Consider the following 55,830-nt stretch of genomic DNA (forward strand, 5'->3'; position numbering starts at 1 on the left):
GGCATCCTGGCCAGCGCTCGCTTCCCCATGCACACCAGCCTGCTGGAAGGGGTAAACAACCGCATCAAGGTGATCAAACGAATGGCCTATGGTTTCCGGGACTCGGACTACTTCTTCCTGAAAATCAAGGCCGCCTTCCCCGGGAAAGCGCGATGAACCTTTTTTCTTGCCCGCGATTTGCCTGCCGACCTTTACCTTGACTTTACCCTGACACCCGCGATGCGCCGCCGATAGCGTTGTCTACCAGGCATGCGAAACCACGAGACCGGCCGGCAGGCCGCTGCGAGGCATTCATGAAGTCGGGCATCTGGCGTCTGGCATCCGTTGGGCTGTTGTCGCTGGCCATCGCCGGCCAGGCCTTCGCCGAAGGTCAGGGCCCGGGTCAGGGCGACCATGGCGGGCATGGCGGCAATGGCGGAGGCCAATGGCAAGGACGTCCGCAGGGCAACCAGGGTGGCCAGTGGCAGGGCCGTCCGCAGGGCAGCCAGGGTGGCCAGCCGCAGGGCAACCAGGGTGGCCAGTGGCAGGGTCGTCCGCAGGGCAACCAGGGTGGCCAGTGGCAGGGCCGTCCGCAGGGCAGCCAGGGTGGCCAGTGGCAGGGTCGTCCGCAGGGCAACCAGGGTGGCCAGTGGCAGGGCCGTCCGCAGGGCAGCCAGGGTGGCCAGTGGCAGGGTCGTCCGCAGGGCAACCAGGGTGGCCAGTGGCAGGGCCGTCCGCAGGGCAGCCAGGGTGGCCCGCAGCAGGGCCGTCCGCAGAGCAACCAGGGCGGCCAGTGGCAGGGTCGTCCGCAGGGCAACCAGGGTGGCCAGTGGCAGGGTCGTCCGCAGGGCAGCCAGGGTGGCCAGTGGCAAGGTCGCCCCACGGCAGGCCGTGACGATCACGGCTCCGATCGCGGGCCGGGTGGCTGGACCACGCAGTGGCCCGGCGCCAACCAGGGTGGCGGCCAGCGCCCCGGCTCCGGCCGTCCGCCTGCCGGTGGCAACGCCTGGCAGAACCAGGGCCGGCCGCCGGCACCGGGCAACGACTGGCACGGTCGCCCGCCGGGCGGCAACTGGGGCCCGAAGCCTTCGTACTGGCGGCCCGGCTACGAGGTCGAGCACATGCCTCCCGGCTATCGCCGGGTGCCCTGGCGCGGCAACGACTACTTCTTCAACGACGGCTACTGGTACCGCCCCCATGGCTCGCGCTACGTGGTGGTGACGCCGCCCTACGGCGTGCGGGTCGGCTACCTGCCGTCCTTCGCCGAGCAGGTGTGGATCGGCAGCATGCTGTACTTCCTCGCCGCCGGTACCTACTACCTGTTCGACACCGGCTCGCAGAGCTACGAGGTGGTGCCCCCGCCGCAGCAGGCGCAGGCCGCGCCGATGACCAACCCATACGACGTGATCGCCTACCCGATGTACGGGCAGAGCCCGCAGCAGCAGGCCCAGGACCACTACGAGTGCCACACCTGGGCGGTCGGGCAGAGCGGCTTCGACCCGGCCATGGCCAGCTACGCGCCTTCGCAGCAGGCGGTGGATACCTACCGCGGGGCGCTGGGCAGTTGCATGCAGGGGCGTGGCTACAGCGTCAACTGATGGTCTCGCGGCCCACCACTTCCAGCGGGTCGGCGTGCACCAGCACCTCGGCGCGGGGGAACTCGGCGCGGATCGCCAGCACGGCCTGGTCGCACAGCGCATGGGCCTGGGACAGGCGCATGTCGCCGGGCAGCTCTAGGTGCAACTGGACGAACCAGCGGTCGCCGGAAATGCGCGTGCGCAGGTCGTGGGCGCCGGCCACCCCGGGCACCTGGCGCACCAGCTCGAGCATGCGCTCGCTGACGTCCGGCGGCAGCTCTTCGTCCATCAGCACCGCCACCGATTCGCGGGCGATGCGCACCGCGCTCCAGAGGATGTAGGCGGCGATGCCCAGGCCGAACACCGCGTCCATCTGCGGGAAGCCGTAGTGCGCCAGGAGCAGGGCGACCAGGATGCTGCCGTTGAGCAGCAGGTCGGAGCGGTAGTGCAGCGAGTCGGCCTGCACCGCCAGTGAGCCGGTGCGCTTGATCACCTGGCGCTGCAGCATCAGCAGGGCGACGGTCAGCGCCAGGGACAGCAGCATGACCAGGATGCCCCAGCCGGTGGCGCCCAGCGGTTCGGGGTGCTGCAGGCGATCCAGCGCCTGGGTGCCGATGAGCACCGCGCTGACCGAGATGAACAGCGCCTGGCCCATGCCCGACAGCGACTCCGCCTTGCCGTGGCCGTAGCGGTGGTCCTCGTCCGCCGGGCGCAATGCATAGCGCACCGCCAGCAGGTTGAGCAGCGAGGCGGCGCCGTCCAGCAGCGAGTCGGTGAGGCCGGCGAGCAGGCTCACCGAGCCGCTGTACCACCAGGCCAGGGCCTTGGTCACCACCAGGATGACGGCCACCGCCAGGGAAGCGCTGGTGGCCAGGTGCAGCAGGCGGGCACGCTCCTTGTCCAAGTTCAGCGGGTGTCCTGGCGTTGTGGCAGGAAGTAGATGTAGTCGAGCAGCGGCGCCGGCTGGCCGAGGGCGGTGAGCGCGGCGCTCATCTGCCCGCGGTGGTGGGTGCCGTGGTTGACCAGGTGCTGGACGATGTCGGCCAGGCTCTGGCGGTGCTCCTGGCCGGCCATGTTGCGGTATTCCAGCTGCTTGCCGAGGTCGCGTTCGTCCTGCTGCGCCAGCCACTGCTGCCAGCCGCCCACGCCTGCGCGGAGGAAGTCGGCCAGGGCGGCGCGGTCGGGCGCCGCCTCGGTGTCCAGGCGGGTGAACTGCCAGGGCCGGCCGGCGACGCGGTCGAGCCAGATGCGGTCGACCACCGCGAGGTGGTTGAGGGTGCCGTGCAGGCTGCCGAAGAACAGCCCGCGCGGCTCGCGGTAGACGGCTTCGTCCAGGGGCGCGACGGCCTCGAGGATGCGCTCGTGGGCCCAGAGATGGTAGTCGAGGAGTTTTTCCAGGTGGCGCCCCAGTGTCGCGTGCATGTCAGCCCTCCAGCTTGAGCCCCAGGCTGGCCAGTTGCTGCGGGTTGCCGACGCGCTGGATCAGGCGTGGGTCGTCCAGCGGCAGGGCACGGCCGGTCTCGCGTTCGATGATTGCCTTGAGTTTAGTCCGGTCCACCTGGCCGTCGGCGCCGACCGCCTCGTGCAGTTTCTCGGGGGCGACGGAGTACTTCTCGTCCGGCAGGTAGATGGCTCCGGTGGCGAAGTCTACGCCGAAGGCGATCAGCCCCGGGATGATGTAGAACAACAGTCCGATGGCGTCGAACACGGCGATGGCCGGGTCGATGCGGCCGTCGATCTGGCCGCGGCGGTCGGGGTAGAACAGGGTGCCGCAGGCGGCCAACTGGCTCAGCAGGGCTGCGCTGAGAACCGCGCAGGAAACTCGGGTGGCAAGACGCATGTAGAACCTCCTGGAGGGTACTTCCGGCAACTATATCAACGAGGCGCGGGGCGCCTCCATCGGCAGGCCGTGCTACCTGTAACTGGGACTGCGGCGGAGTGGCTGCGGTTCGCCGTTATAATCGCCGGTTCGTCATTTCCGTCTGCTTAAGGGTGGATGAAATATAGCCATGAATGCCCTCCCCATCGATGCTGTCCTGCCGGCCCTGCGCCAGGCCTTGAGCGCGCGCCACGAGACCGTGCTGGAGGCGCCGCCCGGCGCCGGCAAGACCACCCGGGTGCCGCTGGCGTTGCTCGACGAGCCCTGGCTGGCCGGACAGGGCATCCTCATGCTCGAACCGCGCCGCCTGGCCGCCCGCGCCGCGGCCGAGCGCCTGGCCGCCGAACTGGGGGAGCGGGTCGGCGAGACGGTCGGCTACCGCATCCGCCTGGACAGCAAGGTGGGGCCGAAGACGCGCATCGAGGTGGTCACCGAGGGCATCCTCACCCGCCGCCTGCAGGATGACCCGGCGCTGGAAGGCGTGGGGCTGGTGATCTTCGACGAGTTCCACGAGCGCAGCCTGGACGCCGACCTGGCCCTGGCGCTGACCCTCAATGGCCGCGAGCTGCTGCGCGACACCCCGCTGAAGGTGCTGGTGATGTCCGCCACCCTGGAGGGCGAGCGGCTTGCCGCGCTGCTCGACGACGCGCCCGTGGTGCGCAGCGAGGGGCGGATGTTCCCGGTGGACCTGCGCTGGGGCCGGCCTTTCCAGCCCGGCGAGTTCGTCGAGCCGCGGGTGCTGCAGACGGTGCTCCAGGCCCTGGCCGACGAGCCCGGCAGCCTGCTGGTGTTCCTCCCGGGCCAGGCCGAGATCCGCCGCGTTGCCGAGCAACTGGGCGAGGCCCTGGCCGGCCGCGACGAGGTGCTGCTGTGCCCGCTGCACGGCGAACTGGAACTCTCCGCCCAGCGCGCCGCCATCGAGCCGGCGCCGCCAGGCAAGCGCAAGGTGGTGCTGGCCACCAATATCGCCGAGACCAGCCTGACCATCGACGGCGTGCGCGTGGTGGTGGACGCCGGGCTGGCGCGGGTGCCGCGCTTCGACCCGGGCAGCGGCATGACGCGCCTGGAGACCCAGCGCATCTCCCGTGCCTCGGCCACCCAGCGCGCCGGCCGCGCCGGGCGCCTGGAGCCGGGCGTGTGCTACCGGCTGTGGTCCGAGGCGCAGCACGAGCAACTGCCGGCCTACGGCACGGCGGAAATCCTCCAGGCCGACCTCGCCGGCCTGGCCCTGCAACTGGGCCGCTGGGGCGTGGAGCCCGGGGAGCTGGCCTGGCTCGACGTGCCGCCGGCTGCCGCCTATGCACAGGCCTGCGACCTGCTCGATCGCCTCGGCGCGCTGAACGACAAGGGCGCGCTCAACGCCCATGGCCAGGCCATGGCCGAACTGCCGGCGCACCCGCGCATCGCCCACCTGCTGCTGCGCGGCCAGGCACTGGGCCTGGGCCGCCTGGCCTGCGACGTCGCCGCGCTGCTGGGCGAGCGCGACATCCTGCGCGGCGCCGGCGCCGACCTGCACGAGCGCACCGCCCTGCTGGCCGGGGAGTCGGCCGGCAACCGCGCCAGCCGCGGCGCGGTGCAGCGCGCGCGGCAGCTGGCCCGGCAATTCCGCGGCTACCTGCGCGGCCAGCCGGCCGAGGCGGTGGCCGACCCCGATCACCCGCGCTGGCTCGGCGCGCTGCTGGCCTTCGCCTATCCCGACCGTGTGGCCCGCCAGCGCCGCGGGGGCGGCGGCGAATACCGCCTGGCCAACGGCCGCGCCGCGCAGTTCGGCGAACCGGACGCGTTGATGAAGGAGCCCTGGCTGGTGGTCGCCGACCTCGGCAGCCGCCAGGGCCAGCGCGAAGAGCGCATCTACCTGGCCGCCGCCCTGGACGCGGCGCTGTTCGACTCGGTGCTGGCCGAGCAGGTGAGGGCGCACGACGAACTGGACTGGGACGAGCGCGAAGGCGTGCTGCGCGCCGAGCGCCAGCGCAAGGTCGGCGAGCTGGTGCTGTCCAGCGAGGCGCTGCCCAACCTCGACGCCGAGGCCCGCAGCCGCGCGCTGCTCGGCCTGGTGCGGCGCAAGGGCCTGGAGCTGCTGCCCTGGACCCCGGAGCTGCGCCAGTGGCAGGCGCGGATCGCTTTGCTGCGCCGGCTCGACCTGGAAAGCAAGGGCGAGAGCGAGTGGCCCGACGTCGGCGACCAGGCCCTGCTGGCGAGCCTGGAGGCCTGGCTGCTGCCCTACCTGGGCAAGGTCTCGCGCCTGGCCCACTTCGCCAACCTGGAGCTGCCCGGCATCCTCCACGGCCTGCTGCCCTGGCCGCTGCCGCAGCGCCTGGACGAACTGGCGCCGCGCACCCTGCAGGTGCCGTCCGGCTCGAACATCCGCCTGGACTATAGCGAATTCCCGCCAGTGCTCGCGGTGCGCCTGCAGGAGCTGTTCGGCCTGGCCGACACCCCGCGCATCGCCGGCGGCCGCCTGGCGGTGAAACTGCACCTGCTGTCGCCGGCGCAGCGCCCGGTGCAGGTGACCCAGGACCTGGCCAACTTCTGGCGCAGCACCTACGCCGAAGTGAAGAAGGACCTCAAGGGCCGCTACCCCAAGCACTACTGGCCGGACGACCCGCTGATCGCCGAGCCGACCGCGCGGGCCAAGCCGCGCAGATGAGCATGAGTCGGAATTAAAATGCTGGTTTATTGTCTGTTCACTACTTGAATCGGAATTGTATTGCCGGAAAATGCGGGTATAGCTAAATTGGTCGGTATCAGAGTTCCGATTCAGGCGCCCACATGTCCGAGCAACTCACGCTCCAGACCTACGTCGATGGCCAGTGGCACGATGCCCTGGTGCTGACGGTCGAGAACCCCGAGAAGGTTTCGCTCGGAGCGACCTCGGCCGGCTATGCCACGGACTACCTCGTGACGTTCATCGAGCGGATGGACTCGGTGATGGAGCCGGCGGTGAGCGTGAACTTGCCGCTGGGCTGGAATTCGGTGCGAGGTACCGGGTACCCGGCCTTCGTCTACGACATCATTCCCGCGGGCGCGGCATACCGTTCCCTGCTCAAGCGGTTCGGCGGCGACAAGCCCGAGGGGATGGACGTGGGGCTCTTCATCTTCAAGCGCTGCACGCCGTCGCCCATCGGGCATCTGCGGGTGAAGGAGTCGTTCGACTATCTCGATACCACGCGCAAAGAGGCCTTCGCGCGACAGGAGGTGGAGGACAGGACGAACGAGTTCCTCGAATACGCCTACGAGACGGGGGCCGCGCTGGGCGGCGCCACGGGGGCGCAAGGCGAGGCGCCGAAGCTGCTCATGGCCGAGGACGACCAGGGGCAGCTTCATGCCGACGCCATGCTCGCGGACGACCAGGTGCGCCGGCACTGGCTGATCAAGTTCGCCCGCAACCGGGTGAGCGAGACCGACAAGGCCATTCTTCGGGCCGAATACCACTACTACCGGGCCATCGCCGAACTGGGGCTAGACACCGTTCCCATCGATGGGCTGGCGCTTTGCGAGGGGACGCGGCCGAGTCTGTGGATGCCCCGCTTCGACCGCCGCATAGTCGATGGGCGGGTCGAGCGCATTCCCATGGAATCGATCTACTCGGTCTGTCAGGTGACCGAACAGGGGCAGAGGATGGCCCACGAGGACGTTCTCCAGCGCCTGGCTGCCCTCTGGACTGCCAATGGCCAGGGCGCGGAAGTGGAGGACCTGGTATTCGAATATGTCCGGCGCGACCTGCTGAACAAGATTCTCGGCAATTCGGACAACCATGGTCGGAACACTGCGATCTTCCGCAGCGCCGGTCGGTTCCAGCTGGCGCCTGTCTATGACCTGGCGCCGATGGTGCTCGATGCCGAGGGCATAACGCGCGCGACGAAGTGGGAGAGCGAACGCAGGGGGAATCCGGATTGGGCCGAGGTCTGCGCCGCCCTGAAGGGCATTGCCGAGCCGAACACCCTGATGGCTCGCCTGAAGAAGGCCGCACAGGCATTCAGGGCCCTTCCCGAATTGCTCGCGGACCTGCCCGACGAGGTGAAGCGCTCGGCGAACATCCCGCTCAACCATCTGGACAGACGCCTGGGCGAATGGGGGCTGCTATGAGAGACATCACCGTCGAGGAGCGCCAACGGCTGATCGACGACATCCTCCGGGCGAACGTGCAGGGCTGGGAGTCGCTCGGTGTTTCCATCCGTCGGCTGCGTGTCGAGGTCACCGGGTTGGACCAGGACACCTTCGCCGCCATGTGCAGGATGTCGACGAAGGCGCTCTACCAGCTGGAGAACGACAAGGGGAATCCCACCCTCGGAACGCTCAACGGCATCCTCAACAAGTTCGGCATGAGGATGGCGCTGGCTTCGATTGTGGCCGATGCGGCGTTCCCGGCGCGGTCCGGCAAGGCCGAGGGCCGGCCCCTTCCTCGCGGTACCAGCCCCTCCATGGCGAAGCGCCGGGCAGCGGCCGGGCCTGCCGGGAAGAGCAAGGCCTGAAGGCGCACCCATGGCCAGCACCGCGGGGGCGTTTCGCAGGCTTTCGAGGGCGCCCGGGCGCAGCGCCAGAGCGGCCGCCTCGTCTACAATAGGCACAAATCGCCGCGAGTCCCCCCATGTCCGAAACCGATAGCCGAGCGCTGCAAGACCTGCCGCTGGAGCAGCTGATCGCCTGCCATGAATGCGACCTGCTGATGCGCCGCGAGCCGGTCCCCACGGGCAACCGCTCGGTCTGCCCGCGCTGCGGCTACGAGCTGGAGATCCACCGGCCGCACATGGTGCGCCGCGCCCTGGCGCTGGTGCTCACCGCGCTGATCCTGTACGTGCCGGCCAACTTCCTGCCGATCATGAAGATCAACATCCTCGGCCAGACCGGCGTCGACACCGTCTGGAGCGGGGTGCAGGGGCTCTACAACTCGAACATGCAAGGCGTCGGCATCGTGGTGTTCCTGTGCAGCATGGTGATCCCCCTGGCCAAGCTGCTGTGCCAGCTGTTCGTCCTCTGCAGCCTGCGTTTCGACGTGGCGCGCGGGCAGGCCATGCAGCTGCTGCGCTGGTACCAGCACCTGCGCGAGTGGGGCATGCTGGAGGTCTACCTGATGGGCATCCTGGTGGCCATCGTCAAGCTGATCGACATGGCCGAGCTGCACATCGGCGTGGGCCTGGCCTGCTTCATCGGCCTGCTGTTCAGCCAGATATGGCTGGAGGTGACCATGTCGCGCCACCAGGTGTGGGAAGAACTGGCCGGGGAGTTCGACGATGAGGGCCATTGACGCCGGTATCCTGACCTGCGGCGAATGCCACCAGCTCAACCGCGCCACCGACGAGGAGCCGCAGCACTGTTCGCGCTGTGGCTCGGCGCTGCACGCGCGGCGGCCGAACAGCCTCACCCGCACCTGGGCGCTGCTGATCACCGCGGCCATCCTCTACATCCCGGCGAACCTGCTGCCGATCATGACCGTCAACTTCCTCGGCAGCGGCACCCCGGCGACCATCATGGAAGGGGTGGTGGAGCTGATCCACGCGGACATGATCCCGGTGGCCGCGGTGGTGTTCGTCGCCAGCATCCTGGTGCCGACCTTCAAGCTGGTCGGCATCGCCCTGCTGCTTTACTCGGTGCAGCGCCACCAGCCGATGTCGGCGCGGCAGCGCATCGTGATGTACCGTTTCATCGAATGGATAGGTCGCTGGTCGATGCTCGATATCTTCGTCATCGCCATCCTCGTGACCCTGGTGAATTTCGGCAACCTGGCCAGCATCGAGGCGAACCTCGGCGCGGCCGCCTTCGCCTGCGTGGTGGTGCTGACCATGCTGGCCGCAGTGACTTTCGATCCCAGGCTGATCTGGGATAACACGGACGCGGAAAACGACGATGAGTGAACTCCCCACCCCCAAGCTGCGCAAGACCACCAACTGGTCGGCGATCTGGATCCTGCCGCTGATCGCCCTGGCGATCGGCGCCTGGCTGGCCTGGCGGGCCTACGACCAGGCCGGGGTGATGATCAACATCCAGTTCGAGAGCGGCGACGGCATCCAGGCGAACAAGACCGAGGTGATCTTCAAGGGCATCGCCGTGGGCAAGGTGATCGACCTGCACGTGAACAAGCCGACGCTGGGCGTGACCGCCACGGTGGAGATGCGCAAGGAGGCCATCGAGTACCTGAGCGAGCGCACGCGCTTCTGGCTGGTCAAGCCGCGGGTCTCGCTGGCCGGGGTGACCGGGCTGGAGACACTGGTGTCGGGCAACTACATCGCCATCGACCCGGTGAAGGGCGAGCTCAACCACGATTTCGTCGCGCTCAAGGAGCCGCCGCCACTGTCCGACAGCCTGCCCGGCCTGCACCTGGTGCTCAAGGCCGAGCGCCTGGGCTCGCTGGAGCAGGGCAGCCCCATCTACTACCGGCAGATCCAGGTCGGCCAGGTGAAGAGCTACCAGTTGGCCGAGGACCAGAAGACCATCGAGGTGAAGGTCCACATCGAGCCGGCCTACGCCAACCTGGTGCGCAAGCACACGCGCTTCTGGAACGCCAGCGGCATCACCCTGTCCGGCAGCCTCAGCGGGCTGAAGCTGCGCACCGAGTCGCTGGCCAGCATCGCCGCCGGCGGCATCGCCTTCGCCACCCCGGACAGCTACCCGGACAGCCCGCCCACCGACCCGACCAAGCCGTTCCGCCTCTACGAGGACTACGACGCCGCCCAGGCCGGCCTGGCAGTGCGCCTGAAGGTCGACGACGTCAGCGGCCTTTCCGCCGGCAGCACCCCGGTGATGTACAACGGCGTGGAGGTCGGCACGGTCAAGGCCATCGACATGAACAAGGACTTCAACGGCGCCACCGCCACCCTGTCGATGGACCCGCGCACCGAGGAGTTCCTCAACGCCAAGACCGAGTTCTGGCTGGTCAAGCCGAGCATCTCGCTGGCCGGCATCACCGGGCTGGAGGCGCTGGTGAAGGGCAACTACATCGCCGTGCGCTTCTCCAAGGAGGGCGAGCCGACCCGCGAGTTCGCCGTGCGCCCGAAGGCACCGCCGCTGAACCTCGACGCACCGGGCCTGCACCTGGTGCTGACCAGCGACCGCCTGGGTTCGCTGGAGGTGGGCACGCCCATCCTCTACCGGCAGATGAAGGTCGGCACCGTGCAGAGCTACCAGTTGTCCCGCGACCGCCAGCGGCTGGTGGTGGGCGTGCACATCGAGCCTGAATACGCGGCCCTGGTGAACACCTCCACGCGCTTCTGGAACGTCAGCGGCGTGACCCTGAGCGGCGACCTCAACGGCATCAAGTTCAAGAGCGAGTCGCTGCAGACGCTGATCAGCGGCGGCATCGCCTTCGACACCCCGGACCCCAAGGCCGCGCCCATCACCAAGGTGCGCCGCTTCGCCCTCTACGACAGCGAGGAAAGCGCCCACGCCAAGGGCCAGGTGATCGAGCTGCGCGCCGACTCGGCCGACGGCCTGCGCGAGGGCACCGTGATCCGCTACCGCGGCCTGGACGTGGGCCGCGTGGAGCAGGTGGACCTCAGCCGCGACCTCGGCGGCGTGGTGCTCAAGGCCCGCCTGGTCAAGGCCCGGGACAGCATCGCCCGCCAGGGCAGCCGCTTCTGGGTGGTCTCGGCGCAACTCGGCCTGGGCGGCGCGGAGAACCTCGGCACCCTGGTCAGCGGCCCCTACATCGAGGTGCTGCCGGCAGCCAAGCCGGGCCCGGCGCAGAACAGCTTCAGCCTGCTGGCGCAGCAGCCCAACCGCCTGCTCGACGCCGACGGCCTGCGCCTGACCCTCAGCGCCGCCCGCCGCGGCTCGCTGAAGCCGGGCGTGCCGGTGACCTACCGCGAGGTGCAGGTGGGCAAGGTCACCTCCTTCGAGCTGGGCGAGCAGGGCGACCGGGTGCTCGTCCACATCCTCATCGAGCCGCGCTACGCGCCCCTGGTGCGCACCGGTAGCCGCTTCTGGAACACCAGCGGGGTCGGGGTGGACGCCGGCCTGTTCAAGGGCGTGAAGGTGCGTACCGAGTCCTTCGAGACCATCCTCGCTGGCGGCGTGGCCTTCGCCACCCCGGACAACGCCCAGATGGGCGCCGCGGCGCGGCCGGGGCAGACCTTCGCGCTGTTCGACGAGTACCAGGACGAGTGGCTGCAGTGGGCACCGAAGATTCCGCTGGGGAAGGCGGTGGGCGAGTAGGGCGTATAACCGTTCGCGGTTATACGCCGCTTATCCGAGGCCAAGCGCCCCGCCGGGAGACCGGGCGGGGCGTTTCCTTTTGGGGCCTTGGGCTTTTTGTAGGAGCGAGCTTGCTCGCGAATCGTGTTCACCGGTGGCTTCGGTGCTTGGGTCTGGCTCCTTTCCCTCTCCCCAACCCTCTCCCTGAAGGGAGAGGGTTGGGGAGAGGGTGCTCTTCGGGATGATACCTTTCGCGAGCTAGAGCCAGGCGCCCCCCTCGCTCCTACGAAAAGCCTGGCGCCTCAGCGGCTACTGCGCGCCGCCCGGGTGGTCAGCAGGTACACCGGCACCCCCGAGATCAGGATCAGCAGCGCCGCATAGGGCGCCGCCGCCGCGTATTCCAGCGTCGAGGTATGCACCCACACCGCAGTGGCCAGGGTCGTCAGCCCGGTGGGGCCTAGCACCAGGGTGGCGGTCAGTTCCTTCATGCTGTCGAGGAACACCAGCACGAAGCCCGCGCCCATGGCCGGGGAGATGATCGGCAGGGTGATGCGCAGGAAGGCGCGCAGCGGCGTCTGGCCGAGGGTGCGGGCGGCTTCCTCCAGTTGCGGCGAGGCCTTTTCCAGGGCCACGCGGATCGGCGCCTGGGCCAGGGGCAGGAACAGCAGGGCGTAGGCGATCAGCAGCAGGGCGCTGGTCTGGTACAGGTCCGGGACGTAGTGCAGGGCGAAGTACACCAGCGACAGGGCGATCACCAGCCCCGGCAGGGCCTGCAGCAGGTAGGGCAGGCGTTGCGCCCAGCGCGCCAGCGGCCCGGGGTAGCGCACCACCAGGAAGCTCACCGGCAGCGCCAGCAGGCAGCCGAGCAGGGCGCCGCCGAAGGACAGCGACAGCGACGACAGCAGCGCCTGGCCGATCTCCAGCAGCGGGAAGGCCGCCGAGGCGCCGGTGAGCAGCCAGTAGCCGAGCATGGCCATGGGGATGCCGGTGCCGACCACCACCAGTGCTACCAGCAGCAGCTGCAGCGGCCATTTCCAGGCGCCCAGGCGCACCCGCCCGGCCTGCCGCGCGCTGCCCTGGCCGGTGCGCACCAGGCGGCCGCGGCCGCGCATGCGCAGTTCCAGCCACAGCAGCAGGAAGCACAGCGCCAGCAGCACCGAGGAGAGCATGGCCGCGGTGGCGTTGCTGAATTCCAGTTCGAATTCCTGGTAGATCGCCGTGGTGAAGGTCTGGAAGCGCAGGATCGACAGCGCGCCGAACTCCACCAGCATGTGCAGCGCCACCAGCAGGCTGGTGGCCGCCAGCGTCGGGCGCAGCAGCGGCAGGGTCACCCGCCAGAACACCTGGCGGCGCGACACGCCGAGCATGCGCGCGCTTTCCTCCAGCGACGGGTCGAGGTTGCGCAGGGTGGCCGCCAGCGGCAGGTACACCAGCGGGTACTTGGACATGGCCATGACCAGCACCGCGCCGCCCAGGCCCTCGTAGGCCGGGCTCAGCGACACCCAGGTGAAGCTGCTGACGAAGGAGGGGATGGCGAACGGCAGGCACAGCAGCACGTTCCAGTAGCGCCGCCCGGGCAGGTCGCTGCGCTCCACCAGCCAGGCGCAGGCCAGGCCGAGCAGGGCGCTGGCCAGGGTGACCAGCACCAGCAGCTTGAGGGTGTTGCCGAACAGGCGGAACACGTAGGGCCGCCAGAGCAGTTCCCAGGCCATGTGCCAGCCCGAGTCCCAGGCCTTGGCCGCGACGTAGAACAGCGGCAGCGCCGCCAGCAGGGCGAGCAGGACGACCGGCGGCAGCAGCCACAGCGGCGCCTTGCGCCCGTGGCCGCCGCGGGCCTGGACCACGGGCGCGGCGATGGACATCAGTTCAGGCCGACGTCGCGTTCAAGGTCGAGCGCGTCCTTGGCCTCACCCATGTCGGCGGGGCTGAGCTGCGGCGGGTTCAGCTCGGCGAACGGCTTGAGCTGCGGGTCGGCCTGCATGCCCTTGCGCAGCGGGTACTCGGCGGACTGGCTGAGGATGGCCTTCTGGCCCTCTTCGCTGAGCATGAAGGCGACGAACTGCTGGGCCTCCTTCGGGTGCTGGCTGGACTTGAGCACGGCGGCGCCGGAGACGGTGACCAGCGCGCCCGGGTCCTGGTTGCCGAAGAAGTACAGGCGCGAGTTCAGTTCGCCCTTCTCCTTCTTCAGGGTGTACCAGTAGTAGTTGTTGATCAGCGCCATGTCGACCTCGCCGTTCTCCACGGCTTTCATGGCGGTGACGTTGTTGGTGTAGATGGCGCCGAAGGCCTTCAGCCCGGTCAGCCAGTCCTCGGCGGCGTCGCGGCCCTTGAGCTTGATCACGGCCGAGACCTGCTCGAGGAAGGCGCCGCTGGTGGGGACGAAGCCGAAGCGCCCGGACCACTGCGGGTCGGACAGGTCCATCAGGCTCCTGGGCAGGTCCTTCTCGTCGATCTTCTTCGGGTTGTAGGCCAGCACCCGGGCGCGCGCGGTGATGCCCACCCAGTCGCCCTTGCCGCCGGCGTTCTGCGCCTCGACCAGGGCCAGGGTGCCGGCGTCCAGCGGGGCCAGCAGGCCGGCGCCGGACAGGCGCATCAGCGGCGGCGATTCCTCGGTGTAGATGACGTCGGCCGGCGAGCGCGCGCCTTCCTCGGTGATCTGGCTGGCCAACTGGCCATCGCCGCCCTTGCGGATCTTCACCGGGATGCCGGTCTTGTCGGTGAAGGCCTTGGCGATGGCGATGCCGGTGGCGGCGTGCTGGCCGTTGTACAGGGTGAGGGTGACCGGATCGGCCGCGGCATGCAGAGACAGGCCGCCGAGCAGGCAGGCCAGGACAGCGCCCTTGACGCCGGCGAGCAGACGAACAGACATGGAAACTCCCGTGGTGTCGCCAATGAGAATGCAAGCCATTATATGTAACCTGGCCTTTCCGGCCAAACTCCATAGCTTGCTCATGAACACCGCCGCCGGTTGCGTGCCGGCGGCGGCGGGCGGTCAGGCCGGTTCCGCGGCCTCCTCGGCCTCGGTGGCGGGGCGGTCGACGGCGAGTTCGCGGCGGCGGATGAACTTCCAGTCCGCCTCGTCGATGTAGATGCCGCTGGGCCCGCTGCCGCCTTCCAGGTCGATGGCCACCTGCGCCGACACCTGCGGCTTGACGCTCGCCAGGATGGGCACGAAGCCCAGCTGCAGGCTGGTCTCCAGCAGCGCGGCCTGGTTGCGCTCGTCGATGTCGGCGGCCTCGTCGAGGTAGTAGGGCAGGCGGATGCGCCCGGCCTGCTCGCGGTCCATCAGGTGCAGCAACAGGTACATGTTGGTCAGCGCCTTGATGGTCATGGTGGTGCCGTTGGAGGCGGCGCCGTCGATGTCGGTGTGGACGATCGGCTGGCCGCCGACCTTGGTGATCTCGAACGCCAGCTCGAACAGGTCCTTCAGGCCCAACTGGTTGTTGTTCGCCGCCACCAGGCGCGACAGGTAGTCCTTGGCTTCCTCGTTCTTCGCATCCTGCTCGGCGCTCTGGGTCAGGTCGAACACCGAGAGGTTCTCGCCTTCCTCGTATTGGCCGGCGCTGTGGATGATCTGGTCGATGTGCTTGAGGGCGTCCTTGTTCGGCGCCAGCACGATGCGGAAGCTCTGCAGGTTGGAGACCTGGCGCTTGTTGATCTCGCGGTTGAACAGCGCCAGCTGGTGTTCCAGGTTGTCGTAGTCGCTGCGGATGTTGCGCAGGGTGCGGGCGATGTCGGTCACCGCCGCACGCCGCGCCTTGGCCAGGGTCAGGGCTTCGTCGGTGCGGTGCGCGTAGGCGTTGATCAGCAGCTGCAGGCGGCGCTCGGGGTCGTCCTCGCTGTCGAACTTGGCTACGCCCTTCAGGCGCACCTGGGCGTACAGCGCTTCGATCTGGCCGTCGATGCGCTGCAGTTGCTGCCAGGTGTCCTGGTAGTCGTTGAGCAGCGGCAGCAGGTTGTCCAGGGAGTCGTCCACCGGCTCCATGAACGGCGTGCCGAACGGCAGGTCGGCGGGCAGCAGCTGGCGGCGGCGCAGGGCGTCGTCGAGGGTGCGCTGCTTGGCTTCCAGGTCGGCCAGTTGGCGGCCCACCAGCTGCAGCTTGGCGGACAGCTGCTGGACGCGTTCGGTGAAGGCGTCGGCCGAGCGTTTCAGCTCGTCCTGGGTGGCTTCCAGCTGCGCCAGGGTTTCCAGCTTGGCCGGCTCCTCGGCGCTCAGGGTCTGGCTGCGGCGGTAGTCTTCCAGGGCCTTCTGCGCGTCCAGCACCTCCTGGTACAGCTTGTCGGCCTGGGCCTTGCTGGCGTGGCGGTCGGCGGCCACGGCCTGCTGGGTCTTGAGCTGCTTGAGCTCTTTCTCCAGGCGTTCCTTCTGGTCGCGCAGGGCGGCGCGGTCGGCCAGGGCCTGCAGCGCCGGCGGCTCGATGTGTGAGAGGTCGATGGACAGGCCCGGCACTTCGAAGCGCTCGCCCTTGAAGGCGTCGAGTATTTTCTCGACGCTGCCGACCCACTGGCCGTCCTCGTCCAGGCTCACGCCCTTGTCGCCCAGCGGCAGGCTGAACAGCGCGCCGTTGAACAGGCGCATCAGGCGTTCCACGTCCTGCTGCGAGAACTCTTCGCGCAGGCGGGCGTAGCTGTTGTTGTCGGCGTGTTCGAGCTGCTGGCGCACGCTTTTCACGCGCTTCTCCAGGTCGCGCACGCGCTCGTCGAGGTCCTCGCTGGTGAACTGCCGCGAGTGCGCCAGGGCGCCGGCCAGTTCGTCGTGGGCGTCCTTGGCGGCGAGCAACTGCTGCTCGAGAATCTTGGCGTCCTCGACCAGCGCGAAGCGGTTCTTCAGTACCGCCAGCTCGCCCATCCAGCGCTGGATCTCGCTGATCTCGCGCTCCAGGCGCATCAGTTCGGCGGTGCCGCCGCGCTGTTCGTTCTGCAGGCCGTCCTGCTCGTTGCGGTAGTGCTCGGCCTGGATCACCAGCTCTTCCTTGCGTGCCCCGGCGTAGTCTTCCCAGGTGCCCAGCAGGTTGTCGAGCAGCGGCGAGAGGCGGTGCATCTTGCCGCGCAGGAATTCGCGCTGCTGCACGCCGTTGGCCAGTGCCTCGACCAGCGGGCCGGCGGCCACCAGGGCCTGGTAGTCGCCTTCCATGCGGCGCACGTCGCGGAAGGCTTCCTCGCAGGCGGCGATGTAGTCGACGCTGCCCGAGCGCAGGCTGTGCTCGAAGGCGTCGAGGAACAGCTGCTTGAGCTTGGCCGCGGTGATCTCGCGCATGTGCAGCAGGTTGATGAACAGCGAGCGGAAGGTCTTCAGGCTCTGTTCGCTGGTGGAGCGCAGCGGGATCAGCGTCAGGTCCAGCGGCACCGAGGTGTGCCCGCCGACCAGCAGCCGGCGCAGTTCGTCGGGCTTGAGTTCGTAGGCCTTCAGCCCGGCGCGTTCGAGGCTGGCGTACAGCTCGCGCAGGCGCAGGCAGGTGCCGTTCTTCTGGTAGTGCTCCAGGTCCAGCTCGCCCTGGTAGGCGAAGAACTGGTGGCCGAAGCCGCCGCCCGGGCCGCGCCCGCCGCAGCCGATGACGTGGCGGCCGTGGGGCAGTTCCAGCTCGATGAGGATGTAGCTGGTGTCGGTGGCGAAGTAGAACTTGCGCGAGGCTTCCAGGCTGTACTTGCCGAAGCTCATGTCCGACATGCGCGCCAGGATCGGGAATTGCAGCGCGTTGATCGACGCCGACTTGCCGAGGTTGTTGGCGCCGTACACCGACAGCGGCTGTTCCAGGGGGAAGATGCCGAGGCTGTAGCCGGCGGTGTTGAGCAGGGCGAAGCGGCGAATGCCGTAGCGTTCCTGGGTCATGCCTGGGCCTCCATGTCGGCTTGTTCTTCGGCGATGGCGCGGGCGAGGGCGTCTTCCTCGCTTTCCCCGGCTTCAACCGCGGCGGTTTCGGCCAGCAGCGGCGCCGGCTCGCAGGGCTCTTCCAGGCTGACGATGGGCTCTTCGTCTTCCTCGGCCAGGGCCGGGGCGACGTAGGCCAGGTCCTTGGCGTGCAGGCTGGCGGCCAGGTCGCGGTCCTGCTGCACCGACAGGCAGACGTCGAGGAAGCGGTGCATCGGTGGCAGGAAGCGGTACACGCCGTTGTCCTCGGCGGCGAAGCCGAGCTGGGTCATGCGCCGCATGACCTTCTCTTCCAGTTCTTCCTGGGTGGTCACTTCGGCCTGCAGGAACAGGTCGCGGTATTTCTCCAGCAGCGGCGGCAGCTCGTCGCGGCCGATGCTGCCGCCGTCGAGCACGGCCAGCGGGTCGCGGCCCTGGTCGGCCAGGTGCTCCACCAGGATGAAGGTGAACAGCGCCAGGCGCTGGGCGGTCTTGTTGACCTGGGCGCCGACCTGCTCCGGCACGAAGTAGTAGAAGCCGCGGGTGTCGCAGACCAGCTCGAAGCCCAGCGAGCGGAACAGCGCGCGGTACTGGTCCTGCTGGTTGGACAGCTGGCTGTACAGCTCGGGGTCGCGGCGGCTGATGTGGAAGCCCTTGAACAGCTCGCGGAAGATGGGCCCGAGCTGGGTCAGTTCGGAAAGATTAATCTGCATGGGTTTCGCTCGCTTTGTCGCCCTTGCCGCTCTGGGCGGCCAGCAGGGCGAAGGAGCACAGGCTGACGCTGTGCTGGGCGGTATCGTAGTCGCGGCGCTCCAGGCGCTCGCGCTGGAAGCGGCCGTCGCGCGACAGGCGCGAGAACCAGTAGAGCAGCTCGTCGGTGGCGCCTTCGGGCTCCTGCTCCAGCAGCCAGACCATCAGGTCCGGCAGCGGCAGGGCGGCCTGGCAGCGCTCGAGCATCTCCCGCGCGGTGCGCGGCGCGGCGCGCGGGCCGTCGCCGCCGCGTTTGCCGCTGGCCTTGGGGAAGTGCGCCGGCTTGGGCTCGAAGCGGGCCAGGGCGAAGACGTAGCTTTCCACCTGCGAGGCGCTGCCGAGGAAGGTGCTCTGCGGCCGGGTGAACAGCGGCATGGAGGCCTGCGGCACGGCTTCGATGCCCTTGCGGCGGATCACCGACAGGGCCAGGGCGGCGCCACGGGTGATGGCGTTGTGCCTACGGGCTTCCTCGCGCAGCGGCAGCAGCAGTTCGCGGGCGCGGCGCAGGGTGAGCTGGGCGGTGGTCTGCATCTCCAGGATGCGCGCGTGGGTGCGCAGCAACTGGTCGTCGTCCACCAGCTGGCCGAGGCGCTGCTGTTCGCCCAGCAGGCGCAGCAGCACCTGCTCGACGCGGCGCACGCCCTGCTCGAAGGCGCCGTCGGCGGAAACCAGCTGGATCATCGGCTCGACGTATTCGTCCCAGGTCGCCAGGACCTCGGCGTAGCGCTGGCGCAGGGGAATCTGCCGGTCGCTGGTCTTGGCCCGCTCGGCCACGGCGATCAGCGCCTGTTCGTCGTTGGCCAGCTTCTTCAGCACGTCGCGCACGCGCATGTCGAGCAGCCGCAGCTGGCGCGCCAGGTCGTTGCCGTCGCGCACCTCGAAGGCGTCGCGGATGTAGCCGGCCAGGCGTTCCAGGTGGCGCAGGTAGGCCTCGATCTCCAGGCACAGGCCCAGGCGGTGCTCGTGGCGCAGGTAGGCGAGGAAGTCGTGGATCTGGGCGTTCAGCTCGAAGCGGTTGGGGCTCTTGGCCACCGGCACCAGGATGTCCAGGCGGATCCACTGGTCGAGCAGGGCGGTGACGTCCGCCGGGCTGCCTTCGGGCAGCTGCGCCGTGAGTTGCAGGCGCAGCTCGGCCAGGCTCAGGGTGCCGCTGTCGAAGCGCTCGCAGAGCGGCTCCAGCAGGGCCCAGTGTTCGGCGAGGGCGCGCAGTACGCGTCGGGGGTCGATCATCGGGTAACCGCAGGTGACGGGTAAAGGGGGCGATTGTACTGCAAAGGTCCGCCCGCGGCGGAAGGGGTGACGAAACGCGGCAGTTTACGCCGTGCGGGGTGCCGCCATGGCCCTGAAAACTGGCGTTAACCCCCTGAAATTGCTGGCATGTTTTCTGCCAGTTGGCTCTCAGCCAATAGCCAATTGCCGCCATGACTTACGACGCCGCACTCGCCAAGGCCCGCTGGGCCGAACTGGAGCGCCAGGATGACCTGGACTGGGACCTGGACGCCATCACCGACCGCAGCGAGGCCATCGATTTCCTCAGGCGCTTCGAGAACCGCCTGTGCATCTACTCCTCCTACGTGGAAAAGCTCTACAGCAACTACAGCTTCGTGATCCCGGAGAGCCAGGAGGGCGGCATCACCATCCTGCCCAACGAGCAGGCCTGGTTCGACACCTTCCACGACATCCCCGCCGGCGCCGTGGAGCCCACCGGCATCCACATCCTGCCCGGTGAAACCATGGGCCACCGCGGCCTGTACCTGAAGATCCCCGGCGAACACCGCCTGGTGGGCTCCGCCGAGCTGCCGTTCCAGGACGGCCTGAAGCTGCTGATCCGCCGCTACCGCATGCGCGACGAGCCCTTCCTGCCGGTGCTGGTCAAGGGCGACCTGCGCGAGTACGAGGCGCGCATGCCCTCGCTGCACCTGCACCGGCTCAACAGCGCCAAGCTGCAGGCGCAGTCGCGGCTGAACCTTGAGGCCATCAAGGGCGCCATCGCCGAGCACCTGATCGGGCTGTTCCGCCACGGCTGACGGGGTTGTTACGCCGGTGTGACCTTGGGTAACACGGCGGCCAGCTGCCAGCAGGCGATTCTCGACTATGGGTCGGGCCGCAAGGGCCGACGGCTCCCTATAGTGGCAGACAGGGCTTTTGTCCCTGGATCGGCGAACGAGAAAAGAACAAGAGGTGGCCATGGCCAGCAGCCGTATCAGCCTTCCGCGCCCCACCCGCCTTGCGCTGGCGACGGGCGCCTGCCTTGCCTGGATGGCCCTGGCGGCGCATGCCGACATGGTCGCCCTGGACGACGATCAGCTATCCGACGTGCAGGGTGCCGGCATCGGCTTCGTGGTGGACAACGCCATGATCGACGGCAGCAAGGCCACTACCACCGTCACCGGGCTGAAGGACCCCAACGGCAAGGACGTGTCCATCGCGGTGCGCAACCTCTACCTGGGGGCCACCGGCAGCAACCACGGCAGCAACCTGCAGCCGGTCACCATCGGCCGCCTGACCTATCCCTTCAAGCTCAACCTGGCCAAGGGTTCGGTACTCACCACCCAGCTCAACGACGGCCGCGTGGTCAACACCCTGCCCAGCGACGCCGACGTGCTCGAGCTGGCCTTCCCGCCGCTGATCGCCAACAACGCCGGGCAGCCCTGCATCAGCGGCTTCGCCGGCGCCGGCAACGGCTGTTCGAGCCGCGCCAGCGAGAAGGTCGACCTGGGGGCGCGCTTCGACTTCACCGTGCCGGTCAGCGGCGGCACCCGCACCGACGTGCTGGCCCTGGACTTCCAGGACCTGGCGATGGACGGCAGCTACCTGCGCCTGTGGGGCTCCAGCGCGCGCAGCCAACTGGTCGGCGAACTGCGCCTGAACCTCTATGCCAAGACCCTGGACATCCTTTCCTGCGCCGCGGGCAACGCCAGCTGTGCCAGCGCGGCGGAGAAGGCCGCGCGCAGCGTCTACCTGACCAACGCCTACGCCAGCGTCGCCCTGGGCTACGGCAAGTCCCAGCCGCTGCTGCTGTCGGTGACCGCCGACGGCAACTTCACCCTGGAGCTGCCCACGCTGACCGCGGCAGCCGCGGCGGACTTCTACGCCAACGCGCCGCGCACCAGCCTGGTGATCGACAACCTGAACATCGGTGGCACCCGGGCCTCCTACGGCGCGGTGCCGACCGGCGGGGTCAACCTGGGGCGCAGCGAGCTGTCCGGGCTGAGCTTCAACTACCTCAAAGTCACGTCCCACAACCTCTGAGCGGAGCACGGCACGATGAACCTTCCACCGCTGCTGCCGACCAGGCGCCTGTCACGGGCCGGCGCCGTCGCGCTGCTGGCGCTGCTGGCCGGCACGGCCGCGCAGGCCGAGCTGCGCACTCTGCCGGACGACGACCTCGGCCTGGTGGTCGGCCAGGACGGCCTGAGCCTGGGCGTCACGGTCAACGTCCAGAAGACCCCCAGCATCACCCGCTGCCCGGGTGGCTGCGGCGCGCGCGTGGCGATCCAGCCGGCGGGCAGCGGCAACAACTTCCTGGTGCTGGACAACATCAGCGGGACCTTCAGCTTCGACGAGGTCACGGTCGACATCCTCTCCATCAACAGTGGCTTCGGTGGCGACGGTGCCGCCTTCAACCGCCAGGTCCTGCGGGTGGGCCTGAAGGACGTCAACTTCAACGGCGTCAGCATGACCCTGGCCGGCGCCAACAAGGCCCGCAGCACCGATGCGGGCCTGGTGCAGACCGACCTGCTCAGCGCCCGCGTCGACGGCGTGCTGCACGTGCAGGGCAACCTCAACCTGTTCCAGGTCCCGGCACGATGAGGGGAGCTCGCATGGCCGGGACCAAGCTCCAGGGGGAAAACCAATGAGGCTCTTTTCCATGCGGCGCCTGCTGCTGACCGGCCTGCTGCTGTGCCTGGCCGGCGGCGCGAACGCCGAGTTGCGGGCGCTGAGCGACAGCCAGCTGTCCGACGTCACCGGCCAGGCCTTCATCAACCTGGCCACCGACGCCGCCGCGGGGATCAACTACACCCGGCTGAACATCGGCGCCACGGTGGAGACGCAACTGAACATGAACAAGCTGCAGCTCGGCCTCTACGACCGCGCCGGCGAAGCCGCCAACAGCGCGGACATTTCCATCAACAACTTCGCCCTGGGCACGGTGAACAACCAGACCGGGCAGATCAACCCCTTCACCATCGTCGATCCGTACGTCGAGTTCGCCTACGACGGCAACAAGATGGTCGGCGTGCGCATCGGCTTCAACCAGGCCAAGGGCGTGCTTTCCGGCGACATCCAGTCGCTGACCGGGAACATTCCGGTGCATATCAAGGGCACTGCCGACGCCATCTACAACAAGGCCACGGTAGGGCAACAGCTGTTGCTCGGCCTGGCGGGCATCTACCGCAGCAGCACGGTGGAGGCGGATGCCGGCCTGGTCACCTCCGGCGGCGCCAGCGACCCGGTGCGCGGCACCTACGCCGGCATGACCAACGGCTCGCAACTGGACTGCACCAACGGCTGCGTGCCGCTGTGGACGGACATCGTCACCGGCCTGTTCACTTCCAACAGCTGCGCCATCCTCGGCATCACCACCTGCTTCAAGCTCAGCCAGTTCCAGTCGCTGCCGGTGGGCGACCTGAGCCAGGCCGGCCTGGCCGGCGCCGCCAAGGGCTTCTTCATCTCCCTGCAGAGCCAGGACGTGCAGTGGCGCGACATGGACACCGGGCAGATGATCACCGCACTCAAGGGCGCCTTCATGAACATGCCCAAGTACCGCGACGCCAACGGCAACCTGGTCTCGCCGATCAACATCGACTTCAACCAGGCCTTCAATGGCATCCCCCGCCAGGACACCTGCGTCGGCATGAACAAGGGCTGCTGAGCGGCCCATCCGCCGGCCGGCCTTTCCGTCGGGCGCGTTTCACGCGACAATTCCGCTCCGTTGCGTTTAGCCCTGCGCCCGCAGGATGCCCACAGGTACAGGACTCTTGATCGAAGAAGCCCGCCGCCGCGCCTATCTTGGCGCCATGCAGGTCGCCTCCTGGCTGCCGCGCGTGGTGCTGCCCTTCGCCGCGCCTTCGCGCCCGCAGCTGCTGGAAGCGCCGGAGCCCGTCCAGGCCCCGGCGCCGAGCGTTGCGCCCGAAGTCGCCAGCACGCCGGCCGCCGCGCCGGAGAAGCCGGCGCCCACCCCCGAGGCCCGGCCGTCGATCCCGGTGGTGGTGCCGCGCCCCGCCGCCCAGGCCCGCACGCCGGTGGCCGCCGAGGCGCCTGCCGAAGCCGAGGCGCCTGCGCCACGCGCGCCGGTCGAGCCGCCGCCGCGCTTCAGCCTGCAGTTGCTGCGCGCCGGCGCCTGTGCGCTGCTGGTCGAACTGCCCACCGGCGAGCCCCTGGCCAGCCGCGACCCGGCCTACCTGCTGCTCAAGGACCTGCTGCGCGCCGCCGGCCTGCCGGACAGCCCGCAACTGCTCGGCGAGCCGGTGCGCTGGCCGCTGCTCTCCGGCGGCAACATGGACCAGGGGCCGCAGGCGGCCCGCGAATTCGTCCAGGGCTTCGTCGCCGCGCGCCTGGAAGACAGCGGCCCGTGCCGCTGCCTGTGGCTGGTCGGCCGGCCCGCCGTGCGCTTCGCCGGCGAGGCGGACGACGAGGCGTTGCTGCGCGAGCTGCAGATCGAGGAGCTCGGCGTGGCCTGGGCCATCCCGGGCCTGGAGCGGCTGAGCGACGAACCCGCCCTCAAGGGCGAGCTGTGGCGCGCCATGCGCCGGGTGCGCCAGCGCTGGATGGACCAGAACGCAGAATGACCGACGCGATTTCCTTCCGCCCGATGACCGAGGCGGACCTCGATGCCGTGCTCAAGATCGAGTACGCCGCCTTCAGCCACCCCTGGACCCGCGGCATCTTCACCGACGGCCTGAAGAGCTACGACTGCTGGCTGATGTTCGAAGGCACCCAGCAGGTCGGCCACGGCGTCATCCAGATCATCCTCGACGAGGCGCACCTGCTGAACATCACCGTGAAGCCGGAGAGCCAGGGCCGCGGCCTCGGCCTGCGCCTGCTCGAGCACCTGATGGCGCGGGCCGGCGAGCTGGGCGCGCGGGAGTGCTTCCTGGAGGTGCGCGAGACCAACCAGAGCGCCTACCGCCTGTACGAGCGCTTCGGCTTCAACGAGATCGGCCGCCGGCGCGGCTACTACCCGGCGGTGGGCGGGCGCGAGGACGCCCTGGTGATGGCCTGCACGCTGCTCGACTGACCGGCATCCCGGCCATATCCGGCCGCCGCGCACAGGCGTAGGCTGGGCGATCAATAACAAGAACAAGGTCGCGACATGAAGCCAACCGCTGCAGCGGCGGCGCCTGCCCGTCGTCATCCGCTTCCCGCCTCACATGCCGCCGGCGCGCGGCAGGAGGGCGTCCATGTGTGACACCCTCGTCCTGCGCGCCGACGGCTGCACCTGGTTCGCCAAGAACAGCGACCGCGAGCCCTCCGAGCCGCAGCGCCTGCTGCGCCTGCCGGCGGTGCACGGCGATACGGCCAGGCAGCTGCGCACCACCTACCTGGAGATCCCCCAGGTACCCGACCGCCATGCCGTCATCCTCAGCCAGCCCAGCTGGCTGTGGGGCGCGGAAATGGGCGTCAACGAACATGGCGTGGCCATCGGCAACGAAGCGGTCTTCACCCGCCTGGTGGACCAGGGCGGCGAGGCGCTGCTGGGCATGGACCTGGTACGCCTGGGCCTGGAGCGCGGCGCCAGCGCGCGCGAGGCCCTGGAGGTGATCACCGGCCTGCTGGAGCGCCACGGCCAGGGCGGGCCGGCGGGCTTTCGCAACAAGCGCCTGCGCTACGACAACAGCTTCGTCATCGCCGACGCCGGCGAGGCCTGGGTGCTGGAGACCGCCGGCCGCCTGTGGGCCGCCCGGCGGGTGCAGCGCTGGGCCATCTCCAACGCCCTGAGCATCGGCCACGAGTACGACCTGTGCAGCCACGACCTGCCGGCCCACGCGCGCCGCCTGGGTTGCTGGAACGGCCGCGGCGACTTCCACTTCGCCCGCGCCTTCGATGGCCGCCTGCTGCCTTGGGTGGCCGGGGCGCACCAGCGCCGGCGGCTGAACCAGGAGTTCCTCGCCAGCTGCCCGCGCGAGCCCGGCTGGGAGGCCCTGGTGGTGGCCCTGCGCAACCATGGCCGGCGCGACCACAACTTCACCCGCCACGACAACCGCCAGGTGTGCATGCACGCCGGCAGCTTCTGGCGCCCCTCGCAGACCACCGCCAGCCTCATCGCCCGCCTGGGCCCGGACGGTCCGCGCCTGGCCGCCACCGGCACCTCGGCGCCGTGCCTGTCGCTGTTCCAGCCACTGGGCTTCGAGGCGGCCGCCGGCGCCAGCCTGCTCAGCAAGGTCGACGATCCGCTGGAGCAGGCGCTGTGGTGCCGCTTCGAGGCGGTGCATCGGCGCGCCCTGGTGGACCCCGAGTTCGCCGCGGCCCTGCGCGCCGGGCACGCCTGGCTCGAGGCCGAGCAGCTCGCTGCGCTGGACCGCCGCAACCCCGACTGGGCGCGCCTGGCCGCCGAGGCGGAGGCCTGGCACGCTGCCTGGCAGCAGCTGGCCGGGCAACTGGAGCCGCGCCTGCCGCGCTGGTGGCGGCAGCACGCCACGCCCTGAGCGGTAGCGCTTGTCAAAGGCCGCCGGCGTTACGTAAGGTGCGCCAGCCGAAGAGGAGGAGCCACCATGAGCGACCTGGAACAGCTGTTCGAGAACAATGCCCGCTGGGCCGAGGCGATCAACCGAGAAGACCCGGATTTCTTCGCCAAACTGGCGCGCCAGCAGGCCCCCGAGTACCTGTGGATCGGTTGCTCCGATGCCCGGGTGCCGGCCAACGAGATCGTCGGCATGCTGCCCGGCGACCTGTTCGTCCACCGCAACGTCGCCAACGTGGTGCTGCACACCGACCTCAACTGCCTGTCGGTGATCCAGTACGCGGTGGACGTGCTCAAGGTGAAGCACATCCTGGTCACCGGCCACTACGGCTGCGGCGGCGTGCGCGCCTCGCTGCAGGACCAGCAGTTCGGCCTGATCGACGGCTGGTTGCGGACCATCCGCGACCTCGCCTACGAGTACCGCGAGCACCTGGCGCAGTTCGCCACCGAGGAAGAGCGCGTCGACCGCCTGTGCGAGCTGAACGTCATCCAGCAGGTGGCCAACGTCAGCCACACCAACATCGTGCAGAACGCCTGGCACCGCGGCCAGCCGCTGTCGGTGCACGGCTGCATCTACGGCATCAAGGACGGCCGCTGGAAGAACCTCAACGTCACCGTCAGTGGCCTGGACCAACTGCCGCCGCAGTACCGCCTGCGCCCCATCGGCCAGCTCTGAGCCGTCCCTGCCGGTCGTCCGGCCTGCCTCGCCGGGCGGGCCGGCTGGCCCGAAGATAGTGGGTAGGTTGTCCACGACGAGACGAGCATGCGTGAACTCTGCGTGATCCCCGGCGACGGCATCGGCCGCGAGGTGCTGCCGGCGGCCGTGGCCGTGCTGCAGAAGCTGCTGCCCGGGCTGCGCCTGCGCGAGGCCGAGGCGGGCTGGGACTGCTTCCAGCGCCATGGCACCTCGGTGCCGGAAGCCACCCTGGAGGCCCTGCGGGCATGCGGGGCCGGGCTGTTCGGCGCGGTGTCCTCGCCCAGCCACAAGGTGGAAGGCTACCGCAGCGCCATCCTGCGCCTGCGCCAGGAACTGGGCCTGTACCTCAACCTGCGCCCGGTGCGCACCTGGCCGGTGGTGTCGCCCCGCGCCGGCGTCGACCTGCTGGTCCTGCGCGAGAACAGCGAAGGCCTGTACAGCGGCCGCGAGCACTGGGAGGCCGACGGCGTGGCCATCGCCGAGCGGGTGATCAGCCGCGCCGCCTGCGCCCGCCTGGCCCAGGCCGCCTCGCGCATCGCCCGGCAGCGCCAGGCGCGGCGCATCACCCTGGTGCACAAGGCCAACGTATTGCCGCTGACCTGCGGCCTGTTCCGCGACACCTGCCGCGACCTGCTGGTGACCGAAGGCTGGGGCGACGTGCTCGACGAGCGCCTGGTGGACGTGGCCGCCCTGCAACTGGTGGAGCGCCCGGAAGCCTTCGACCTGATCGTCACCAGCAACCTGTTCGGCGACATCCTCTCCGACCTCGCCAGCCACTGGGGCGGCGGCCTGGCCCTGGCGCCCTCGCTGAACCTGGGCGAGCGGCTGGCCCTGGCCGAGCCGGTCCACGGCAGCGCCCCCGACATCGCCGGCAGCGGCCGCGCCAACCCGCTGGCGGCCATCCTGAGTGCCTCCATGCTGTTGCGTTTCCACTGGCACGACGAAGCCGGCGCCGCGCGCATCGAGCGCGCGGTAGAAGGCTTCCTGCGCGACGAAGGCCATCTCGACCATGGCCTGGAAACCACCCGCGTGGTGGGCGAGGGCGTGCTGCAGCGGCTCTAGGGCTACCCCTGCTCGGGATGGGCGGCCAGCCAGGTCGCGCTGCCGCTGCCCACGGCCAGCAGCGGCAGCACCGCGAGCATCGCGCGCAGGCCACCGCCCATGGGCAGCGCCTGGACGAACAAGGTCCATTCCCGGGCCGCCAGCCCCAGGAACAGGGAAAGACAAACCACAACCAGTGTGCGGACGAGGTAACGCATGGCGACGTCCTGAACGAGCGGGAAAAAGAGACCATTGCCCGCTCGGAGCGGGGGCGGGCAATGGCCATGCGGGAGTGCAGGAAATGGAAGAACCTGCCGGGACAAAGGTAGCGTCCGGGGTTGCCGTTAGCTAGCTAACGAGCGTGCGAAGGAGTTTTTCCCTGGGTGAAACAATCGTTACTTTTCAGGAAGTCTTATTCTCGAAAGTTTGTAGGAAATATATGGGGAAGTTGGTAAGCGTGATTTCTGCCTGGTGAGTTCGGTGCGATATCCAAGTCGCCCGGTAATTTACGGTTTTTAGATTGTACTTTTCATCCGGCTGATGCTTTTTCGAGATCCCATGGATATACGCCGCGTCGATTCGGGGCGCCCGTATTACGGAAGATTCCTAAGAAATATAACGTTTTGAGAAGCAAGCTGGACTTTTTGATTGACGGGGTTTGCAGAGCGAGTGCGGACTTATTCCGTTCGGCCGCTTAAATGTGAGTCCTTCCGTTGTTTTGCTTTCTCCCGGTGGCTTTTCCCCGCTCCGTGACTTTAAGTGGAAAAAGACGCGCAATGCCGCGCGGAACCGTTTCCCACTCCTCCAGAGCAAGTCCAGACATGCGTCATCGTCCACTCGATTGTCGACAGCGCGGTTTTTCGCTGATCGAGCTGCTCGTCGCCGTTGCGGTCGTCGGCATCCTCTCCGCCATCGCATTCCCGGCGTACGACCACTACATCAACAAGTCGCGGATCCGCTCCGCGCAGGTGGACCTCGTCGCCCTGAGCATGGTCATCGAGGCCGGCTACCAGCGCGCGATGGCCTTTCCCGAGGGCGAGTTCAAGGGCACCTCCGCGGTCATGCGGCAGTTCGACAGCTGGCGCCCGTCCGAGCGGGCCTTCAGCTATTCGGTGAGCTCGCTGCCCGGCGGCTACCGGGCCAAGGCCAGGGGCGCCGGGCTCAGCGGCTCGGCGAGGGACTGCAACATGAGCATCGACGAAAAGGGCGTGCGCCGGGGCGATTGCCCCCATGGCGGCGGCAGGGACTGGAAATGAACCCGAAGCACGCCGGCTTCACGCTGATCGAGATGATGGTGGTGGTGGCGCTGATCGGGCTGCTGGCGATGCTCGCGTCCCCCTTCACCACGGCCTGGGTCGAGCACGCCAGGCTGAACACCGCCGAAGGCATCTGGCGCGAGGCCTATGGCCGGGCCAAGGCCGCCGCCCTGCGCAACCCGCACGGCATCGGCAGGGACCGGGCGGCCAGCTTCGTCTGCCTGGGCAAGGGCCAACTGACCGTGCGCTCGGCCAGGGACGCCGACACCCCCGCCAGCTGTACCTCGCCAGTGCTCTGGCAGGCCAGCCTGCCCGAGAAGCTGACCACGCGCCCCAAGGCCGGGAGCGCCCCCGTGGTCTGCATGTCCTTCAACAACCGCGGGAGCTCCAGCACGGAGGCCACCTGCGCCGGCAACGAGCTCGAACTTGTCTATGGACGCTCCAGTCTTTCCATCTCCCTCCACTGAGGCCCGCGGCCAGCAGGGCTACGTGCTGCTGGATGCCCTGATCGGCGTGGTGCTGATGTCGATCCTCTGCCTGGGGCTGGCGCTGGGCATGGCCATGACCCTGGCCAACCAGCGCAACGGCAACCTGCAGGCCCTGGCGGTGGCGCAGATGCGCGACCTGCTGCAGCGCAATGGCCAGGAAGGCGTCGACCTGTGCGCTCGCGAAGGGGCCGTCATCCAACTGCCCGGCTCCGCCCGGCCGATCCCGCTGACGGTGAGCGGGTGTGCCGCGACCACCGTGCAGGTGGCCGGCACCACCCTCGGGAAGATCAGCCCGCCGCTGCTGCTCAAGGTGTCCCTGGACGGCGGCGAAATCAGCGTGGGAGGCGGGGCATGAGCGGCCGGCAAGGGGGCATGAGCCTGGTCGGCCTGATGGTGGGCCTGCTGATCTCGGTGCTGGTGATGCTGGTGCTGATGACCAGCCTGAGGACTTTCTCGTCCATCGGCACCCAGGCCAGGCGCGAGGCCAACCAGGACGGCGAGCTGGCCACGGCCCTGGCCTCGCTGCAGATGGACATCCAGGGGGCGGGCTACGGCATGGCGGCGGCCCCGGGCGAGGCCCTGGCCGTGGCGCGGCTCGCCCTGGACGGCCAGGCGGAGCCCCGGGAGGCCTTGCTCTGGCGCTTCCGGGACGGCGCGCGGCCCACCTGCGGCGGCCTCGTCGAGCGGGCGGGGCGCGATGCGGAAAGCGGCCAGCCCCTGCGCATCCTCTCGCGCCTGCGGGCGCCCGACTGCTCGCTGGGTACCGGCCTGGCGAGCCTCGCCTGGGCGCCGGCCGAGGACCTGCTGCTGTTCCGCAACCGCAACGAAAGCCAGTTGCGCATCGAACTGGCGGAGGAGGTGTGCTCGCCGTTCGGCGCGATAGGCGAGGCCCGGAGGCACCCCACGGTCACCCTCTCCGCGCCCAGCTCGACGCAGCAGGCCGGGGCCGACGTGCCTCCGGTCAGCTATCGCATCTGCCTCCTCAACCTTCCTGTATCCGACGCCTGACGGGGATCGTCCATCATGAATGCACCCTCTCGCCAACGCGGCGCGGCAACCATCCTCACCGTCCTGGTCAGCGCCCTGGCGCTGGGCGTCATCGCCCTGTCGCTGATCTTCAGCGTGCGCGGCAACCAGGACCGGCAAGTGGCGGCACAGGCCGCCAGCCAGTCCCAGGCCGGCGCCTGGAGCGGCGTGGAGGTCTTCCGCCGGTACTTCCTGAAGCTGGCGGAGGAGGATTCGCAATTGCCCGAGGACGAATCCCGGCTGGCCCGACTGGCCGTGGGCGACGAGCGGGAGGCCAGCCTGGGAAGCAATGCGCTGACGCTGAAGATCATCGACGTCGAGCCGCCCGGGGAGGCGGAGGAGGACAGGGCGTACAGCATCACCGCCGACCTGCGCAACCGGCATGCGGTGGCGCAGGCGGCGACGTTGCTGCGGGTCGTCTACCAGGTGACGCCCGGCAGCGCCCCCGGCCCGGAGAACGGCGGCGTCATCGACATCCACGGCGACCTCAACGCCTCCGGCGACATCGACATCCAGGGCGAGGAAAACGCCAAGCTCAACGTCGATGGCTCGGCGACCCTCAAGGGCTCGGTCAACGGCGTGGAGGCGCTGCGCGCGACCAAGGACATCACCCTCGAAGGCAACGCCAGCGTCGGCGAGGCCTACGCCAACGGCACCCTGACGCTGAAAGGCTCGGCCTCCGTGCTCAAGGGCTCGGCGCTGGGCGGCATCGCCATGCAGAGCGGGGCGCAGAGCGGAGAACTGAACACCAACGGCAACCTGCTCATCGACAACGGCCGCGTGGAGACCGGCAACGCCCTGGGCGAGATCCGCGCCGGCGGCTCCGGCTACGGCAGCCTGATCGCCGGCAGGACGCTCACCCTGCGCAACGGCATGGCCGAAACGGCCAATGCGGTGGGGAACATCGCCATCAACGCCTGGCTCAACGTGCGGACCATCAACAGCCGGGCGACCATCACTTGCCCGGCGGCAGGCTGGACCACGTTCGACAGCATCAGGGCGCTGGCCGTCAGCAACTGCCCGGCCATCGACAAGGTCCAGGCGCCGGCGGAAGTCAGCTTCGAACTGATGGCCAAGCTCGAACCCTACGTCATGCCGCAGAAACCGACGGTGGACGCCTACACCCTCAAGGCGGGGGCCAACTACGTCTTCGAATTCGCGGCGGGGCAACGCCGGGTGACCGTGCGCAACGTCAACGGCCTCGCCGATGGCGAGTACTTCCTGGGCAACTACTCCCACGACGGCAGGGGCTGGAGGGACTTCCTCTGCCTACAGGTCGACACCAGCGCCAACTGCCTCGACCCGGCCCCGGCCGATCGCCGGCAGGCCCGGACGATCTGCCAGGGCCACGCGAGCGAGCAGGGCTGCCTGTCCTACGACAGTCGGAACAGGAAGTGGACCCTGGCGGGCAAGAGCCTGGCGCCCGGCGTCCTGTGGTTCGAAGGGGACCTGCACATCTCCAACGGCAACTACCACAACAGCTTCCTGTCGACCCGCTCGATCAGTACCGGCGGCCAGGTGGTCGTTTCGGCGGTCAACTACAGCGACTTCAAGTTCATCTGCAGCATCCAGTACCCCCACATCGACTTCACGGGGCTCTACCCCAGCAACCTGTGCGACATGGCGAAGGACAAGCTGAAGAGCAACTCCATCGGCAACATAGGACTGCTGGCCGGCGGCGTGGTCGACGGCCAGCTCCAGGGCGGCGACATCACCCTCGGCAGCCAGAGCGAAATCAACGGCAGCGTCATCGCCGGCAACCGCCTGTCCGCCACGGGCGACAGCAAGATCCGCGGCTACATCACCGCCGCCGGCTGGGGAGAGGGCAGCAGCGACTTCCTGAACGACCTCGAACTCGACCTGGCGAACCTCCCGCCGGACTACAGGCCGGAGGATATTCCGGGCATGGGCTCGTGCTTGTCCAACTGCGACGTGAAGGCCAGTGCCAGGGCGAAGTGGGTGAGGTACCTGTGAGGGGAAGACGATATCCGCATAGGGAGCAAAGACAGATGCGGCTTATGGACAGGCTCGATGACTTCAACAGCCTGGTGGAAACCTTCCACTTGCTGAGGTCCCCGGCTAACGCCGCTCACCTGGCACGCTCGCTGGCTCAGATGGAGGCAGGCAAGCCGAATCGTCGTAAAAGGACGCGTAAGGGGGATAAGGGGAGTAGATGACATCAACCGCCTGGTCATCGGCGGACGGGGAGGTGGAGGCTCCAGGTCGACGGTTCACGTCCTACGGCACACCTTCGCCAGGCATTACAGGATGCAAGGAAGGGGCACCCTAATCTTGCAGAGCATTCCGGGACGCTCCTCGAACATCATGAGCATGTCACCTGAGCACTTGGAGCCCTTCATGCCTCTATCTACGTTAATGCAGTCGATCGAGATATCCGACGTTACTGAAACGGCTGACGACGATGTCGAGTTGTGCCTGATCGTGGGGCAGCGTCGCGAAGAGCCTTCCAGGGATGTTTCGTTGGATGAGCTTTGATCCCGATCGCATTGGAGGTTCCTATGGTCAACGTCACCATCAGAAACCTGGAAGCAGACCTCGAGGCCAAACTTCGTGTGGTTGCTGCTAGCCATGGTCGTTCGATGGAGGAGGAGATTCTGGTGATCCTGGCTCAGGCGCTCTCCGGGAGTGAAAAGCGGGGAGGCTTGGGTAGTCGGATTCACGCACGCTTTGCATCCATAAGTGAACTGAACATCGAGCCTCCTGTTAATAAGAGCAAGGCCCGTGCGGCGGACTTCGACGAATGATCCTGCTCGATACCTGTGTTCTTTCAGTATTGAGACGGGCTGAGCTGGAATCGGCCGTTATGCTCTGGATCGATGCGCAGCCAGCGCTCGATCCCTGGAAGAAATAGCCCGCATCGCTAACTCAGTCAGGCCATTAGTGGGCTACCACGAGGGGGAGATCATGAAAACCAACGGAATGCGCCCCGTCCATCCAGGGGAAGTCCTCCGTGAAGAGTTCCTGCTGGAGCTGGGGATAACTCCGACGACCTTGGCTCGAGCCCTCAACGTATCGGTTCCGACCGTCAACGACATCATTCGCGAGCGTCGAGATGTCTCCGCGGATATCTGGCTGAGTGGGTTGTCGTTAACAACGTGATTGACGGTGGATCTGTCTGCCGGAACCAAGGCTGGGGTTCTGTTGAGTATCGAGAGCGCCGAAAGGGAGCGAAGGTGCACTTTCGGGAGCAATGTCGAGCTTGGGCTGCTCGCGCTGGTAAAGATCGATCAGATTGGAGCTATCAAATGAAGGAGCGGTACTGTACGGCAGAAAGTTCGTTTAGCCCGATGGGGTAGGGCATAGTCGAATTGTATATCGAGAGCATCTATGAATGAGCTGTGCTGTTGCTTCCTAAATACAGGACACAAGGCAGAGGATAAGAATATCTAAAAGGTACGCCGCCTGTAGCGCTCGATCAATCGAGGGGCCCCGAAGGGGGGAAGCACGGCTCATCGTGTGTCCCAGCACCAACGCAAACTTCAAAGGCAATAAAACACCAACTCGGTTCGCGTATACGGTGCAGGGTGCGACTAATAATCGATGGACTGGTTTTCGTCGTATTCGCTGGTATTCCAGCTCTAGCCTGGGTCAATTGACCTGCTTCCCGTGCGAATTATATCTATCAGTAGGCCGAGCGCAACTCTTTTTTCCTGAGCTGTGTTGCGAGATCTCCTTGGAGCTCCCAGTCGAAGAACCAGTTTCGGCTAGAAGTTAGCTCTAAAAGCTTGCTGGATCTGGCGGTTATGTCCTTGTCAGTTATCTTTCGCAGAACTGTTTTGCACAATTTTGTTTTGTCTAGGGTGGAGATATACGGACAGGACATTGTGTCTAGAAAAATACAGCAGAGTTCCGAGCTTTCCTGCCAGTCATTAGGGGTAAATCTGCTTTGTATTTCCTCAATGGCGCAGGTGATTATGTTGGTGTGTCTGGAAATTCCCCCAATGTAAGCAATTAGCAACATTATCTCGAAGTAATCTGGTGTTCCGTTGAATTCTATTTTTCCAGTTTCTCCCTGTTTTAGATCGAAGAGGAAATGTATAAAATCGTCATCTAATATATGTCTTTCACCCAGCCAGCGTAGGGCAATTAATAGGTTGAGTACCTCGATTTTATGATGAGGATTCTCTCTAACTGCCCGGATCATTGTCGCTCTGGCTTCGTGAATTATTTTCTGCGTAAGCTGGTCGCGAACATCTTGATGGCAGTGCCTGGCGATGTTTGATACTAAAAGAATTATTTCTGAGAGCTGATAGGTTTGCCGAACTCTTGGGGTCATTGAATAGTAGAAAAACACTATATCTAGTATTACTGATAAGAAAGAGTATAGATTTTGCTCGGCGTTGCCGTCAGTGGCTTGGTATCTTTTTTGCGGAAGGCTTTGTAAAAGTTTTTTTATTAATCCAAATAGATAGTTTGCAGAGGTATCATAAGATCCGTTCTCGCCGATTGCACGCTTAATGGCTGCAATCACCTGCTGAGATGTGGTGAATGTGTTTTGTATGGGTTTTATCTCTGTCTTTATGCTTGTGATTTTCTTGTTTTCGTCGCGCTCTATATGCTGAATTCTATACTTATTAAAAAGTTCTGATATGCTGCTTGAGATGTTGTGTTTTGCTATCGTTGTGCTTGTGATATATGGTCGGGTATGAAGTGTTGTTTTTGCTGGGTTTATGCCTAGTTTGAATTCGGATAGTGAATTTGAAATAAGTGATTTTATGAGGTCTGTTGTTGCTTCGCTGTTTGAGTAAATAAAGTAGTCATCAACATAGCGCCGAACCGCATAGTCTTCGTCGTGCTCAAGGCCACGTTCTTTTGCAGCTTTTTTGACCTCAAGATCGGTTCTTTGTAGGATTATTTCAGCGAATATTCTAGATACTTCTGGTCCAATAATTATTCCCGCAGTCTCGCCGTGATTTGAGTTCTGCATAAGTTTGTCAAAATTGTTTTCGAAGTTTGCCTTTGTCTTGTGGCTTTTTGCATAAGCCTTGTCTTTAACTGCCCAGGCGATGGTGTGGGTATAAATTCTGTTAAAGCAGTCTGAAATGTCTATTTGGCAGAGGATTTTGAACTTCTTCTCCAGTTTTATAAATTCATGTGACTCGTAAAAGTGGTACATGAACGGGTATTTTTTATAAGTAAAGTATGAGGTTGCGGTAGCTGCTTCCGCTTGGAAACCATCGTGATCTAGCTCGACATGGTCAGCTTTGGCTGAATCTGGCTTTTCTACTCTGGCACGCTCGTAGTAGTAGTTTGCTATTCTCGAAGGCGCTCTTAATGTAAAAGGGCTCCGCTGACAAAGTGCAACTAAAATGTGCTCGTACTTAGTGTAAAATCGCCCAACTGCCAATTGTTGTGCAGGATGCATAACAGCTAGGCCGCGAGACTCATAAGAGCTCTTCTTTATCTTGTATTTGTAGGGGATAGTAACGTCTTGCTCAAAAATTTTTAGGAGCTTTCCAATTTCCGCTGTTATTCCTCGCTTGGCTGCTATGTATAATCCCTCATTAGAGAATAGTAAAGGGACCTCATATGGAAGCGTCTCCGTCAGCATGGCACGGTGCTGATCGTTTTTTCTTACTCTTATCTTTTGTTTTGCTGATTTATGCATGAGGCCAGACGCTCTTTATTATACGCAGCTCATTGGGTGTGAAAGGGCGGACAATCTTCTTCTTGAAGCCAGAAACTAGGGATATCCGGCATAACTCTCGTCGCTTGTCCTTTGTTAAAAGAGGGGCGAGTCTTTTTCCCAATGATCCAGTTTTTGAGAAAACAGCCTTGTTTATATACGCATCAATCTCTTTTAGGTCTTTTAGTCGGTTGTCATCGATTAGCTGGTTGTTGAAGAATACTCCAGCATATAGGTTTCCAGAACTTTGTTTTTCTTTGATTTTGTAGTTGCTGGCTAAAAAGGTTAGTCTGCTTTTTAGTAATCGATAGTTTTTTGTGTTGCAGAAATCAAAAAGCGCAAGAGTTACACGGCTCTTCAGTCTTTTTATCTTTCTCTGGGATATGCCGACTAATAGCTCGGCGGACTTGTTTTGCCCTTTGTTGATGAATGAGAACTCATATCCTAAGTAAGTAATAAAGTTTTCATTCTGCTTTGTTTTGGCCGGACCTTTGCCTGGGTGAAAGAGTAGTCGATTTTTTTCTTCGTTAAAGGATAGGCCGGGAGGAAGCTGTAAGGACTTTATTTGCTCGGATGGGTCTTTGAAGAAAAGCAGAATTATGTCATCTACGTATCTGGCATAATAGTAGCAGCCATCAAGCGACTTACATTGATTGTCGAAGTCTCGTAAATATATGTCTGCTAAGGTTGAGCTAATTGCTACACCTCTAGGAAGACCCTTTAGTCCCGATATGTCTGGGTGGCAGAAAAACTGACGTAGGAATTGCTTTGTCTCGAACGAGATTCTGTAGTCGTCGTTGATCTTCTTTATGAGTAAACTTCTATCTACTGACTCAAAGAATTTGCTGATGTCTAATTTTTGGACCCAAAACTCACCCTCCTCTTGAAGTAGCGTCTTGATTTGAGGTACAACGCGATTCCTGTCGGTGAGAGAAACTGAAAGAATTCGTTTGATATTGTTATCGAGCTTTCTGAGCACCAAGTCGTCGGTAAGGCAGCGTGGGCAATATACATCGCCGTGGGGCATTTTGTATTTTTGGAAAGGTTGGAAGTTGTACCCTGGGGCTCGGCATGTTGTTTCCGCATCTTCCATGGATTGCTTAACTTCGTCTTTTGATTTTCCGATTGTGTATACGGCGAAGTCTTGTTTTGTGATTAATCTGAGAAAGCTTCTGGATGAGAAGTTCTGATTGATCATTGTGACTTTCTCTAAGGTGGATTCTTGCTCTTGGCAGTTTAAGTTAATTAAAGTTGGAAGTTTACCAAGTTTTGAGTCGAAGTCCTTCCGTGCACTCTTTCACGTCGTCATCAATGACATTGCCAGGCTTTATGCAATCCTTCATGGACTTTCTTACGCCTCTATTGGCCTCTCTTTCGTGCTTATCTTGCATCTTAAGGTTTGCACGTGCGCCTTCACCTAAAAATCCGTCAGTACCCGCCAAAAACTCAGTGGTAATCCGGTTGATCCCCGAGCCAATAGATCGAGCAACCGGAGCGGTTGCTTCAGCTGCTTGAGTTGCTAATGGTTTAGGATCTTCTGCATAAGCGCTACTGCATAGCGCCAGAAGAGAGATGATATATGAACCTTTCTTCATTCCCTGCCTCCTGTCCGTGGAGTGAACCAGCGTTCTGCTGCTCTCCTTATGATCGCTATCCTGCGTGGGGAGTGATCAAGTTTCTATTGGCTTCATCATACTCTGGGCTGGTTTGGCCAATTTCTGGGGCTACCTCACCACTAACCATCCACCAGCGGTACTGCGGATACAAGCCTCCTAATGCATCTATTTCTTCCGTACTGATGCGTACATCCTTGTTATAGAGCACGGTCCGCCACCTATTCGAGCCGATGGGGGTCTCCCGGACCAGCCTATCCATGCCAGCCATAGACGCGATCCTTCTAACGCGATCGTTTATAGTACTCATTTTGTATAAATAATTTGAATTGGTCGAGGTCTTTCTCCAGGATCCATTCAAATAGTTTGACTCAAGCATTTTGATTTCACTGTTTGAATCGATTATAGGGTAAACCCATGGAAGAGTCTGGAATAGTGGGGTTCACCGTCACGGGTGCGATGGAAAAGGTCACGGACTTTCGTACCGCTCCGTTCTGCTCCCAGGCGGTATTCGCTCAGATGCTGGGCATGGAAGAAATCACGGAAGACGTGGTGCGCGGTTGGGTCGAAACCAAGACCATCCCTATGGCCAAGATTGGCCGCCGCCGCGTCATCAACCTTCACAAAATCCGTCGCGACCTCGACCGGGGTAAGTCGATCTTCTGCCAAGGGGATTACGACGATGAGTAACCGGGGAGGGCTGCGCCGTGATTCCGCTCAACCACTATTTGCATCAGCCGCATGCTCCGGATTGCGACTGCTCTGTCTGCTGGTCCCGTCGCGAACTGGCGAAGCCCGCAGTCTACCAATCCACCGCCACCGGAAAGACCCAGGACGCCAAGGCCGGCAAGAGCCTCTTCCGGTCGCCTAAGTTGGTTCTTCTACTGGCACTGCTGGCCGCTTGTATTAGCTTTGTCTGGTACATGGGCCCTCTGCGCACGATTGGCAGTGAGACTGCTCCAGCACCTGCCGAGCTTGCTGCTGAGCCTCCTCATGCCGCTGCTACGAGCGCTACGCAAAGCCCTGCTGTGGGTCTGCCAGCGCGTCCTGCTGCGACTGGGCTTCTTCCTGCTGGCCTTGTACCTGACGGGCCAGTTGGTGCGCCTGTTGACCTGAGCGCGCATCCCTTCCGCTCATCGAACGCACCGAGTATCGCCGCTACTACAAGACCGCTCAGGGCTTCTCCGGCAAGAACTGCGAAATGTTCCTGGGCCAGTTCGCGAGCCTGATCGCACGGGAGCGCATCCCGCCAAAAAAGCGCTTGAGGTCGGGAGAACGCTCCCCTTCTGGTATGTGATCGAAGGCCACTATGCCGCCAAGGGCTACAGCACTCGCGACCTCGAAAAACACGTCATCGGACTGATCAACGATCGCTACATCAGGCGGGGCTACGCGATATGACCGCGCGCAAGGATAGGAAGACGTGGACGGCTGACTTCTACGAGAACGGTCGCTCTGGTCGCAGGATCCGCAAGAAGGGCTTCGCCACCCATTCGCTACGAACAGGACTTCTTCACTGTCCTGGGCGAAACAGGCCGCCCGCTGGATGATCGCCTCTCCGATCTGGTGAAGGTCTGGTACGACCTCCACGGCTGCACCCTGAAGGATGGAAAACAGCGCCTGGCTCGCTGCCAAGCATTGGCTGAGCGCCTTGGAGATCCGCAGGCCTTCGAGTTCGATTCACTCGCGTGGGCGCGCTATCGGCAGCGTCGTCTGACCGAGGTGAAACCGGAGACGGTCAACTATGAACAGCGTTACCTGTCGGCCATCTTCTCCGAGCTGATCCGCCTCGGTTCGTGGCATAAGGCAAACCCGCTGGCCAACGTTCGGCAGATCAAGACCGATCAGGTCGAACTGACCTTCCTCACCCTGGATCAGGTCGCCCAGCTCCTCGAGGAGTGCAAGGTCAGCACGAACAACCACGCGTACCCGGTCGCTCTCCTGTGCCTTGCTACAGGCGCCTGCTGGGAAGAGGCCGAGAGCATCGCCCGCGGGGCCGTGCATGGGGGAAAGGTCCACTATCACCGGACGAAGAACCGCCAGAGCCGCTCAGTGCCGATCCCGGCCGAGCTGGAGCAACTGATGTTCAAGGTGGGTATGCCTGGATCCGGCCGCCTGTTCATGTCCTGCCGCGCCGCCTTCCGTTGCGCCTATGAGCTCTGTGGATTCGAGACGCCGGGCCAACTGACCCACATCCTCCGCCACACCTTCGCCAGCCATTACATGATGGGAGGAGGGGACATCCTCACGCTGCAGCGAATCCTGGGGCACTCGTCGATCACGATGACGATGCGGTACGCGCATCTGTCGCCGGAGCATTTGGAGTCAGCGATGCGCTTGTCGCCGTTAGCCCAGTGCCAAGACAGCAACTATCGCGTTCTGGACTAAATAGTGGCAAAACAGTAGCTTCTGGCCTGCTTGAGAGGGTGACCTTTATGGCGAAATGGTATCGATGGAGTGATATTTGGAGGTGGATTTAGATGTCGATTTTTAATGAGGGTGTTGCTGCGCACGAAGCTAAAGAACTTGAAAAGGTTCAAGCTGAGCAACGGCAACGTGATGAGGAAGCTGCCAAGCAGCAAGCGCATGTGGAAGGGTTTCGACAGGCCACGCAATCGATCGTAAGGCCGTTGTTTGAGGAGTTTGCTGCAGACGCAAAGGCGTATGGGTTCCCTTCTGCGGTTGAGGAGGGGGCGAGCCACCTCAGAGCCTTTACTTCACAGTCCGCATCATTCCTGAGAAAGGCGCTCAGTTCGGAACTAATCGCTCGGAAGAATGCGTGTATCAATTGCTCTGCCATCCCACTATTCGTGAGGTTGAGCACGTAATTTACTATGAGCAGCGCGTTGGGAATCCGAAGGGCGTTCTTCGGCAGACCTATGGGTTGCCGTCGATTAATCCGGACATGATTGGCCGGAAACTTCGGGAGTTTCTTGATAAGAGCCTTGCTGCCCGGGCAGAGAAACCATCGCGCTGATTATGTAGGCTCCCTGTAGTCACTTCGTAGTCACACAGGCAAAGCAAAAAGGGGTTAGCTTTCGCTAACCCCTTCTTTTATATGGTGGCTACACCGGGACTTGAACCTGGGACATCAGCATTATGAATGCTGCGCTCTAACCGACTGAGCTATGTAGCCGAGTGGCGCGCATTTTCCGGATCTTTCGGGGGGCTGTCAACCCCCTTTGGCTAGATATTTTTCTGTTCTTTCAAGCGTTTAGCGGGACGAGCGGTAGGGCGGGAACGAAAAAGGCCCCGCGGGGTGCTCGGGGCCTTTTCTCGTCCTGGGCTGGCGCCTTGGGCGCCTGCGAAGGGCTTAGACGTTGAAGCGGAAGTGCATCACGTCGCCGTCCTTGACGATGTAGTCCTTGCCTTCCAGGCGCCATTTGCCGGCTTCTTTCGCGCCCTGTTCGCCCTTGAACTGGATGAAGTCGTCGTAGGCGACCACTTCGGCGCGGATGAAGCCTTTTTCGAAGTCGGTGTGGATCACCGCCGCGGCCTGCGGGGCGGTGGCGCCTACGCGGACGGTCCAGGCGCGGACTTCCTTCACCCCGGCGGTGAAGTAGGTCTGCAGGTGCAGCAGTTCGTAACCGGCGCGGATCACGCGATTCAGGCCGGGCTCTTCGAGGCCGAGGGATTCGAGGAACATGTCCTTCTCCTCGCCGTCGTCCAGTTCGGCGATCTCGGCCTCGATCTTGTTGCACACCGGCACCACCATGGCGCCTTCTTCCTCGGCTATGGCTTTCACTACGTCCAGGTGCGGGTTGTTCTCGAAGCCGTCTTCGGCGACGTTGGCGATGTACATCACCGGCTTGCTGGTCAGCAGGTGGAAGCCGCGCACCAGGCGCTTCTCTTCGTCACCGAGGTTCTTCATCAACGAGCGCGCCGGCTTGCCTTCGCTGAAGTGCGGGATCAGCTTCTCCAGCAGGGATTTCTGCGCGATCGCGTCCTTGTCGCCGCCCTTGGCGTTGCGCGCGACCTTCTGCAGCTGCTTCTCGCAGCTTTCCAGGTCGGCGAAGATCAGTTCCAGCTCGATGATCTCGATGTCGCGCTTGGGGTCGACGCTGTTGGCCACGTGGATGACGTTGTCGTCCTCGAAGCAGCGCACCACGTGGGCGATGGCGTCGGTCTCGCGGATGTTGGCGAGGAACTTGTTGCCCAGGCCTTCACCCTTGGAGGCGCCTTCCACCAGGCCGGCGATGTCGACGAACTCCATGGTGGTGGGGAGCACCCGCTCGGGCTTGACGATCTCCGCCAGGGCGTCGAGGCGCGCGTCGGGCATCGGCACGATGCCGCTGTTCGGCTCGATGGTGCAGAAGGGGAAGTTCTCCGCCGCGATACCGGATTTGGTAAGGGCGTTGAACAGGGTGGATTTGCCGACGTTGGGCAAGCCGACGATGCCGCAGTTGAAGCCCATGCTGTGTACCTCTGGCGGAGACGGGTCAGGCCTTCGGGCTGTGCAGCTTCTGCATCGCGCGGGTCCAGTCCCCTGCGAGCATCTCCGGCAGCACGCCGAGGGCGGAATCTATGCTGGTGTCGAGCAGCTCCTGCTCGCTGCGCGGGGCGCGGCTGAGAACGAAGCCGGAGACCAGGCTGCTGTGCCCCGGATGGCCGATGCCAAGCCGCAGGCGGTGGAAGCCGTTCTGGTTGCCGAGTTGGGCGATGATGTCGCGCAACCCGTTGTGCCCGCCGTGGCCGCCGCCTTTCTTGAGCTTGGCGACGCCGGGAGGCATGTCGAGTTCGTCGTGGGCCACCAGGATGGCTTCGACCGGAATGCGGAAGAACCCGGCGAGCGCCGCCACGGCCTGGCCGCTGCGGTTCATGTAGGTGGTGGGGATGAGCAGACGAACGTCGCGGCCCTGGTGGCTGAACTTGCCGACCAGGCCGAAGTACTTCTTGTCGAGGTTCAGGCTGACGCGTTCGCGGTCGGCCAGGCGCTCGACGAAAAGGGCCCCCGCGTTATGCCGGGTCTGGTCGTATTCCGGGCCTGGGTTGCCCAGGCCAACGATCAGTTGCACGGCGGTCACGACGGGGGCCCTTTCCTTGGAGGCTAAGAGGCTGGCGAGTGATTACTCGGCAGCGCCTTCACCTTCTTCCTTGACTACGCGGGAAGCGTGGATGTTGGCCACGGCCAGGTCGTTGCCATGGGCCAGCTGAACCAGTTCCACGCCTTTCGGCGGCTTGAGGTCGGACAGGTGAACGATCTGACCGACTTCGACTTTCGCCAGGTCGACTTCGATGAATTCCGGCAGGTCTTTCGGCAGGCAGGAAACTTCGACTTCGGAGACGACGTGGGAAACTTCACCGCCGCCTTGCTTGACGCCAACTGCGGTTTCCTCGTTGAGGAAGTGCAGCGGAACGTGAGCGGTCAGCTTGTGGTCGGCGACGACGCGCAGGAGGTCGGCGTGCATGACGAAGCCTTTGGCCGGGTGGCGCTGCAGGGCCTTGATCAGCACGGTTTCCTTGGCGCCATCGACGTCCAGGGCGATGACGTGGCTGAAGGCAGCCTCGTTTTCCAGCAGCTTGGCGATTTCACGCAGTTCCAGGGTCACGGAAACCGGGGCTTTCTCGCCACCGTAGATGACCGCGGGAACCAGACCGGCATTACGACGCAGGCGGCGGCTCGCACCTTTCCCCAGGTCGGAACGCGCTTGGGCATTCAGAATAAAGTCAACCATTACACTATCTCCACAATGACAAGATCGCCCGAGCGCTTGCGACCAGCGTTCGGGCGACTCTTCAAATGCCCCGCCGCGGCGGGGCGCTTTCGTCAGGCCCTGTTCCTCAGCGGAACATGGCGCTGATCGATTCTTCGTTGCTGATCCGGCGCATGGCTTCGGCGACGACCGGCGCGATGTCCAGTTGACGGATGCGGCCACAGGCCTGGGCAGCGGCGGACAGCGGGATGGTGTTGGTCACCACCAGCTCGTCCAGTACGGAACCCTCGATGTTCTCGATGGCACGGCCCGACAGCACCGGGTGGGTGCAGTAGGCGATGACCTTGGCGGCGCCGTGCTCTTTCAGAGCCTTGGCGGCGTGGCCGAGGGTGCCGGCGGTATCGACCATGTCGTCGACCAGTACGCAGGTACGGCCTTCGACATCACCGATGATGTGCATGACTTCGGACTGGTTGGCCTTCGGACGACGCTTGTCGATGATGGCAAGGTCCACGCCCAGGGACTTGGCGACGGCGCGGGCGCGCACCACGCCACCGATGTCCGGGGAAACGATCATCAGGTTCTCGAAGCGCTGGTCCTCGATGTCGTCGACCAGTACGGGCGAGCCGTAGATGTTGTCGACGGGGATATCGAAGAAGCCCTGGATCTGGTCGGCGTGCAGGTCGACGGTGAGGACGCGGTTGACGCCCACGACGGTCAGCATGTCGGCCACGACCTTGGCGCTGATGGCCACGCGGGCGGAACGCGGACGGCGATCCTGGCGGGCATAGCCGAAGTAGGGGATGACCGCGGTGATACGAGTGGCCGAGGAGCGGCGGAAGGCATCGGCCATCACCACCAGTTCCATCAGGTTGTCGTTGGTCGGAGCACAGGTCGGCTGGATCAGGAAGACGTCCTTGCCGCGGACGTTTTCGTTGATCTCGACACTGATTTCGCCATCGGAGAACTTGCCGACGGAAACATCACCGAGGGGAATGTGCAGTTGACGCACGACTCGGCGTGCCAGGTCGGGGTTGGCGTTCCCCGTGAAGACCATCATCTTGGACACGCGCAGTACCTGCCGGCTGAGGGTGGGCCTGATGAACCAAAAAGCTGTTCAAAGGCCGTGGCTTTTGAACAGCTTTTTTGTATATGGCAGGGGCGGCTGGATTCGAACCAACGCATGGCAGGATCAAAACCTGCTGCCTTACCGCTTGGCGACGCCCCTATGAATTTTGCTGTGCAGCGCTTCCGTTACCGTCGTACGCAACCCCCGTGGGGTTAATGGCAGGGGCGGCTGGATTCGAACCAACGCATGGCAGGATCAAAACCTGCTGCCTTACCGCTTGGCGACGCCCCTGTATCGTACAACCGAATGCTCTGCATTCCTTCTCAGGTCAGCTCTTGAAGCTTGCGATGCAACAGGGAGATGTTGCGACCCTGTGCGACGAAGCTTGGCAGAGTGGCCGGAAGTTGGCGGCGAACTTTATCAGCATCGCCCTGGTTTGGGAAGCTCCCAAACACACAAGCTCCGGTTCCGGTCAATCTGGCCGATGTGAATTTGTTCAACAACATCAGCGCGTTACGTACAGCTGGGTAACGTTTCTCGACGACCGTCTGACAGTCGTTTCGACCGTCCACCCCGAGAAGGCTGCGAACTTTAATGGGCGGAGTATCCCGTGTCAACTCGGGATCGGAGAAAACTTCTGCTGTGCTGACAAAGACTTGCGGCACGACGACGAGGAACCAGGGCTCCTCCAGCTCGACCGGCGTGAGCCGCTCGCCCACCCCTTCGGCGAAGGCCGCGCGGCCGCGCACGAACACCGGCACGTCGGCGCCCAGGCCCAGGCCCAGGGCCGCCAGGCGGTCCTCGTCCCAGCCCAGTTGCCAGAGGTGGTTGAGGCCGACCAGGGTGGTGGCCGCGTCGGAGCTGCCGCCGCCGATGCCGCCGCCCATGGGCAGGCGCTTGTCCAGCCAGATGTCGGCGCCCAGCCCGGTGCCGGACTGCTCCTGCAACTGGCGCGCGGCGCGGACGATCAGGTTGCTGTCGTGGGGCACGCCGGGGATTTCGGTGTGCAGGCGGATCTGCCCGTCCTCGCGCGGGGCGAAGTGCAGTTCGTCGGCGTGGTCGAGGAACTGGAACAGCGTCTGCAACTCGTGGTAGCCGTCGGCGCGGCGGCCGAGGACGTGCAGGAACAGGTTGAGCTTGGCCGGGGCCGGCAGGGTCAGGCGCGCTTGCATGTCAGTGCGCCTGGCCGAGCAGGCGCGGTTGCCAGCTCTTGATCACCAGGGTGACGTCCAGGTTCTTGCCGTGCAGCTTCAGGCGCTCGGGCAGCCAGTAGCCGTCCTGCTGGGCGTAGCTGCTGTATTCCACGTCCCAGCCGTCCTGCTCCAGGCGCGCCAGGCGGCTGTCGCTGTCGAGGGTCAGGCGGCTCTTGCTGTCCGGCGCCGGCAGGCCGCGCACCCACCAGAGCAGGTGGGACACCGGCAGGCGCCAGCCCATCTGCTGCTCCAGCAGGGCCTCGGGGGACTCGGCCTGGTAGCGGCCTTGCCCGGCGACTTCCAGGGTCACCGCGCCCTCGCGTCCGGTCAGGCGCGCGGCGCCGCGGCCCAGCGGTCCGGACAGGCGGATGTCGTAGTAGCCCTGGCGTTGCAGCCAGAACAGGGTGCCGCTGCCGGAGTCCTTCGGGGCGCGGATGCCGACCTTGCCGTCGATCTGCCAGCCGTCGAGGGCGGCGACGCGTTCCTTGTGGGTCTTCCAGCTGTCGGCGTTGCCCTGGCCTTGCAGGGCTTCCTGGGTGGTGAAGCCGGCGCAGCCGCTGAGCAGGAGCAGGGCGGCGGCGCCAAGGACGTGAATCAGACGCATGGGAAATCTCAGGGGGTCTTGGACCCGGTCAGGCGCAGCAGGGTGTCGCGCAGCACCGGGCTGTCGGGCTGGTTCTGCAGGGCGGCGCTCCAGACTTCGCGGGCCTCGCGCTGCTTGCCGCGGGCCCAGAGCACTTCGCCCAGGTGCGCGGCCACTTCGTGGTCGGGGAATTTCTCCAGGGCCTGGCGCAGGTAGGTCTCGGCCTGGTCCAGGTTGCCCAGGCGGTAGTTGACCCAGCCCAGGCTGTCGAGGATGGCCGGGTCGTCCGGGTTCAACTGGTGGGCCTTCTGGATCAGGTCGCGGGCCTCGTCGTAGCGCGTGGTGCGGTCGGCCAGGGTGTAGCCCAGGGCGTTGAGCGCCATGGCGTTGTCCGGCTCGCGCTGGATGATCAGGCGCAGGTCCTTCTCCATCTGCACCAGGTCGTCGCGCTTCTCCGCCAGCATGGAGCGGGTGTAGAGCAGGTTGAGGTCGTCGGGGAACTGCTTGGTGCCCTGCTCGATGATCTGCCAGGCGCGGTCGGCCTGGTTGCGGTTGGACAGGCCCTCGGCCTCGATCAGGTACAGCTGGATGGCGTAGTCGGGCTGGCGCTCGCGGGCCTCGGCCAGGCGCCGCGAGGCTTCCGCGCTGCGCCCGGAGTCCATGAGTATCTCGCTCTGGCGCAGTTGCGCCGGGAGGAAGTCGTTGCCCGGGCCGACCTGGGCGTATTCCTTGAGCGCGGTTTCCGGGTCCTTCTGTTCCTCGGCGAGGCGGCCGAGGTTGAAGTGCGCGGCGTCGGTGTGGCTGTCGCGCTCGACCAGCTCCTGCAGGTAGACCTTGGCCTCGTTCCAGGCCTGGGCTTCCAGGCACACCAGGGCCAGGGAGAAGCGCAGGTCGTCGTCGTCGGGGAACTGCTGCACCAGGGCGGAGAACTCGGCCTTGGCGTCGTCCAGGCGGTTCTGCTCCACCAGCAGGCGGGCGTAGGCCAGGCGTACGCGCTTGTCGTCCGGGTGTTCCTTGATGCCGGCCTTGAGCAGCGGCAGGGCCTCGTCGCTGCGCTTCATGCTCTGCAGCAGGCGCGCGCGCAGCAGCATGGGGGCCACGTCATGGCGGCTGGCCGGCTTGCTCTCCAGCAGGCTCAGGGCCTCCTGCGGGCGGCCGTCCTGCTGCAGCAGCAGGGCCTTGCCGAACAGCAGCTGGCCGTTGTCGGGGTACTTCTTCAGCAGGCGGTCGAAGCTCTGCAGCAGGCCGGCGCGGGTGTCCGCATCGGTTTCCGCGGCGGACAGGGCGAGGAAGTCGAAGTGGGTGTCGCCCTGGCCGTTGAGGACCTTCTCCATGTACACCATGGATTCGTCGTACTGGCCGGTGCGCGCCAGCTGCAGGGCGGCGGCGCGCTGCGCGTCGAGGTCGTCGGGGGCGGCCTTGGCCCAGATCAGCGAGGTGTCCAGGGCTTCCTGGTCGGCGCCCAGGTACTCGGCGATGCGGAAGGCGCGCTCGGCCACGCCCGGGTCCTGGGTCTGCCTGGCCTGGTCGACGTAGTTGGCCAGGGCGATGTCGAAGCGGTTGCGCTGGCCGGCGATCTCCGCCACCAGCAGGGAATACAGGGTGTCCTCGCTGAAGGAACCGTACTTGCGGCCCTTCTCCGCGCTGGCCGCACTGTCCTTGGCCGGCTTCGGCGCCGGTTCCTTGTGCAGCATGGATTGGCAGCCACCGAGCAGAAACAGGGCGGTCAGCAGCGCTAGGGATTTGTTCATAGACGAAAGAGAGGGACCTGGACGGCGGGTTGTGCCCCATCATGACATAAGCCATTCGGCAAGCCCATGGGGTGGGGGCAGCCAAAACCCAGCATAGACGCACAGATCGACTGCTTGTATTGCGGTGGTTGTCCTCTACCGGTCGACGTAGGACAATTGCGGGCTTCCTGAATTACCTCAGCGATCCCGCATGGCCTTCATTGCCCTTGGCATCAACCACAAGACAGCTTCGGTGGCCGTCCGTGAGCGCGTGGCGTTCACGCCCGGGCAGATGGTCGAGGCCCTGCAGTTGCTCTGCCGGCTGACCGCCAGCCGCGAGGCGGCGATCCTTTCCACCTGCAACCGCAGCGAACTCTACCTGGAGCTGGAGCACCCGGAGGCCGAGGACGTGCTGGCCTGGCTGGCCGACTACCACCGCCTGAGCCTGGACGAGCTGCGCAGCTGCGCCTACGTGCACGAGGACGAGGACGCGGTGCGCCACATGATGCGCGTGGCCGCCGGCCTGGACTCCATGGTGCTGGGCGAGCCGCAGATCCTCGGCCAGATGAAGTCCGCCTACGCCGTGGCCCGCGAGGCCGGCACCATAGGCCCGATGCTCGGCCGCCTGTTCCAGGCCACCTTCAGCACCGCCAAGACCGTGCGCACCGACACCGCCATTGGGGAGAACCCGGTGTCGGTGGCCTTCGCCGCGGTCAGCCTGGCCCGGCAGATCTTCAGCGACCTGCACCGCAGCCAGGCGCTGCTGATCGGCGCCGGCGAGACCATCACCCTGGTCGCCCGTCACCTGCACGAGCAGGGCGTGAAGCGCATCGTGGTGGCCAACCGCACCCTCGAGCGCGCCAGCCTGCTGGCCCAGGAGCTGGGTGCCGAGGCCATCCTGCTGGCGGACATGCCCGAGCACCTGGCGCACAGCGACATCGTCATCAGCTCCACCGCCAGCCAGTTGCCGATCCTCGGCAAGGGCGCGGTGGAGCGGGCGCTCAAGCAGCGCCGGCACAAGCCGATGTTCATGGTCGACATCGCCGTGCCGCGCGACATCGAGCCGGAAGTCGGCGAGCTGGACGACGTCTACCTCTATAGCGTCGACGACCTCCACGAAGTGGTCGCCGAGAACCTCAAGAGCCGCCAGGGCGCGGCCCAGGCCGCCGAGGAACTGGTCGGCGAGGGCGTCGTCGAGTTCATGCAGCGCCTGCGCGAGCTGGCCGCGGTGGACGTGCTGCGCGCCTACCGCCAGCAAGCCGAGCGCCTGCGCGACGAGGAACTGCAGAAGGCCCAGCGCCTGCTGGCCAACGGCGGCGACCCCGGCGACATCCTCGCCCAGCTGGCCCGCGGCCTGACCAACAAGCTGCTGCACGCCCCCAGCGTGCAGATGAAGAAACTCTCCGCCGAGGGCCGCATCGATGCGCTGGCCCTGGCGCAGGAACTGTTCGCCCTCGAGGAGGGCCTTGAGAAGCGATGAAAGCCTCCCTGCTGACCAAGCTGGACAACCTCAGCGACCGCTACGAGGAGCTCACCGCTCTGCTCGGCGACGCCGAGGTGATCAGCGACCAGACCAAGTTCCGTGCCTATTCCCGCGAGTTCGCCGAAGTCGAGCCGGTGATCCTGGCGTTCCGCGACTTCCGCAAGACCCAGGCCGACCTCGAGGGCGCCCAGGCGCTGCTCAAGGACAGTGACCCGGACCTGCGCGAGATGGCCGAGGAAGAGGTCGCCAGCGCCAAGGCCTCCCTGACCGAGCTGGAAGACCGCCTGCAACGCATGCTGCTGCCCAAGGACCCGAACGACGGGCGCAACGTGTTCCTGGAAATCCGCGCCGGCACCGGCGGCGACGAGGCGGCGATCTTCTCCGGCGACCTGTTCCGCATGTACTCGCGCTATGCCGAGCGCCAGGGCTGGCGCGTCGAGGTGCTCTCGGAGAACGAGGGCGAGCACGGCGGTTACAAGGAGGTGATCGCCCGCGTCGAGGGCGACAGCGTCTACGCCAAGCTCAAGTTCGAATCCGGCGCGCACCGCGTGCAGCGCGTGCCGGCGACCGAGTCCCAGGGCCGCATCCACACCTCCGCCTGCACCGTGGCGGTGCTGCCGGAACCCGACGAGCAGGCGGCCATCGAGATCAACCCGGCCGACCTGCGGGTGGACACCTACCGCTCCTCCGGCGCCGGTGGCCAGCACGTGAACAAGACCGACTCGGCCGTGCGCATCACCCACATTCCCTCGGGCATCGTGGTGGAGTGCCAGGAAGAGCGTTCGCAGCACAAGAACCGCGCCAAGGCCATGGCCTGGCTGGCGGCCAAGCTCAACGACCAGCAGCAGGCCGCAGCGCAGCAGGCCATCGCCAGCACCCGCAAGCTGCTGGTGGGCTCGGGCGACCGCTCCGAGCGCATTCGCACCTACAATTTCCCGCAGGGGCGGGTCACCGACCACCGCATCAACCTCACCCTGTACTCCCTGGGCGAAGTCATGGAAGGCGAAGTGGAACAGGTGATCGAGCCGCTGTTGCAGGAATACCAGGCCGACCAGTTGGCCGCCCTGGGGGATTGAGGCGCCATGGCCACCATCATGACCCTGCTCGCCGAAGCGCAATTGCCCGACTCGCCCAGCGCGCGCCTGGACGCCGAGCTGCTGCTGGCCGCCGCCCTGGGCAAGCCGCGCAGCTTCCTGCGCACCTGGCCGGAGCGGGTGGTCGACCGCGAGGTGCGTGAACGTTTCGAAGGCTGGCTGGCGCGCCGCCGCGCCGGCGAGCCGGTGGCCTACATCCTCGGCCGCCAGGGCTTCTGGAGCCTGGACCTGGAAGTGGCGCCGCACACCCTGATCCCGCGCCCGGACACCGAGCTGCTGGTGGAAACCGCCCTGCAGTTGGTGCCGGCCAGCCCGGCGCGGGTGCTCGACCTGGGCACCGGCACCGGCGCCATCGCCCTGGCCCTGGCCTGCGAGCGCCTGAGCTGGCAGGTCACCGGCGTCGACCGCATTCCCGAGGCCGTGGCCCTGGCCGAGCGCAACCGCGAGCGCCTGCGCCTGGCCAACGTCGGCTTCCGCCAGAGCCACTGGTTCTCCGCCCTGGAAGGCGAGCGCTTCGCCCTGATCGTCGGCAACCCGCCGTACATCCCCGGCAGCGACCCGCACCTGCAGCAGGGCGACGTGCGCTTCGAGCCGAAGAGCGCGCTGGTGGCCGGCGCCGACGGCCTCGACGACATCCGCCTGATCGTCGGCCAGGCCCCGCGCTTCCTGGAGCCGGGCGGCTGGCTGCTGCTGGAACACGGCTACGACCAGGCCCCGGCGGTGCGCGACCTGCTGCTGGGCAACGGTTTCCGCGAGGTGGAAAGCCGCCGCGACCTCGGCGGCCATGAACGCATCAGCCTGGGGCGCCTGCCATGTTGAACGACGAAGAACTGCTGCGCTACAGCCGGCAGATCCTCCTGCCGCAGATCGACATCGACGGCCAGCTGCGCCTGAAGAACGCCCGCGCGCTGATCGTCGGCCTCGGCGGCCTGGGCTCGCCGGTGGCGCTGTACCTGGCCGCGGCCGGCGTCGGCGAACTGCACCTGGCCGACTTCGACAGCGTCGATGTGACCAACCTGCAGCGCCAGGTGGTGCACGACAGCACCCAGGTCGGGCGCAGCAAGGTGGGCTCGGCCATGGCCCGCCTGGCCGCCATCAACCCGCAGGTGACGCTGGTGCCGCACCGCCAGGCGCTGGACGGGGATTCCCTGGCCGCGGTGCTGGCCCAGGTCGACCTGGTGCTGGACTGCTGCGACAACTTCTCCACCCGCGAGGCGGTCAACGCCGCCTGCGTCGCCGCCGGCAAGCCGCTGGTCAGCGGCGCGGCCATCCGCCTGGAAGGCCAGCTCTCGGTGTTCGACCCGCGCCGCGACGACAGCCCCTGCTACCACTGCCTCTACGGCCATGGCAGCGAAGCCGAGCTGACCTGCAGCGAGGCCGGCGTGGTCGGGCCGCTGGTGGGCCTGGTGGGCAGCCTGCAGGCGCTGGAGGCGCTGAAGCTGCTGGCCGGCTTCGGCGAGCCGCTGGTGGGCCGCCTGTTGCTGGTGGACGCCTTGGGCACGCGCTTCCGCGAGCTGCGCGTGAAGCGCGACCCGCAGTGCTCGGTCTGCGGCGTAACGCATGGCTGACGAGCGGCCGATAGGCGTCTTCGACTCCGGCGTCGGCGGCCTTTCGGTGCTGCGCGAGATCCGCGCGCGGCTGCCCGGCGAATCGCTGGTGTACCTGGCCGACTGCGGCCACGTGCCCTATGGCGAGAAAACCCCGGAATACATCCGCGAGCGCTGCCGGCGCATCGCCGAATTCCTCATCGCCCAGGACTGCAAGGCCCTGGTGCTGGCCTGCAACACCGCCACCGCGGCGGCCGCCTCCGACCTGCGGGAGCGTTATCCACAACTGCCGATCCTGGCCATGGAGCCGGCGGTGAAGCCGGCCGCGGCGGCGACCCGCAGCGGCGTGGTCGGCGTGCTGGCCACCACCGGTACCCTCAAGAGCGCGCGCTTCGCCGCCTTGCTCGACCGCTTCGCCAGCGACGTGCGGGTGGTCACCCAGCCCTGCCCGGGGCTGGTCGAGCGCATCGAGGCCGGCGACCTGGACGGGCCGCAGACCCGCGAACTGCTCCAGGGCTTCGTCGAGCCGCTGCTGGCCGAGGGCTGCGACACCCTGATCCTCGGCTGCACCCATTACCCCTTCCTGCGCCCGCTGCTGGGCCGGATGCTGCCGCGCGGGGTGTCGCTGATCGACACCGGCGCCGCGGTGGCCCGCCACCTGCAGGCATCGCTGGCCAGCCGTGGCCTGCAGGCACTGGGGCCGGCAAAAAAAACGCACTTCTTCACCAGCGGGGCGGTCGAGATGTTCGAGAGGGTGTTGCCGGTGTTGTGGGGCCTTGATGGATCGGTCAGATTTTTTGCCGATTGAGCAAAGCAGATTCTGAATAGGCGTAACAATCTGCTGACAATTCCGAGGCCTAATCTGGCAATTCGCCTTATAATCGTTAGCTATTCGCGGGGATTTTTCATTCAGCTTATCCATAAGGATCTTTCGATGAAGAAGCTACTCTCGCAGGCCGCCTTGGCCGCAATCATGATGGTGGGCGCAGCCGGCGCAGCGCAGGCCGCGAATCTGACCGCCGCGGCAGGCGCCACCGGCCAGGGCGACGTGGCCCTGCGCCTGGGTGCGAGTTTCGACTGGGACAAGACCTGGTGGGAAAGCGGTACCGGCCACCTGACCGGCTACTGGGACACCGGCGTCACCTACTGGGGCGCCGGCGACCGCGCGGGTGCCCGTTATTCGCTGTCCTTCTCGCCGGTGTTCGTCTACCAGTTCAACGGCGACAGCGTGAAGCCCTTCATCGAGGCCGGCATCGGCATCGCCGGCTTCAGCGGCTCCGAGGTCGGCGACCATGACCTGGGCAGCGCCTTCGCCTTCGAGGACCGCCTGGGCTTCGGCCTGAAGTTCGCCGGCGGCCAGTCGGTGGGCATCCGCGCCATCCACTACTCGAATGCCGGGCTGTCGATGCCCAACGACGGCATCGAGTCCTACAGCCTGTTCTACAGCCATCCGCTGTAAGAATTTTGCTGTACGAAAAAACCGGCCCAGGTGGCCGGTTTTTTCATGCCCTGGGTTTACGAGCCATTCTCCGGAAATCCGTAGGGCGGACGTTAGTGTTCCGGCCGACGGCGGATAACCCGGCACGATTCGCGGATGAGATCCGCTCCGACGTCTCGCCCACATCGTTCCCATGTAGGAGCGGGTAGCACCGCATCCGGAGTGCTCTTCGTAGGAGCGAGCTTGCTCGCGAACAGACTCCGCTGCGGGGCTCATTCGCGAGCAAGAACTAGGCGTCCCCCCTCGCTCCTACGAGAAGCCGTGCTCGCCTGGGCGGATTCAGCCCCCGGCAGATTGCGGAAAGCCTCCAGCACCCGCTCGCGGCTCGCCGCCAGGTCGAGCATCGGCGCCGGGTAGCCGGGCGCGCCGAACAGCCCCAGGCGCGATGGCTCGTGCAGGCTTTCGTTGTCCAGGCCGGCCAGCTCCGGCAGCCACTGGCGCAGGAAGCGCCCATGGGGATCGAAGCGGCGCGACTGCGCCAGCGGGTTGAACAGGCGGAAGTAGGGCGCGGCGTCGGTGCCCGTGGAGGCGCTCCATTGCCAGCCGCCGTTGTTCGCCGCCAGGTCGCCGTCGACCAGGTGGCGCATGAACCAGCGTTCGCCTTCGCGCCAGTCGATCAGCAGGTTCTTGCTGAGGAACATGGCCGTGAGCATGCGCAGGCGGTTGTGCATCCAGCCGGTGGCCAGCAACTGGCGCATCGCCGCGTCGATGATGGGGAAGCCGGTACGCCCCTGCTGCCAGGCTTCCAGGTCCGCCGGCGCGTGGCGCCAGGGCAGTGCCTCGGTCTGTGCGCGGAAGGCGCGGCCGCGGCTGACCTGTGGGAAGCCGACCAGGATGTGCTTGTAGAACTCGCGCCACAGCAGCTCGTTGATCCAGGCCACGGGGCCCGGGCCGCCGCTCTCGAACTCGCCGCGGTTGTTCGCCAGCGCCGCGTGCAGGCACTGGCGCGGCGAGAGCACGCCGGCGGCCAGGTAGGCGGAGAGCTGGCTGGTGCCGTCGAGGTCCGGGCGGTCGCGTCGTTCGTGGTAATGCGCCAGGTCGTCCTCGGCGAAGCCGGCCAGGCGCTCGCCGGCGGCCTTTTCCCCGGCGGGCCAGAACTCGCGCGCCTGGGCGGCGCTGGGCGCGAAGCCGGGCAGTTCGTCGGGCACGGGGTCGCTGGCCACGTCCAGTGGCGCCTGCGGTGGCGGCGCCGGCAGGCAGGCGGGCAGGGCGCTGGCCAGGCGCTGGTAGCAGAGCTTGCGGAACTGGCTGAAGACCTGGAAGTAGGTGCCGCCGCGGGTGAGCAGGCTGCCGGGGACGAAGAACAACTGGTCCAGGTGGCTGTGGAAGCCCACCCCGGCTTCGGCCAGGCGCCGCTTCACCGCCTCGTCGCGGCGGCTTTCGTGGAGGCCGTATTCCTCGTTCACCCGTACCGCGGCGATGCCCAGCGTTTGGCATAGCTGCAGCAGGACTTCGGGTGCCTGGCCCCAGGTATCCGCTTCGCGCAACAGCAGCGGGATGTTCAGCCGCGCCAGGTCGTGCCGCAGCGCCTGCAGGTTGCGCAACCAGAAGTCGACCTTGTTCGGCGAGTCGTCGTGGGCGCGCCACTGGCCGGGGCTTAGCAGGTAGCAGGCGATGACCGGGCCGGCCTGCGCCGCGGCGGCCAGGGCGGTGTTGTCGTGCACGCGCAGGTCGCTGCGCAGCCAGAGCAGTTGGCGCCTCATTCGCCGCCCCCGCCGTTGAGCAGGCCCAGCGCCTGCAGGGTGGCGCGCGCCTGCAGCGGGTCCTGCGCCAGGTGCAGGCCCGGGTGGCTGCCGCGCTGCAGATCGGCCAGCTCCCGCGCGTGGATGTTCACGCTGGCGCCCACCAGTAGGGTGGGGCAGATGCAGCCGTCGAGCAGGCGCGCCAGGTGCGTCGGGCTCAGGCTTTGGTCGGAGTAGAGGAGCAGGGCGCGCGGGTTCAGGCGCTGTTCGACCAGGGCGATCTCGGCGCAGGACAGCGGGCCGTCGAACACCTGCACCGGGCAGCCGGCGGCGCTGGCCAGCCAGGCGCACAGCCAGTGGCCGGTCTCCCGCGGGTGCTCCGACTGGTTCACCAGCAGCAGTGGCCGCCCCTGCTGCTGGCGGTTGTAGTGGTACAGGCGGCCGCCGAGCTTGCTGCGCAGCCAGGAATGGTAGAGCAGGCGCTCCAGGCCGCTGCCGAACTGGCCCTGCCAGCGCTGCTGGAGGTCGCGCCGCAATGGCAGCATCAGGTGCTCGCACAGCGTCTGCGCCGGGTAGATCGACAGGGCGCCGTTGAACAGCTCGTCCAGGCGCTGTTCGTCGAGCCGGGCGATGGCACCCAGCGCCTGCTGGCGCAGGTCGTCCCAGGGCGAATGGGTTGCGGCCG

General features: G+C 65.7%; 52 protein-coding genes, 3 tRNA genes and 4 pseudogenes (1 of these 59 only partly in view). 35 read left to right on the top strand and 24 right to left on the bottom strand.

The annotated features are described in order from the left end of the window. The coding region (locus tag VV867_RS02825; RefSeq protein WP_328565671.1) for a transposase at positions 1–156 on the top strand (156 nt) is incomplete at its 5' end. Between the two features lie 137 nt (positions 157–293). Further along, positions 294–1,577, top strand: a complete 1,284-nt coding sequence (locus VV867_RS02830; protein WP_328565579.1) for a DUF6515 family protein — start codon at positions 294–296, stop codon at positions 1,575–1,577. On the opposite strand, the gene VV867_RS02835 is transcribed toward VV867_RS02830, so the two are convergent. Genes VV867_RS02835 through VV867_RS02845 form a run of 3 tightly spaced genes read right to left on the bottom strand, consistent with a single transcriptional unit; the run spans position 1,570 to position 3,396 of the window. After that, complete coding sequence (locus VV867_RS02835) at positions 1,570–2,460, bottom strand: cation diffusion facilitator family transporter (RefSeq protein ID WP_425343488.1); 891 nt, start codon at positions 2,458–2,460, stop codon at positions 1,570–1,572. The two genes, VV867_RS02830 and VV867_RS02835, sit on opposite strands and share 8 nt — an antisense overlap. Positions 2,461–2,462: 2 nt before the next feature. Next, positions 2,463–2,978: a DinB family protein gene (locus VV867_RS02840; protein ID WP_109933648.1), complete on the bottom strand. Its 516-nt coding sequence runs from the start codon at positions 2,976–2,978 to the stop codon at positions 2,463–2,465. A gap of 1 nt (position 2,979) precedes the next feature. Further along, positions 2,980–3,396, bottom strand: a complete 417-nt coding sequence (locus VV867_RS02845; RefSeq protein ID WP_009617385.1) for a hypothetical protein — start codon at positions 3,394–3,396, stop codon at positions 2,980–2,982. A 169-nt stretch (positions 3,397–3,565) separates the two neighbouring features. On the opposite strand from VV867_RS02845, the gene hrpB reads away from it, so the two are divergent. From hrpB to VV867_RS02875, 6 genes are all read left to right on the top strand, one after another. Continuing rightward, a complete protein-coding gene (gene hrpB, locus VV867_RS02850) occupies positions 3,566–6,082 on the top strand; it encodes an ATP-dependent helicase HrpB (RefSeq protein WP_275627715.1) in 2,517 nt (838 codons plus the stop codon). 122 nt (positions 6,083–6,204) lie between these two features. Further along, positions 6,205–7,521, top strand: a complete 1,317-nt coding sequence (locus VV867_RS02855) for a type II toxin-antitoxin system HipA family toxin (RefSeq protein WP_275627714.1) — start codon at positions 6,205–6,207, stop codon at positions 7,519–7,521. After that, positions 7,518–7,907, top strand: a complete 390-nt coding sequence (locus VV867_RS02860) for a helix-turn-helix domain-containing protein (protein ID WP_275627713.1) — start codon at positions 7,518–7,520, stop codon at positions 7,905–7,907. Before VV867_RS02855 ends, VV867_RS02860 begins: the two co-directional genes overlap by 4 nt. A 116-nt stretch (positions 7,908–8,023) precedes the next feature. Beyond that, positions 8,024–8,680, top strand: coding sequence for a paraquat-inducible protein A (locus VV867_RS02865; protein WP_109936207.1), 657 nt, complete (start codon positions 8,024–8,026; stop codon positions 8,678–8,680). After that, entirely contained in the window at positions 8,667–9,287 is a 621-nt protein-coding gene (locus VV867_RS02870; RefSeq protein ID WP_109936208.1) for a paraquat-inducible protein A, read from the top strand. The genes VV867_RS02865 and VV867_RS02870 overlap by 14 nt, the downstream gene beginning before the upstream one ends. Further along, positions 9,280–11,583, top strand: a complete 2,304-nt coding sequence (locus tag VV867_RS02875; protein ID WP_275627712.1) for a PqiB family protein — start codon at positions 9,280–9,282, stop codon at positions 11,581–11,583. Before VV867_RS02870 ends, VV867_RS02875 begins: the two co-directional genes overlap by 8 nt. A 281-nt stretch (positions 11,584–11,864) precedes the next feature. Here VV867_RS02875 and VV867_RS02880 read toward each other — a convergent pair whose 3' ends face one another. From VV867_RS02880 to mksB, 5 genes are all read right to left on the bottom strand, one after another. After that, a complete protein-coding gene (locus VV867_RS02880) occupies positions 11,865–13,424 on the bottom strand; it encodes an ABC transporter permease (protein ID WP_275627711.1) in 1,560 nt (519 codons plus the stop codon). After that, positions 13,424–14,431: an iron ABC transporter substrate-binding protein gene (locus VV867_RS02885; protein ID WP_275627710.1), complete on the bottom strand. Its 1,008-nt coding sequence runs from the start codon at positions 14,429–14,431 to the stop codon at positions 13,424–13,426. The genes VV867_RS02880 and VV867_RS02885 overlap by 1 nt, the downstream gene beginning before the upstream one ends. Positions 14,432–14,554: 123 nt before the next feature. Next, the gene (mksF, locus tag VV867_RS02890; RefSeq protein WP_275627709.1) at positions 14,555–17,392 is read right to left on the bottom strand and encodes an Mks condensin complex protein MksF; all 2,838 of its coding nucleotides are present in this window, start codon (positions 17,390–17,392) and stop codon (positions 14,555–14,557) included. Next, positions 17,389–18,123 (bottom strand): Mks condensin complex protein MksE, encoded by a 735-nt coding sequence (gene mksE / locus VV867_RS02895; protein WP_275627708.1) that lies wholly within the window; start codon positions 18,121–18,123, stop codon positions 17,389–17,391. Before mksE ends, mksF begins: the two co-directional genes overlap by 4 nt. Continuing rightward, a complete protein-coding gene (gene mksB, locus VV867_RS02900; protein WP_275627707.1) occupies positions 18,113–19,390 on the bottom strand; it encodes an Mks condensin complex protein MksB in 1,278 nt (425 codons plus the stop codon). The genes mksE and mksB overlap by 11 nt, the downstream gene beginning before the upstream one ends. Positions 19,391–19,581: 191 nt before the next feature. Between mksB and VV867_RS02905 the strand changes: the two genes are divergently transcribed. The 9 genes from VV867_RS02905 (at position 19,582) to VV867_RS02945 (ending at position 27,603) form a co-directional block, all read left to right on the top strand. Continuing rightward, complete coding sequence (locus VV867_RS02905) at positions 19,582–20,187, top strand: hypothetical protein (protein WP_109936215.1); 606 nt, start codon at positions 19,582–19,584, stop codon at positions 20,185–20,187. Between the two features lie 160 nt (positions 20,188–20,347). After that, positions 20,348–21,412 (top strand): hypothetical protein, encoded by a 1,065-nt coding sequence (locus VV867_RS02910; RefSeq protein ID WP_425343489.1) that lies wholly within the window; start codon positions 20,348–20,350, stop codon positions 21,410–21,412. Between the two features lie 15 nt (positions 21,413–21,427). After that, positions 21,428–21,973: a DUF6160 family protein gene (locus VV867_RS02915; RefSeq protein ID WP_275627706.1), complete on the top strand. Its 546-nt coding sequence runs from the start codon at positions 21,428–21,430 to the stop codon at positions 21,971–21,973. Positions 21,974–22,016: 43 nt separating this feature from the next. Next, the gene (locus VV867_RS02920) at positions 22,017–23,036 is read left to right on the top strand and encodes a DUF6160 family protein (protein WP_328565580.1); all 1,020 of its coding nucleotides are present in this window, start codon (positions 22,017–22,019) and stop codon (positions 23,034–23,036) included. A gap of 106 nt (positions 23,037–23,142) precedes the next feature. Then, on the top strand, positions 23,143–23,952 hold the full coding sequence (locus VV867_RS02925; RefSeq protein ID WP_109936216.1) for an energy transducer TonB: 810 nt from the start codon (positions 23,143–23,145) through the stop codon (positions 23,950–23,952). Next, positions 23,949–24,401, top strand: coding sequence for a ribosomal protein S18-alanine N-acetyltransferase (gene rimI / locus VV867_RS02930; RefSeq protein ID WP_009617416.1), 453 nt, complete (start codon positions 23,949–23,951; stop codon positions 24,399–24,401). Before VV867_RS02925 ends, rimI begins: the two co-directional genes overlap by 4 nt. A gap of 163 nt (positions 24,402–24,564) precedes the next feature. Next, complete coding sequence (locus VV867_RS02935) at positions 24,565–25,809, top strand: C69 family dipeptidase (RefSeq protein WP_275627704.1); 1,245 nt, start codon at positions 24,565–24,567, stop codon at positions 25,807–25,809. Positions 25,810–25,875: 66 nt separating this feature from the next. After that, the gene (can, locus tag VV867_RS02940) at positions 25,876–26,520 is read left to right on the top strand and encodes a carbonate dehydratase (protein WP_089391184.1); all 645 of its coding nucleotides are present in this window, start codon (positions 25,876–25,878) and stop codon (positions 26,518–26,520) included. Between the two features lie 87 nt (positions 26,521–26,607). Then, entirely contained in the window at positions 26,608–27,603 is a 996-nt protein-coding gene (locus VV867_RS02945) for an isocitrate/isopropylmalate dehydrogenase family protein (protein ID WP_275627703.1), read from the top strand. A 2-nt stretch (positions 27,604–27,605) separates the two neighbouring features. Here VV867_RS02945 and VV867_RS02950 read toward each other — a convergent pair whose 3' ends face one another. Further along, positions 27,606–27,800 carry a hypothetical protein gene (locus tag VV867_RS02950; RefSeq protein WP_089391182.1) on the bottom strand — a complete coding sequence of 65 codons (195 nt, stop codon included), beginning with the start codon at positions 27,798–27,800 and terminating at the stop codon, positions 27,606–27,608. Positions 27,801–28,403: 603 nt separating this feature from the next. Here VV867_RS02950 and VV867_RS02955 point away from each other — a divergent pair. The 7 genes and pseudogenes from VV867_RS02955 to VV867_RS02985 form a co-directional block, all read left to right on the top strand. Next, the gene (locus VV867_RS02955; protein ID WP_275627702.1) at positions 28,404–28,838 is read left to right on the top strand and encodes a type IV pilin protein; all 435 of its coding nucleotides are present in this window, start codon (positions 28,404–28,406) and stop codon (positions 28,836–28,838) included. After that, positions 28,835–29,305 carry a pilus assembly FimT family protein gene (locus tag VV867_RS02960; RefSeq protein WP_275627701.1) on the top strand — a complete coding sequence of 157 codons (471 nt, stop codon included), beginning with the start codon at positions 28,835–28,837 and terminating at the stop codon, positions 29,303–29,305. Before VV867_RS02955 ends, VV867_RS02960 begins: the two co-directional genes overlap by 4 nt. Next, positions 29,271–29,681 carry a type IV pilus modification PilV family protein gene (locus tag VV867_RS02965; protein ID WP_275627700.1) on the top strand — a complete coding sequence of 137 codons (411 nt, stop codon included), beginning with the start codon at positions 29,271–29,273 and terminating at the stop codon, positions 29,679–29,681. Before VV867_RS02960 ends, VV867_RS02965 begins: the two co-directional genes overlap by 35 nt. Further along, positions 29,678–30,334, top strand: coding sequence for a PilW family protein (locus VV867_RS02970; protein WP_275627699.1), 657 nt, complete (start codon positions 29,678–29,680; stop codon positions 30,332–30,334). Before VV867_RS02965 ends, VV867_RS02970 begins: the two co-directional genes overlap by 4 nt. Positions 30,335–30,349: 15 nt before the next feature. Continuing rightward, complete coding sequence (locus VV867_RS02975) at positions 30,350–32,326, top strand: polymer-forming cytoskeletal protein (protein ID WP_275627698.1); 1,977 nt, start codon at positions 30,350–30,352, stop codon at positions 32,324–32,326. A 545-nt stretch (positions 32,327–32,871) separates the two neighbouring features. Then, entirely contained in the window at positions 32,872–33,117 is a 246-nt protein-coding gene (locus VV867_RS02980; RefSeq protein WP_328565581.1) for a FitA-like ribbon-helix-helix domain-containing protein, read from the top strand. 160 nt (positions 33,118–33,277) lie between these two features. Continuing rightward, positions 33,278–33,448: pseudogene (locus VV867_RS02985) on the top strand (HigA family addiction module antitoxin); the annotation flags it as partial. Positions 33,449–33,995: 547 nt separating this feature from the next. On the opposite strand, the gene drt3b reads toward VV867_RS02985, so the two are convergent. From drt3b to VV867_RS03000, 3 genes are all read right to left on the bottom strand, one after another. Further along, the gene (gene drt3b, locus VV867_RS02990; RefSeq protein WP_328565582.1) at positions 33,996–35,981 is read right to left on the bottom strand and encodes an antiviral reverse transcriptase Drt3b; all 1,986 of its coding nucleotides are present in this window, start codon (positions 35,979–35,981) and stop codon (positions 33,996–33,998) included. After that, positions 35,974–37,197, bottom strand: a complete 1,224-nt coding sequence (gene drt3a / locus VV867_RS02995) for an antiviral reverse transcriptase Drt3a (RefSeq protein WP_328565583.1) — start codon at positions 37,195–37,197, stop codon at positions 35,974–35,976. Before drt3a ends, drt3b begins: the two co-directional genes overlap by 8 nt. A 61-nt stretch (positions 37,198–37,258) precedes the next feature. Further along, positions 37,259–37,594 carry a hypothetical protein gene (locus VV867_RS03000; protein WP_328565584.1) on the bottom strand — a complete coding sequence of 112 codons (336 nt, stop codon included), beginning with the start codon at positions 37,592–37,594 and terminating at the stop codon, positions 37,259–37,261. Between the two features lie 435 nt (positions 37,595–38,029). On the opposite strand from VV867_RS03000, the gene VV867_RS03005 reads away from it, so the two are divergent. The 5 genes and pseudogenes from VV867_RS03005 (at position 38,030) to VV867_RS03025 (ending at position 40,000) form a co-directional block, all read left to right on the top strand. Continuing rightward, complete coding sequence (locus VV867_RS03005; RefSeq protein ID WP_328565585.1) at positions 38,030–38,302, top strand: DNA-binding protein; 273 nt, start codon at positions 38,030–38,032, stop codon at positions 38,300–38,302. A 17-nt stretch (positions 38,303–38,319) separates the two neighbouring features. After that, a pseudogene (gene pflM, locus VV867_RS03010) lies at positions 38,320–38,427 on the top strand (lysogeny maintenance protein PflM); the annotation flags it as partial. A gap of 178 nt (positions 38,428–38,605) precedes the next feature. Further along, entirely contained in the window at positions 38,606–38,728 is a 123-nt protein-coding gene (locus VV867_RS03015) for a hypothetical protein (protein WP_328565675.1), read from the top strand. A 13-nt stretch (positions 38,729–38,741) separates the two neighbouring features. Further along, a pseudogene (locus tag VV867_RS03020) lies at positions 38,742–39,013 on the top strand (hypothetical protein); the annotation flags it as partial. Beyond that, positions 39,010–40,000 (top strand): annotated as a pseudogene (locus tag VV867_RS03025) (phage integrase). The pseudogenes VV867_RS03020 and VV867_RS03025, both read left to right, overlap by 4 nt. Before the next feature lie 671 nt (positions 40,001–40,671). On the opposite strand, the gene VV867_RS03030 reads toward VV867_RS03025, so the two are convergent. The 10 genes from VV867_RS03030 to VV867_RS03075 form a co-directional block, all read right to left on the bottom strand. Beyond that, positions 40,672–40,748, bottom strand: a tRNA-Met gene (locus VV867_RS03030). 177 nt (positions 40,749–40,925) lie between these two features. Beyond that, the gene (gene ychF / locus VV867_RS03035) at positions 40,926–42,026 is read right to left on the bottom strand and encodes a redox-regulated ATPase YchF (RefSeq protein WP_109936227.1); all 1,101 of its coding nucleotides are present in this window, start codon (positions 42,024–42,026) and stop codon (positions 40,926–40,928) included. Between the two features lie 25 nt (positions 42,027–42,051). After that, positions 42,052–42,636, bottom strand: a complete 585-nt coding sequence (pth, locus tag VV867_RS03040; RefSeq protein WP_275627697.1) for an aminoacyl-tRNA hydrolase — start codon at positions 42,634–42,636, stop codon at positions 42,052–42,054. 42 nt (positions 42,637–42,678) lie between these two features. Then, complete coding sequence (locus tag VV867_RS03045) at positions 42,679–43,287, bottom strand: 50S ribosomal protein L25/general stress protein Ctc (protein ID WP_328565586.1); 609 nt, start codon at positions 43,285–43,287, stop codon at positions 42,679–42,681. Positions 43,288–43,393: 106 nt separating this feature from the next. Further along, positions 43,394–44,335, bottom strand: coding sequence for a ribose-phosphate pyrophosphokinase (locus tag VV867_RS03050; RefSeq protein ID WP_024128138.1), 942 nt, complete (start codon positions 44,333–44,335; stop codon positions 43,394–43,396). An 84-nt stretch (positions 44,336–44,419) separates the two neighbouring features. Beyond that, positions 44,420–44,494: transfer RNA gene (locus tag VV867_RS03055), tRNA-Gln, on the bottom strand. A gap of 57 nt (positions 44,495–44,551) precedes the next feature. Next, positions 44,552–44,626 (bottom strand) — tRNA-Gln (locus tag VV867_RS03060). A 32-nt stretch (positions 44,627–44,658) separates the two neighbouring features. After that, a complete protein-coding gene (gene ispE / locus VV867_RS03065; RefSeq protein ID WP_328565587.1) occupies positions 44,659–45,507 on the bottom strand; it encodes a 4-(cytidine 5'-diphospho)-2-C-methyl-D-erythritol kinase in 849 nt (282 codons plus the stop codon). 1 nt (position 45,508) lies between these two features. Continuing rightward, on the bottom strand, positions 45,509–46,132 hold the full coding sequence (gene lolB / locus VV867_RS03070; RefSeq protein WP_109936231.1) for a lipoprotein insertase outer membrane protein LolB: 624 nt from the start codon (positions 46,130–46,132) through the stop codon (positions 45,509–45,511). 8 nt (positions 46,133–46,140) lie between these two features. Beyond that, positions 46,141–47,862 carry a tetratricopeptide repeat protein gene (locus tag VV867_RS03075; protein WP_328565588.1) on the bottom strand — a complete coding sequence of 574 codons (1,722 nt, stop codon included), beginning with the start codon at positions 47,860–47,862 and terminating at the stop codon, positions 46,141–46,143. Positions 47,863–48,052: 190 nt separating this feature from the next. Between VV867_RS03075 and hemA the strand changes: the two genes are divergently transcribed. The 6 genes from hemA (at position 48,053) to VV867_RS03105 (ending at position 53,424) form a co-directional block, all read left to right on the top strand. Beyond that, positions 48,053–49,321 carry a glutamyl-tRNA reductase gene (hemA, locus tag VV867_RS03080; RefSeq protein WP_109936233.1) on the top strand — a complete coding sequence of 423 codons (1,269 nt, stop codon included), beginning with the start codon at positions 48,053–48,055 and terminating at the stop codon, positions 49,319–49,321. Next, the gene (gene prfA / locus VV867_RS03085) at positions 49,318–50,400 is read left to right on the top strand and encodes a peptide chain release factor 1 (RefSeq protein ID WP_275627693.1); all 1,083 of its coding nucleotides are present in this window, start codon (positions 49,318–49,320) and stop codon (positions 50,398–50,400) included. The genes hemA and prfA overlap by 4 nt, the downstream gene beginning before the upstream one ends. A gap of 6 nt (positions 50,401–50,406) precedes the next feature. Then, entirely contained in the window at positions 50,407–51,237 is an 831-nt protein-coding gene (gene prmC, locus VV867_RS03090; protein WP_328565589.1) for a peptide chain release factor N(5)-glutamine methyltransferase, read from the top strand. Then, positions 51,231–51,986, top strand: coding sequence for a molybdopterin-synthase adenylyltransferase MoeB (locus VV867_RS03095; RefSeq protein WP_328565590.1), 756 nt, complete (start codon positions 51,231–51,233; stop codon positions 51,984–51,986). The genes prmC and VV867_RS03095 overlap by 7 nt, the downstream gene beginning before the upstream one ends. Further along, positions 51,979–52,773 (top strand): glutamate racemase, encoded by a 795-nt coding sequence (murI, locus tag VV867_RS03100; protein WP_328565591.1) that lies wholly within the window; start codon positions 51,979–51,981, stop codon positions 52,771–52,773. Before VV867_RS03095 ends, murI begins: the two co-directional genes overlap by 8 nt. Before the next feature lie 126 nt (positions 52,774–52,899). Next, positions 52,900–53,424: an acyloxyacyl hydrolase gene (locus VV867_RS03105; RefSeq protein WP_109936238.1), complete on the top strand. Its 525-nt coding sequence runs from the start codon at positions 52,900–52,902 to the stop codon at positions 53,422–53,424. A gap of 251 nt (positions 53,425–53,675) precedes the next feature. On the opposite strand, the gene phrB is transcribed toward VV867_RS03105, so the two are convergent. Together phrB and VV867_RS03115 are read right to left on the bottom strand one after the other, a co-directional pair. Then, positions 53,676–55,166 carry a deoxyribodipyrimidine photo-lyase gene (gene phrB, locus VV867_RS03110; RefSeq protein WP_328565592.1) on the bottom strand — a complete coding sequence of 497 codons (1,491 nt, stop codon included), beginning with the start codon at positions 55,164–55,166 and terminating at the stop codon, positions 53,676–53,678. Beyond that, positions 55,163–55,830 carry the 3' portion of a MerR family transcriptional regulator gene (locus VV867_RS03115; protein WP_328565593.1) on the bottom strand. 283 nt of this gene lie beyond the right edge of the window, so only the last 668 of its 951 coding nucleotides appear in the window; its start codon lies beyond the right edge, outside the window; the stop codon is at positions 55,163–55,165. Before VV867_RS03115 ends, phrB begins: the two co-directional genes overlap by 4 nt.

Origin of the sequence: Pseudomonas sp. JH-2, from assembly GCF_036231725.1 — a bacterium.
Lineage (GTDB): Bacteria > Pseudomonadota > Gammaproteobacteria > Pseudomonadales > Pseudomonadaceae > Pseudomonas > Pseudomonas delhiensis.

Coding starts and splice junctions, on each gene's coding strand:
- VV867_RS02945 (WP_275627703.1), top strand. CDS start 26,608: ATGCGTGAACTCTGCGTGATCCCCGGCGACGGCATCGGCCGCGAGGTG.
- rimI (WP_009617416.1), top strand. CDS start 23,949: ATGACCGACGCGATTTCCTTCCGCCCGATGACCGAGGCGGACCTCGAT.
- VV867_RS02920 (WP_328565580.1), top strand. CDS start 22,017: ATGAGGCTCTTTTCCATGCGGCGCCTGCTGCTGACCGGCCTGCTGCTG.
- VV867_RS03000 (WP_328565584.1), bottom strand. CDS start 37,594: ATGAAGAAAGGTTCATATATCATCTCTCTTCTGGCGCTATGCAGTAGC.
- VV867_RS02885 (WP_275627710.1), bottom strand. CDS start 14,431: ATGTCTGTTCGTCTGCTCGCCGGCGTCAAGGGCGCTGTCCTGGCCTGC.
- ychF (WP_109936227.1), bottom strand. CDS start 42,026: ATGGGCTTCAACTGCGGCATCGTCGGCTTGCCCAACGTCGGCAAATCC.
- VV867_RS02840 (WP_109933648.1), bottom strand. CDS start 2,978: ATGCACGCGACACTGGGGCGCCACCTGGAAAAACTCCTCGACTACCAT.
- VV867_RS02880 (WP_275627711.1), bottom strand. CDS start 13,424: ATGTCCATCGCCGCGCCCGTGGTCCAGGCCCGCGGCGGCCACGGGCGC.
- VV867_RS02905 (WP_109936215.1), top strand. CDS start 19,582: ATGACTTACGACGCCGCACTCGCCAAGGCCCGCTGGGCCGAACTGGAG.
- VV867_RS02910 (WP_425343489.1), top strand. CDS start 20,348: ATGGCCAGCAGCCGTATCAGCCTTCCGCGCCCCACCCGCCTTGCGCTG.
- phrB (WP_328565592.1), bottom strand. CDS start 55,166: ATGAGGCGCCAACTGCTCTGGCTGCGCAGCGACCTGCGCGTGCACGAC.
- VV867_RS02865 (WP_109936207.1), top strand. CDS start 8,024: ATGTCCGAAACCGATAGCCGAGCGCTGCAAGACCTGCCGCTGGAGCAG.
- hrpB (WP_275627715.1), top strand. CDS start 3,566: ATGAATGCCCTCCCCATCGATGCTGTCCTGCCGGCCCTGCGCCAGGCC.
- mksE (WP_275627708.1), bottom strand. CDS start 18,123: ATGCAGATTAATCTTTCCGAACTGACCCAGCTCGGGCCCATCTTCCGC.
- VV867_RS02955 (WP_275627702.1), top strand. CDS start 28,404: ATGCGTCATCGTCCACTCGATTGTCGACAGCGCGGTTTTTCGCTGATC.
- mksF (WP_275627709.1), bottom strand. CDS start 17,392: ATGACCCAGGAACGCTACGGCATTCGCCGCTTCGCCCTGCTCAACACC.
- hemA (WP_109936233.1), top strand. CDS start 48,053: ATGGCCTTCATTGCCCTTGGCATCAACCACAAGACAGCTTCGGTGGCC.
- VV867_RS02875 (WP_275627712.1), top strand. CDS start 9,280: ATGAGTGAACTCCCCACCCCCAAGCTGCGCAAGACCACCAACTGGTCG.
- VV867_RS03095 (WP_328565590.1), top strand. CDS start 51,231: ATGTTGAACGACGAAGAACTGCTGCGCTACAGCCGGCAGATCCTCCTG.
- VV867_RS02855 (WP_275627714.1), top strand. CDS start 6,205: ATGTCCGAGCAACTCACGCTCCAGACCTACGTCGATGGCCAGTGGCAC.
- VV867_RS02975 (WP_275627698.1), top strand. CDS start 30,350: ATGAATGCACCCTCTCGCCAACGCGGCGCGGCAACCATCCTCACCGTC.
- VV867_RS03105 (WP_109936238.1), top strand. CDS start 52,900: ATGAAGAAGCTACTCTCGCAGGCCGCCTTGGCCGCAATCATGATGGTG.
- murI (WP_328565591.1), top strand. CDS start 51,979: ATGGCTGACGAGCGGCCGATAGGCGTCTTCGACTCCGGCGTCGGCGGC.
- prmC (WP_328565589.1), top strand. CDS start 50,407: ATGGCCACCATCATGACCCTGCTCGCCGAAGCGCAATTGCCCGACTCG.
- VV867_RS02870 (WP_109936208.1), top strand. CDS start 8,667: ATGAGGGCCATTGACGCCGGTATCCTGACCTGCGGCGAATGCCACCAG.
- VV867_RS02830 (WP_328565579.1), top strand. CDS start 294: ATGAAGTCGGGCATCTGGCGTCTGGCATCCGTTGGGCTGTTGTCGCTG.
- VV867_RS03015 (WP_328565675.1), top strand. CDS start 38,606: ATGCCGCTGCTACGAGCGCTACGCAAAGCCCTGCTGTGGGTCTGCCAG.
- lolB (WP_109936231.1), bottom strand. CDS start 46,132: ATGCGTCTGATTCACGTCCTTGGCGCCGCCGCCCTGCTCCTGCTCAGC.
- VV867_RS02915 (WP_275627706.1), top strand. CDS start 21,428: ATGAACCTTCCACCGCTGCTGCCGACCAGGCGCCTGTCACGGGCCGGC.
- VV867_RS02845 (WP_009617385.1), bottom strand. CDS start 3,396: ATGCGTCTTGCCACCCGAGTTTCCTGCGCGGTTCTCAGCGCAGCCCTG.
- can (WP_089391184.1), top strand. CDS start 25,876: ATGAGCGACCTGGAACAGCTGTTCGAGAACAATGCCCGCTGGGCCGAG.
- VV867_RS03075 (WP_328565588.1), bottom strand. CDS start 47,862: ATGAACAAATCCCTAGCGCTGCTGACCGCCCTGTTTCTGCTCGGTGGC.
- VV867_RS02860 (WP_275627713.1), top strand. CDS start 7,518: ATGAGAGACATCACCGTCGAGGAGCGCCAACGGCTGATCGACGACATC.
- VV867_RS03045 (WP_328565586.1), bottom strand. CDS start 43,287: ATGGTTGACTTTATTCTGAATGCCCAAGCGCGTTCCGACCTGGGGAAA.
- prfA (WP_275627693.1), top strand. CDS start 49,318: ATGAAAGCCTCCCTGCTGACCAAGCTGGACAACCTCAGCGACCGCTAC.
- drt3b (WP_328565582.1), bottom strand. CDS start 35,981: ATGCATAAATCAGCAAAACAAAAGATAAGAGTAAGAAAAAACGATCAG.
- VV867_RS02950 (WP_089391182.1), bottom strand. CDS start 27,800: ATGCGTTACCTCGTCCGCACACTGGTTGTGGTTTGTCTTTCCCTGTTC.
- ispE (WP_328565587.1), bottom strand. CDS start 45,507: ATGCAAGCGCGCCTGACCCTGCCGGCCCCGGCCAAGCTCAACCTGTTC.
- VV867_RS02960 (WP_275627701.1), top strand. CDS start 28,835: ATGAACCCGAAGCACGCCGGCTTCACGCTGATCGAGATGATGGTGGTG.
- VV867_RS03005 (WP_328565585.1), top strand. CDS start 38,030: ATGGAAGAGTCTGGAATAGTGGGGTTCACCGTCACGGGTGCGATGGAA.
- VV867_RS02965 (WP_275627700.1), top strand. CDS start 29,271: ATGGACGCTCCAGTCTTTCCATCTCCCTCCACTGAGGCCCGCGGCCAG.
- VV867_RS02980 (WP_328565581.1), top strand. CDS start 32,872: ATGGTCAACGTCACCATCAGAAACCTGGAAGCAGACCTCGAGGCCAAA.
- drt3a (WP_328565583.1), bottom strand. CDS start 37,197: ATGATCAATCAGAACTTCTCATCCAGAAGCTTTCTCAGATTAATCACA.
- VV867_RS02935 (WP_275627704.1), top strand. CDS start 24,565: ATGTGTGACACCCTCGTCCTGCGCGCCGACGGCTGCACCTGGTTCGCC.
- VV867_RS02970 (WP_275627699.1), top strand. CDS start 29,678: ATGAGCGGCCGGCAAGGGGGCATGAGCCTGGTCGGCCTGATGGTGGGC.
- mksB (WP_275627707.1), bottom strand. CDS start 19,390: ATGATCGACCCCCGACGCGTACTGCGCGCCCTCGCCGAACACTGGGCC.